Annotated in this window: 52 protein-coding genes and 1 tRNA gene (2 of these 53 running past the window's edge); 24 read left to right on the forward strand and 29 right to left on the reverse strand. The window is 64.7% G+C overall.

What is annotated here, in order from left to right; all coding sequences use genetic code 11:
- Both lptG and lptF read right to left on the reverse strand, forming a co-directional pair.
- Nucleotides 1-964, reverse strand: the 5' portion of a protein-coding gene (lptG, locus tag HNO53_RS18185) for an LPS export ABC transporter permease LptG (protein ID WP_209474074.1). It extends 101 nt beyond the left edge of the window; only the first 964 of its 1,065 coding nucleotides appear in the window; the start codon lies at nt 962-964; its stop codon lies off the left edge, out of view.
- Nucleotides 964-2,043, reverse strand: a complete 1,080-nt coding sequence (gene lptF, locus HNO53_RS18190; protein ID WP_209474076.1) for an LPS export ABC transporter permease LptF — start codon at nt 2,041-2,043, stop codon at nt 964-966. The genes lptG and lptF overlap by 1 nt, the downstream gene beginning before the upstream one ends.
- A gap of 117 nt (nt 2,044-2,160) precedes the next feature.
- Between lptF and HNO53_RS18195 the strand changes: the two genes are divergently transcribed.
- The 10 genes from HNO53_RS18195 to HNO53_RS18240 all read left to right on the forward strand — a co-directional run bounded on the left by HNO53_RS18195 (nt 2,161) and on the right by HNO53_RS18240 (nt 15,407).
- On the forward strand, nt 2,161-3,681 hold the full coding sequence (locus HNO53_RS18195; RefSeq protein ID WP_209474078.1) for a leucyl aminopeptidase: 1,521 nt from the start codon (nt 2,161-2,163) through the stop codon (nt 3,679-3,681).
- A gap of 167 nt (nt 3,682-3,848) precedes the next feature.
- Nucleotides 3,849-4,910, forward strand: a complete 1,062-nt coding sequence (locus tag HNO53_RS18200; protein ID WP_209478712.1) for a branched-chain amino acid aminotransferase — start codon at nt 3,849-3,851, stop codon at nt 4,908-4,910.
- Between the two features lie 198 nt (nt 4,911-5,108).
- Nucleotides 5,109-5,549, forward strand: coding sequence for a DNA polymerase III subunit chi (locus HNO53_RS18205; RefSeq protein ID WP_209474080.1), 441 nt, complete (start codon nt 5,109-5,111; stop codon nt 5,547-5,549).
- A 379-nt stretch (nt 5,550-5,928) separates the two neighbouring features.
- The gene (locus tag HNO53_RS18210; RefSeq protein WP_209474083.1) at nt 5,929-8,790 is read left to right on the forward strand and encodes a valine--tRNA ligase; all 2,862 of its coding nucleotides are present in this window, start codon (nt 5,929-5,931) and stop codon (nt 8,788-8,790) included.
- 69 nt (nt 8,791-8,859) lie between these two features.
- The gene (locus tag HNO53_RS18215) at nt 8,860-10,281 is read left to right on the forward strand and encodes a sigma-54 interaction domain-containing protein (RefSeq protein ID WP_242597468.1); all 1,422 of its coding nucleotides are present in this window, start codon (nt 8,860-8,862) and stop codon (nt 10,279-10,281) included.
- 270 nt (nt 10,282-10,551) lie between these two features.
- Nucleotides 10,552-11,655, forward strand: coding sequence for a TRAP transporter substrate-binding protein (locus tag HNO53_RS18220; protein ID WP_209474085.1), 1,104 nt, complete (start codon nt 10,552-10,554; stop codon nt 11,653-11,655).
- Nucleotides 11,656-11,756: 101 nt separating this feature from the next.
- The gene (locus tag HNO53_RS18225; protein ID WP_209474086.1) at nt 11,757-12,353 is read left to right on the forward strand and encodes a TRAP transporter small permease subunit; all 597 of its coding nucleotides are present in this window, start codon (nt 11,757-11,759) and stop codon (nt 12,351-12,353) included.
- A gap of 49 nt (nt 12,354-12,402) precedes the next feature.
- Complete coding sequence (locus HNO53_RS18230) at nt 12,403-13,773, forward strand: TRAP transporter large permease (RefSeq protein WP_209474088.1); 1,371 nt, start codon at nt 12,403-12,405, stop codon at nt 13,771-13,773.
- A gap of 21 nt (nt 13,774-13,794) precedes the next feature.
- Entirely contained in the window at nt 13,795-14,577 is a 783-nt protein-coding gene (locus HNO53_RS18235; protein WP_209474090.1) for a 3-hydroxybutyrate dehydrogenase, read from the forward strand.
- An 83-nt stretch (nt 14,578-14,660) separates the two neighbouring features.
- The gene (locus HNO53_RS18240) at nt 14,661-15,407 is read left to right on the forward strand and encodes a phosphatase PAP2 family protein (RefSeq protein WP_209474092.1); all 747 of its coding nucleotides are present in this window, start codon (nt 14,661-14,663) and stop codon (nt 15,405-15,407) included.
- 47 nt (nt 15,408-15,454) lie between these two features.
- On the opposite strand, the gene HNO53_RS18245 is transcribed toward HNO53_RS18240, so the two are convergent.
- The 3 genes from HNO53_RS18245 to HNO53_RS18255 all read right to left on the reverse strand — a co-directional run bounded on the left by HNO53_RS18245 (nt 15,455) and on the right by HNO53_RS18255 (nt 17,081).
- The gene (locus tag HNO53_RS18245) at nt 15,455-15,910 is read right to left on the reverse strand and encodes an META domain-containing protein (RefSeq protein ID WP_209474094.1); all 456 of its coding nucleotides are present in this window, start codon (nt 15,908-15,910) and stop codon (nt 15,455-15,457) included.
- A gap of 123 nt (nt 15,911-16,033) precedes the next feature.
- Nucleotides 16,034-16,474: a VOC family protein gene (locus HNO53_RS18250; RefSeq protein WP_209474096.1), complete on the reverse strand. Its 441-nt coding sequence runs from the start codon at nt 16,472-16,474 to the stop codon at nt 16,034-16,036.
- A 115-nt stretch (nt 16,475-16,589) separates the two neighbouring features.
- Nucleotides 16,590-17,081, reverse strand: coding sequence for a DUF411 domain-containing protein (locus HNO53_RS18255; protein ID WP_209474098.1), 492 nt, complete (start codon nt 17,079-17,081; stop codon nt 16,590-16,592).
- Between the two features lie 91 nt (nt 17,082-17,172).
- Here HNO53_RS18255 and HNO53_RS18260 point away from each other — a divergent pair, with 91 nt between their 5' ends.
- Nucleotides 17,173-17,709 carry a DNA-3-methyladenine glycosylase I gene (locus tag HNO53_RS18260; protein WP_209474100.1) on the forward strand — a complete coding sequence of 179 codons (537 nt, stop codon included), beginning with the start codon at nt 17,173-17,175 and terminating at the stop codon, nt 17,707-17,709.
- Between the two features lie 31 nt (nt 17,710-17,740).
- Entirely contained in the window at nt 17,741-18,808 is a 1,068-nt protein-coding gene (locus HNO53_RS18265) for a metal-dependent hydrolase (protein ID WP_209474102.1), read from the forward strand.
- A gap of 3 nt (nt 18,809-18,811) precedes the next feature.
- Here HNO53_RS18265 and HNO53_RS18270 read toward each other — a convergent pair whose 3' ends face one another.
- The 4 genes from HNO53_RS18270 to metE form a co-directional block, all read right to left on the reverse strand.
- A complete protein-coding gene (locus HNO53_RS18270) occupies nt 18,812-19,420 on the reverse strand; it encodes an FMN-dependent NADH-azoreductase (protein ID WP_209474104.1) in 609 nt (202 codons plus the stop codon).
- Between the two features lie 195 nt (nt 19,421-19,615).
- Complete coding sequence (locus HNO53_RS18275) at nt 19,616-20,194, reverse strand: superoxide dismutase (protein WP_209474106.1); 579 nt, start codon at nt 20,192-20,194, stop codon at nt 19,616-19,618.
- A 54-nt stretch (nt 20,195-20,248) separates the two neighbouring features.
- Nucleotides 20,249-20,977 carry an MliC family protein gene (locus HNO53_RS18280; RefSeq protein ID WP_209474108.1) on the reverse strand — a complete coding sequence of 243 codons (729 nt, stop codon included), beginning with the start codon at nt 20,975-20,977 and terminating at the stop codon, nt 20,249-20,251.
- A 103-nt stretch (nt 20,978-21,080) separates the two neighbouring features.
- Entirely contained in the window at nt 21,081-23,378 is a 2,298-nt protein-coding gene (metE, locus tag HNO53_RS18285; RefSeq protein ID WP_209474110.1) for a 5-methyltetrahydropteroyltriglutamate--homocysteine S-methyltransferase, read from the reverse strand.
- 97 nt (nt 23,379-23,475) lie between these two features.
- Between metE and HNO53_RS18290 the strand changes: the two genes are divergently transcribed.
- Nucleotides 23,476-24,390, forward strand: coding sequence for a LysR family transcriptional regulator (locus HNO53_RS18290; RefSeq protein ID WP_209474112.1), 915 nt, complete (start codon nt 23,476-23,478; stop codon nt 24,388-24,390).
- Here the strand turns inward: HNO53_RS18290 and HNO53_RS18295 are convergent.
- Both HNO53_RS18295 and HNO53_RS18300 read right to left on the reverse strand, forming a co-directional pair.
- Complete coding sequence (locus tag HNO53_RS18295; protein WP_209474114.1) at nt 24,377-26,014, reverse strand: ATP-binding protein; 1,638 nt, start codon at nt 26,012-26,014, stop codon at nt 24,377-24,379. The genes HNO53_RS18290 and HNO53_RS18295 overlap by 14 nt on opposite strands.
- A 3-nt stretch (nt 26,015-26,017) precedes the next feature.
- Nucleotides 26,018-26,731 carry a winged helix-turn-helix domain-containing protein gene (locus HNO53_RS18300; protein ID WP_209474116.1) on the reverse strand — a complete coding sequence of 238 codons (714 nt, stop codon included), beginning with the start codon at nt 26,729-26,731 and terminating at the stop codon, nt 26,018-26,020.
- Between the two features lie 352 nt (nt 26,732-27,083).
- On the opposite strand from HNO53_RS18300, the gene HNO53_RS18305 reads away from it, so the two are divergent.
- The 4 genes from HNO53_RS18305 to HNO53_RS18320 all read left to right on the forward strand — a co-directional run bounded on the left by HNO53_RS18305 (nt 27,084) and on the right by HNO53_RS18320 (nt 32,297).
- A complete protein-coding gene (locus HNO53_RS18305) occupies nt 27,084-29,984 on the forward strand; it encodes a ribonucleoside-diphosphate reductase subunit alpha (protein WP_209474117.1) in 2,901 nt (966 codons plus the stop codon).
- A 78-nt stretch (nt 29,985-30,062) separates the two neighbouring features.
- Entirely contained in the window at nt 30,063-31,313 is a 1,251-nt protein-coding gene (locus HNO53_RS18310) for a ribonucleotide-diphosphate reductase subunit beta (protein ID WP_209474119.1), read from the forward strand.
- Nucleotides 31,314-31,473: 160 nt separating this feature from the next.
- Nucleotides 31,474-31,803: a hypothetical protein gene (locus HNO53_RS18315; RefSeq protein WP_209474121.1), complete on the forward strand. Its 330-nt coding sequence runs from the start codon at nt 31,474-31,476 to the stop codon at nt 31,801-31,803.
- Between the two features lie 62 nt (nt 31,804-31,865).
- Nucleotides 31,866-32,297: an NUDIX hydrolase gene (locus tag HNO53_RS18320; protein WP_209474123.1), complete on the forward strand. Its 432-nt coding sequence runs from the start codon at nt 31,866-31,868 to the stop codon at nt 32,295-32,297.
- 15 nt (nt 32,298-32,312) lie between these two features.
- On the opposite strand, the gene HNO53_RS18325 is transcribed toward HNO53_RS18320, so the two are convergent.
- Nucleotides 32,313-33,566, reverse strand: coding sequence for a cation:proton antiporter domain-containing protein (locus tag HNO53_RS18325; RefSeq protein ID WP_209474125.1), 1,254 nt, complete (start codon nt 33,564-33,566; stop codon nt 32,313-32,315).
- 144 nt (nt 33,567-33,710) lie between these two features.
- Between HNO53_RS18325 and HNO53_RS21620 the strand changes: the two genes are divergently transcribed.
- Nucleotides 33,711-33,836, forward strand: coding sequence for a hypothetical protein (locus tag HNO53_RS21620; protein ID WP_275951352.1), 126 nt, complete (start codon nt 33,711-33,713; stop codon nt 33,834-33,836).
- Nucleotides 33,837-33,908: 72 nt separating this feature from the next.
- Here HNO53_RS21620 and HNO53_RS18330 read toward each other — a convergent pair whose 3' ends face one another.
- The 16 genes from HNO53_RS18330 to rplU form a co-directional block, all read right to left on the reverse strand.
- Nucleotides 33,909-35,039 (reverse strand): pilus assembly PilX family protein, encoded by a 1,131-nt coding sequence (locus HNO53_RS18330; protein WP_209474127.1) that lies wholly within the window; start codon nt 35,037-35,039, stop codon nt 33,909-33,911.
- A 30-nt stretch (nt 35,040-35,069) separates the two neighbouring features.
- Entirely contained in the window at nt 35,070-35,681 is a 612-nt protein-coding gene (locus HNO53_RS18335) for a PilW family protein (RefSeq protein WP_209474129.1), read from the reverse strand.
- 12 nt (nt 35,682-35,693) lie between these two features.
- Nucleotides 35,694-36,101, reverse strand: coding sequence for a type IV pilus modification protein PilV (pilV, locus tag HNO53_RS21625; RefSeq protein WP_209474131.1), 408 nt, complete (start codon nt 36,099-36,101; stop codon nt 35,694-35,696).
- A gap of 8 nt (nt 36,102-36,109) precedes the next feature.
- A complete protein-coding gene (locus HNO53_RS18345) occupies nt 36,110-36,544 on the reverse strand; it encodes a GspH/FimT family pseudopilin (protein ID WP_209478714.1) in 435 nt (144 codons plus the stop codon).
- 7 nt (nt 36,545-36,551) lie between these two features.
- Nucleotides 36,552-36,950 (reverse strand): type IV pilin protein, encoded by a 399-nt coding sequence (locus HNO53_RS18350; RefSeq protein ID WP_275951353.1) that lies wholly within the window; start codon nt 36,948-36,950, stop codon nt 36,552-36,554.
- A gap of 164 nt (nt 36,951-37,114) precedes the next feature.
- Nucleotides 37,115-38,092, reverse strand: a complete 978-nt coding sequence (gene ispH / locus HNO53_RS18355) for a 4-hydroxy-3-methylbut-2-enyl diphosphate reductase (RefSeq protein ID WP_209474134.1) — start codon at nt 38,090-38,092, stop codon at nt 37,115-37,117.
- A gap of 119 nt (nt 38,093-38,211) precedes the next feature.
- Nucleotides 38,212-38,658, reverse strand: a complete 447-nt coding sequence (gene fkpB, locus HNO53_RS18360) for an FKBP-type peptidyl-prolyl cis-trans isomerase (RefSeq protein WP_209474136.1) — start codon at nt 38,656-38,658, stop codon at nt 38,212-38,214.
- Between the two features lie 50 nt (nt 38,659-38,708).
- Complete coding sequence (gene lspA, locus HNO53_RS18365) at nt 38,709-39,239, reverse strand: signal peptidase II (protein ID WP_209478715.1); 531 nt, start codon at nt 39,237-39,239, stop codon at nt 38,709-38,711.
- Complete coding sequence (gene ileS, locus HNO53_RS18370) at nt 39,232-42,075, reverse strand: isoleucine--tRNA ligase (RefSeq protein ID WP_209474139.1); 2,844 nt, start codon at nt 42,073-42,075, stop codon at nt 39,232-39,234. The genes lspA and ileS overlap by 8 nt, the downstream gene beginning before the upstream one ends.
- A gap of 10 nt (nt 42,076-42,085) precedes the next feature.
- Nucleotides 42,086-43,147 carry a bifunctional riboflavin kinase/FAD synthetase gene (gene ribF, locus HNO53_RS18375; RefSeq protein ID WP_209474141.1) on the reverse strand — a complete coding sequence of 354 codons (1,062 nt, stop codon included), beginning with the start codon at nt 43,145-43,147 and terminating at the stop codon, nt 42,086-42,088.
- Between the two features lie 122 nt (nt 43,148-43,269).
- Nucleotides 43,270-44,793 (reverse strand): murein biosynthesis integral membrane protein MurJ, encoded by a 1,524-nt coding sequence (gene murJ / locus HNO53_RS18380; RefSeq protein WP_209478716.1) that lies wholly within the window; start codon nt 44,791-44,793, stop codon nt 43,270-43,272.
- Between the two features lie 240 nt (nt 44,794-45,033).
- Nucleotides 45,034-45,300: a 30S ribosomal protein S20 gene (rpsT, locus tag HNO53_RS18385; RefSeq protein WP_209474143.1), complete on the reverse strand. Its 267-nt coding sequence runs from the start codon at nt 45,298-45,300 to the stop codon at nt 45,034-45,036.
- Nucleotides 45,301-45,497: 197 nt separating this feature from the next.
- A complete protein-coding gene (gene proB, locus HNO53_RS18390; RefSeq protein ID WP_209474145.1) occupies nt 45,498-46,634 on the reverse strand; it encodes a glutamate 5-kinase in 1,137 nt (378 codons plus the stop codon).
- 176 nt (nt 46,635-46,810) lie between these two features.
- Nucleotides 46,811-48,004: an Obg family GTPase CgtA gene (cgtA, locus tag HNO53_RS18395; protein WP_209474147.1), complete on the reverse strand. Its 1,194-nt coding sequence runs from the start codon at nt 48,002-48,004 to the stop codon at nt 46,811-46,813.
- Nucleotides 48,005-48,088: 84 nt separating this feature from the next.
- Nucleotides 48,089-48,346 carry a 50S ribosomal protein L27 gene (gene rpmA / locus HNO53_RS18400; protein WP_111413374.1) on the reverse strand — a complete coding sequence of 86 codons (258 nt, stop codon included), beginning with the start codon at nt 48,344-48,346 and terminating at the stop codon, nt 48,089-48,091.
- A gap of 32 nt (nt 48,347-48,378) precedes the next feature.
- Entirely contained in the window at nt 48,379-48,690 is a 312-nt protein-coding gene (gene rplU / locus HNO53_RS18405; protein WP_209474149.1) for a 50S ribosomal protein L21, read from the reverse strand.
- A 293-nt stretch (nt 48,691-48,983) separates the two neighbouring features.
- Here rplU and ispB point away from each other — a divergent pair, with 293 nt between their 5' ends.
- The 6 genes from ispB (at nt 48,984) to HNO53_RS18435 (ending at nt 55,923) form a co-directional block, all read left to right on the forward strand.
- Nucleotides 48,984-49,991: an octaprenyl diphosphate synthase gene (gene ispB, locus HNO53_RS18410; protein WP_209474151.1), complete on the forward strand. Its 1,008-nt coding sequence runs from the start codon at nt 48,984-48,986 to the stop codon at nt 49,989-49,991.
- A gap of 119 nt (nt 49,992-50,110) precedes the next feature.
- Nucleotides 50,111-50,187, forward strand: a tRNA-Pro gene (locus HNO53_RS18415).
- A 240-nt stretch (nt 50,188-50,427) separates the two neighbouring features.
- Nucleotides 50,428-51,663 (forward strand): porin, encoded by a 1,236-nt coding sequence (locus tag HNO53_RS18420; protein ID WP_209474153.1) that lies wholly within the window; start codon nt 50,428-50,430, stop codon nt 51,661-51,663.
- 10 nt (nt 51,664-51,673) lie between these two features.
- Entirely contained in the window at nt 51,674-52,099 is a 426-nt protein-coding gene (locus HNO53_RS18425; protein WP_209474155.1) for a type 2 periplasmic-binding domain-containing protein, read from the forward strand.
- On the forward strand, nt 52,092-54,407 hold the full coding sequence (locus HNO53_RS18430) for a putative bifunctional diguanylate cyclase/phosphodiesterase (protein ID WP_209474157.1): 2,316 nt from the start codon (nt 52,092-52,094) through the stop codon (nt 54,405-54,407). Before HNO53_RS18425 ends, HNO53_RS18430 begins: the two co-directional genes overlap by 8 nt.
- A gap of 187 nt (nt 54,408-54,594) precedes the next feature.
- Complete coding sequence (locus HNO53_RS18435; RefSeq protein WP_242597469.1) at nt 54,595-55,923, forward strand: GGDEF domain-containing protein; 1,329 nt, start codon at nt 54,595-54,597, stop codon at nt 55,921-55,923.
- Nucleotides 55,924-55,934: 11 nt separating this feature from the next.
- Here HNO53_RS18435 and HNO53_RS18440 read toward each other — a convergent pair whose 3' ends face one another.
- Nucleotides 55,935-56,691, reverse strand: partial view of a phospholipase D family protein gene (locus tag HNO53_RS18440; RefSeq protein WP_242597470.1) — the final stretch only. Its footprint extends 758 nt past the window's final position; the window shows 757 of its 1,515 coding nt (coding positions 759-1,515); the start codon falls outside the window, past its right edge; it ends in the stop codon at nt 55,935-55,937.

A 56,691-nucleotide genomic window follows, 5' to 3' on the forward strand; every position in this document is an offset into this window, starting at 1 on the left:
GTGCCAGCAGGTCCTGCAGGTACTTGAACGACAGCCCCACCACCACGCCATAGAACACCCGCGTGCCGGCGGCTACGGTACGCAACGGGCCGAACACGAACGACGCTGCGACCAGCACCAGCGACGCTATAGTCAGCGGCAGCAACAGCTTCTGCCAGAAGTACAGCAGCGGCTGGGTGGCCTGCTGCCCCTGGGAAAGCAGGTAGCGAGAGTAGGCCCACAGCTCGCTGGGTGCCTGGCTATTGACGTCACGCAGCAGGCGATTGAGCTGATCGGGCGTCAGGGTCGTATCCCACTCCAGCCGTTCGTGCGACTCGGCATCGGTGCTGTCATCGCCGAAGCGTGTGATCCTCACATCCTCGAGCACCCAACGCTCCCCCTGCCAGGACGCTCGTGCCGCTTGCACGGCTTCGTGCAATTTCCTGCCCTCGAAGACGTAGCGGGTCAGGTCGAGCACCGTGTCGTCGGCGCGGATGGCGCCGAAGCGGTAGACGCTGTCGCCCTCCCGCTGCCAGCCACCGCTCTGGGTCAGCAAGGCGCCCTCCCCCTGCATCTGCTCCAGCCGCCAGGCGCTGGCGTACTGCTCGGTGCGTGGGCTGACGAATTCGGCAATCAGCAGCAGGATGGCCACCACCAGGACGATCGGCTTCATCACGCCCCACAGGATACGTGCCAAGGAGCGCCCCGCGGCTCGCATCACCGTCAGCTCATTGTTCGAGGCCATGCTGCCCAGGCCGATCAACGCACCGATCAGCACGCCTACCGGGGCATACTGGTAGAAGCGCCAGGGCAGGCGCATCAGCAGGTAGAGCAGCACCTGGAAAGCGCCGTAGTTCCCCTCGACGTCGTCCAGATCGTTGATGTAGGTGATCACCAGGTCGAGGCCGAGCAATACCACCTGAACGACGATTATCGCACCCAGCACGTTGCGGGCGATGTAGCGGTCGAGACGATCCGTCAGCATCAGCGCATCCCCCTGCGCTGATTGTGCATCAGCAGGCCCAGTCCGAGCGCGAGGAAGACGCCATGGATCGGCCACATGCCGACCGTGGCCGGCAACGATCCGCGCCCGATGGCATCCAGTGCCGCCAGCAGCAGACTCAAGTAGCAGATGTGCAGAAAGATCGCCGGCAGCAGCTTGGCGAAGCGTCCCTGGCGCGGATTGACCCGTGAAAGCGGCATCGCCATCAGTGTGAGGATGAATACCATCAGCGGCAGCGAGAGCCGCCACTGCAGCTGCGCGCGGGCCTGTCCTGATCCGTCGCCGAACAGCTCGGTCGTGGTCGCATACTCGGCCACGTCCAGGTCGCGCTGCTCACTGCCGAGGGAAAGCCTCACGGCATAGGTCTCGAACTTCAGCCGCTCGGCTTCGAAACGCCCGGGCTCGACGCTGTAGCGCTCACCGTCGGCCAGCACCAGGAAGCGGCTCCCGGTCTCGGGATCGACGGTCTGGTAGCCGCTGCCGGCCCGGGTAACGGCGGTCTCGGGGGTACCGTCACGGCGCCGCTGACGCTCGCTGATGAAGACCTCCTGCATCTGCTGCCCATCGTCACTGAAGGCTTCGGTATAGGCCGTTCGGCCGCCACCGAAATCCTGGAAACGCCCCGGGGCCAGTGCAGTGAAGTCAAGCCGGCTGCGCTGTTCCTCCAGGGTTGTCTCGGTCTTTAGCGCCCCGGCCGGGGTCAGCCACAGACTGCACAGCCCCACCAGCACCGCCACCAGTGTCGCCGGTACCAGACTGACCTGCAGCAGCCGCACCGGGCTGATGCCGCAGGCCACCAGCACGGTGATCTCGCTGTTCAAATAGAGCTGACCGTAGGCCAGCAAAATGCCGAGGAAGAAGGCCAACGGCAGAATCAGCTCGAGAAAGCCGGGCAGGTGGTAGAGCATCAGATTGCCAAGGATCGAGGCGGGAATGTCCCCTTCCGCGGCGTCGGTGAAATAGCGAATGAACCGGCTGCCCATGATGACCAGCAGCAGCACGCCGGCGACGGCGGCCATGGTGAGCAGAATTTCGCGGGTCAGGTACCGAAAAATGATCATGCAGCGGTCTTCCATGCAATGGCGCCATGCCTTGAGTACACTTGGGTGATTCGGCAGTGGCCTGGAGCCGTGCCGGCATTATCCAGAATCCCCCATCGCTTGTCTTGTGGAGTCACCATGGAATTCCCAGTTCAGACGGCCAATCCCGCCAAGGCCGAAGCGGCCTGCCTCGTGGTCCCGGTTTTCAAGAATGGCGACCTGCTGCCTGCCGCCGCCAAGCTCGACGATGCCAGCGAGCGGTTGATCGGTCAGCTGATCGAGCGCGGCGACTTCGATGCCAAGCTGGGCAACGTGCAGTTGATTCCCTTCGCCCCGGGACTCTCTGCCGACCGCCTGATGCTGGTGGGACTGGGCGAACGCGAGACGTGTAAGGAGCGCGCTTTCATCAAGGCGCTGGACGCCGCCTTCACCGCGGTGGCCGGCCTGCCCGCCGAGGACGTCGCCGTGGCCTTCACCGACGTGCCGCTAGCCGAGCGCAGCACCGCCTGGAAGGCCCGCATGACCGCCGAGGCTGCCCAGCGCGCCGTCTACCGCTTCGACGAATTCAAGTCGGAAAAGGCCCCACGACCACGCCTGGAGACGGTCACCCTGCTGCTCAGCGACGCCGATGCTGCCGACGAAGCGCGTGAGGGCGCGCGTATCGGCGATGCCATCGGCCAAGGCGTGGCGTATACCCGCACCCTGGGCAACCTGCCGGGCAACGTCTGCACCCCGAGCTACCTGGCCGAGCAGGCCGAACAGCTGGGCCGCGAGTCGGGTGGAGCCCTCGAGGTCGAGATCCTCGACGAGGCAGCGCTGGAGGAGCTCGGCGCCCACAGCCTGCTATCGGTGGGCCGCGGCAGCGAGCAGCCTTCACGCTTGATCGTCATGAAATACCTGGGCGCCGAAAAGGCCGACGAGGCCCCGCACGTACTGGTGGGCAAGGGCATCACCTTCGACACCGGCGGCATCTCGCTCAAGCCCGGCGAAGCCATGGACGAGATGAAGTTCGACATGTGCGGGGCGGCCAGCGTGTTCGGCACCGCCAAGGCCGTGCTCGGCATCCGCCCCAAGCTCAACCTGGTATTCATCGTCGCCGCCGCCGAGAACATGCCCGACGGCCGCGCCACCAAGCCCGGCGACATCATCAAGACGCTCAAGGGGCTCACGGTCGAGGTGCTCAACACCGACGCCGAGGGTCGCCTGGTGCTGTGCGACGCGCTGACCTACGCCGAGCGCTTCGAGCCCGCCAGCGTGGTCGACATCGCCACCCTCACCGGGGCGGCGATCATCGCCCTGGGCCACCACGCCAGCGGCCTGCTCTCCAACGACGACGACCTGGCACTGGACCTGCTCGATGCCGGTGAAGCGGCTTGGGATCGCGCCTGGCACCTGCCGCTGTGGGACGAGTACAAGGAGCAGCTCGACTCCAACTTCGCCGACATGGCCAACATCGGCGGCCGCCCGGCCGGCACCATCACCGCCGCCTGCTTCCTCTCGCGCTTCGCCGACAAGTTCCCCTGGGCACACCTGGACATCGCCGGAACCGCCTGGACCTCGGGCAAGCAGAAAGGCGCCAGCGGCCGCCCGGTGGGGCTGTTGACCCAGTACCTGCTCGACCGCGAGGAGGAAGTGCGCCAGGTCGAGAACGACGGCTGACACCACCAAGGTTGCCATCCTCGTCGGCAACCGTTACATCTGACGCATTGCGCGCCCCGGGTCGGCCGGCCCGGAGCGTCGAGAAGCCCAAGAAAACGCCGGAATCCCGGCATAGCGGAGACCCTTTTGCCGTGCCCAACGCAACCTTCGAGATACTGCCCAGCGCCATGCCCACGGCAGCCAACATTCGCGACGACATCCTTGCCAACCCCGGGTTCGGCCGCTACTTCAGCGACCACATGGCCCACGTGCGCTGGACGGCCGAAGCCGGCTGGCACGGCCACGAGGTGCGCCCCTACGGCCCGCTGACCCTCGACCCGGCGGCGGCCGTGCTGCACTACGGCCAGGAGATCTTCGAGGGCATCAAGGCCTACCGTCACGCCGACGGCTCGGTGTGGTCGTTCCGTCCCGAGAAGAACGCCGAGCGCTTCCGCCGCAGCGCCCGCCGTCTGGCGCTACCCGAGCTCAGCGACGATGACTTCATCGGTTCGCTCAAGGCGCTGCTCGCCCAGGATCAAGCCTGGGTGCCGACGCCCCGCAACGAGGCCGATGAGTCGAGCCTCTATCTGCGCCCGTTCATGATTGCCAGCGAGAAGTTCCTCGGCGTGCGTCCGGCCCACGAGGTCGACTACTACGTGATCGCTTCCCCCGCCGGTGCCTACTTCAAGGGCGGCATCGCCCCGGTGTCGATCTGGCTCTCCTCGCACTACAAGCGCGCCGCCCCCGGCGGCACCGGCTTCGCCAAGTGCGGCGGCAACTACGCCGCCTCGCTGGCGGCCCAGAAGGAAGCCGAAAAGCACGGCTGCAGCCAGGTTGCCTTCCTCGACGCCGCCGAGAACAAGTGGATCGAGGAACTGGGCGGCATGAACCTGTTCTTCGTCTACAAGGACGGTCGCCTGGTCACCCCGCGCCTGACCGACACCATCCTCGAGGGCGTGACCCGCGACTCGGTGCTCACCCTCGGCCGCGACGAAGGCTTCACCCCGGAGGAGCGCGCCATCAGCATCGACGAGTGGCGCGACGGCGTGGCTTCCGGCGATATCGCCGAGGTCTTCGCCTGCGGCACCGCCGCAGTGATCACCCCGGTGGGCCAGCTAGTCACCGAGGACGGCACAATCCAGATGCCCGATGCCGGCAACGAGATCGCCAAGCGCCTACGCTCCAAGCTGCTCGACCTGCAGTATGGCCGTGCGGAAGATACACATGGCTGGCTGACCAAGCTGGTCTGAAGAAACGTAGAGTCCCGCTACACCAAGAGCCGGCCAACGCCTCGCGAGGCGGCCGGGAGCAGACCGAAGAGGAGGTCTTTTGCCAGGGATGGCAAAAGTAGCGCCCAGGGATGGGTTCACAGCGCCTCCTCGTAGGTCTGCTTGCGGCAGAGCCTCGCCACTGCATCGGCAGAATCGGCCCCAACCGTTAAGGCCGCCATGACGCAAGTTGACTTCTATATCCTCCCAGACACCACGCTGGAAGCGCGGCTCGACTTCGCTTGTCGGCTGGCCGAGACCATCGCCGGCAAGGGCTACCGGCTGCACCTGCACACCGAGGACGAGGCCATGGCCAGCGACCTCGACGAGCGGCTGTGGACCTTCCGCCCCGAGGCCTACCTGCCCCACGCCCTGCTCGGCAGCGAGATGGCCGAGAGCGTGGCGGTGACCATCGGCTGGGAACAGCCACCCGAGCCGAGCGCCGCAGCGCCCATGGCACTGCTCAATCTCGACCCAGGCATCCCCGAGTGGTTCTCGCGCTTCGAGCGGGTCGCCGAGATCATCAACCAGCACCAGCAGGTGCTCGTCGCCAAGCGCGAGTGCTGGCAGACCTACAAGCAGCGCGGCTATCCCGTCAAGGCCCATCAGCTCAAGGGGTGAGTCCCGTCCCAGGGTTACGGGAGGCTGCCTATACCGGGGCTGATCCGGCGGCAGGGACTGCGAGGAGGCGCTGTGAACCCATCCCTGGGCGCTACTTTTGCCCTGCTTCGCTCTCGCATCCTGCTCCACTCGCAGGACCGGGGCTGGCCATCCATGGCCAGCCCGTTCGGAGCAGTGCTCCTCACCCCTGGCAAAAGACCTCCTCTTCGCCCTGCCCCCGGCGCCCCTCAGAGGCTGTACCGATCCGTCCGTTCACGTCTGGCTGACGCCAAGCACCCCATCGCGCTATAATCGAGCCCATTTTTCGCACGCTTTCGATGACTTCCCGCCGCCCGGCCCCACGTCCCGGCGGCGATCATTTCTGGACCCGGAACGCCCCATGGACAAGACCTACCAACCCGAGCAGATCGAATCCCGCTGGTACGAGCGCTGGGAGGCCGACGGCCGCTTCGCCCCCTCGGGCGAGGGCGAACCCTACTCGATCATGATCCCGCCGCCCAACGTCACCGGCAGCCTGCACATGGGCCACGCGTTCCAGGACACCATCATGGACACGCTGATCCGCTGGAAGCGCATGCAGGGCAACAACACCCTGTGGCAGGTGGGCACCGACCACGCCGGTATCGCCACCCAGATGCTGGTCGAGCGCAAGGTCGCTGCCGAAGAGGGCAAGAGCCGCCACGACCTGGGCCGCGAGGCGTTCATCGACAAGGTATGGGAGTGGAAGCACGAGTCCGGCGGCCACATCACCCGCCAGCTGCGCCGCATGGGCGCCAGCGTCGACTGGTCGCGCGAACGCTTCACCATGGACGACGGCTTCTACAAGGCGGTGCAGGAAGTCTTCGTGCGCCTCTATGAAGAGGACCTGATCTATCGCGGCAAGCGCCTGGTCAACTGGGACCCCACCCTGCACACCGCCATCTCCGACCTCGAAGTCGAGAACCGCGATCAGCAGGGCCAGTTCTGGCACTTCCGCTACCCGCTGGCCGACGGCGTCAAGACCGATGCCGGCCTCGACTATCTGGTCGTCGCCACCACCCGCCCCGAAACCCTGCTCGGCGACACCGGCGTGGCGGTCAATCCCGAGGACCCGCGCTACGCCTCGCTGATCGGCAAGTTCGTCGAACTGCCGCTGGTCGGCCGGCGCATCCCCATCGTCGCCGATGAACACGCCGACATGGAAAAGGGCTCCGGGTGCGTGAAGATCACCCCGGCCCACGACTTCAACGACTACGAGGTGGGCCGCCGCCACGGCCTGCCGCTGATCAACGTCTTCACTCAGGACGCGGCGATCCTGCCCCAGGCCGAGGCCTTCGACATCCAGGGCCGCCCGCTGCCCGAGATCGACTTGAGCCTGCCCGCGGCCTACGCCGGCCTCGACCGCTTCGAGGCGCGCAAGCAGATCGTCGCCGACATGGAAGCCGCCGGCCTACTCGAGCAGGTCGAGACGGTCAACAACACCCTGCCCTACGGCGATCGCTCCGGCGACGTCATCGAACCGCTGCTGACGGACCAGTGGTTCGTCGCCGTGGAGAGCCTGGCGGAGCCCGCCATCGCCGCGGTGGAGAATGGTGACATCCAGTTCGTGCCCAAGAACTACGAGAATATGTACTTCTCGTGGATGCGCGACCTGCAGGACTGGTGCATCTCGCGCCAACTGTGGTGGGGCCACCGCATTCCCGCCTGGTACGACAGCGAAGGCAACGTCTACGTGGCCCGCACCGAGGCCGAGGCGCGCGAGAAGCACGGCCTTTCTGCCGACCTCGCCCTGACCCAGGACGAAGACGTACTCGACACCTGGTTCAGCTCGGGCCTGTGGACCTTCGGTACCCTGGGCTGGCCGGAGCGGACCCCCGAACTGGCGACCTTCCACCCTTCCAGCGTGCTGGTCACCGGCTTCGACATCATCTTCTTCTGGGTCGCGCGGATGATCATGCTGACGCTGAAGTTCATGGACGAGGTGCCGTTCAAGACCGTATACGTCCACGGCCTGGTGCGCGACGGCCAGGGCCAGAAGATGTCCAAGTCGAAAGGCAACGTGCTCGACCCCATCGACCTGATCGACGGCATCCAGCTCGATACGTTGCTGGAGAAGCGCACCGGCAACATGATGCAGCCGCAGAAGGCCAAGGCCATCGCCAAGGCCACCCGCGACGAATTCCCCGAGGGCATCGAGCCCCACGGCACCGACGCGCTGCGCTTCACCTTCCTGTCCCAGGCCACCACCGGACGCGACATCAAGTTCGACATGGGCCGCCTCGACGGCTACCGCAACTTCTGCAACAAGCTGTGGAACGCCTCGCGCTACGTGCTGATGAACGCCGAGGGCCAGGATTGCGGGGCCTCTCTCGAAGGTCAGGGCGGTGAAGTCGAACTGTCGCTGGCTGATCGCTGGATCGTCTCGCGCCTGCAGCAGACCGAGGCCCAGGTGACCAAGGCGATGGAGGAATTCCGCTTCGACCACGCCTCCCAGGCGCTCTACGAGTTCGTCTGGAACGAGTACTGCGACTGGTACCTGGAGCTCTCCAAGCCGGTGCTGTGGGACGAGGGCGCCAGCGAGGCGGCCAAGCGCGGCACCCGCCGCACCCTGGTGCGCGTGCTGGAGACGATCCTGCGCCTGGCCCACCCGATGATGCCGTTTATTTCCGAGGAGATCTGGCAGCGCGTGGCACCGTTGGCGGGCAAGGCCACGGGCGACGGCAGCGAATCGATCATGGCGCAGCCCTGGCCGCAGCCGGAGAACGACAAGCTCGACGAAGCCGCCACCCGCGACATCGAGTGGCTCAAGGGCGTGATCGTGGCGGTGCGCAACGTGCGCGCCGAGATGAACATCGCCCCGGGCAAGCCGCTCGACGTGCTGCTGACCAAGGGCAGCACCGCCGACCGCGAACGCCTCGAGGCCAACCGCCCGTTCCTGGCCAAGCTGGCCAAGCTGGAAAGCGCCACCTGGCTCGACGATCCGGCCCAGGCGCCGCTCTCGGCCACCCAACTGGTCGGCGACATGGAAGTGCTGGTGCCCATGGCCGACCTGATCGACAAGGACGCCGAACTCGCCCGCCTGGCCAAGGAGATCGACAAGCAGGACAAGCTGATCAGCGGCATCGAGAAGAAGCTTGCCAACGAGAGCTTCGTCGCCAAGGCCCCCGAAGCCGTAGTCGACAAGGAGCGCGGCAAGCTCAAGGAGTACCAGGCGGCGCGCGCCGTGCTGCTCGAGCAGCGCGACAAGATCGCCGCGCTGTGACTTATCCAGCGGCCCGAAACCGCCGCTCTCTGATAGGCGGCCCGACACCGCCTCCAGGAGACGACACGAATGCCTCGGGATGAGAGCACCATGGCCGGCCGTCGCCAAGGCTTGACCCTCGAGGCGATCCGGCCGTTGTTTCCGTTGCTCGAGCGCAACAGCGCCGGGGCGATCCTGGTCGACGAGGCGAGCCGCCTGATCTGGATCAACGCCTGTTACTGCCGACTGCTGGGCATCGACGATCCGGCCGACGTGATCGGCCGCCCCGTGGGCGAAGTGATCCCGCACACCCGCATGCCCGAGGTGGTACGCAGCGGGCGGCCCATCTTGCTCGACATCATGGAGTACCAGGCGCGACAACTGGTCGTCACCCGGCTGCCGCTGCACGACCCGGCCAGCGGCAGGGTCAACGGCGCGGTAGCCTTCATCGTGTTCGACGATCTGGAGCCGCTGACGCCGCTGATCGGCAAGTACCGCCGCCTGCAGCACGACCTGGCAGTGGCACGCCGCGCCCTGGCACGCCGCGGTTCGCGCTACGCCCTGGCCGATTTCGTCGGCGCCAGCCCTGCGGTGCTCGAGGTCAAGCGCCGTGCCCGTCTGGCCGCCGCCCGGGCCACGCCGGTGTTGCTGCTGGGTGAGACCGGCACCGGCAAGGAGGTGCTGGCACAGGCCATACACGGCGACTCGCCGCGCGGGGCCAGTCCCTTCGTGGCCGTGAACGTCGCCGCGGTACCGGAGAACCTGCTGGAAGCGGAGTTCTTCGGCGTCGCGCCGGGCGCCTATACCGGCGCCGACAAGCGCACCCGCCAGGGCAAGTTCCAACTCGCCGATGGCGGTACGCTGTTCCTCGACGAGGTCGGCGACATGCCCTTGGCGCTGCAGGCCAAGCTGCTACGCGCCCTGCAGGAGGGCGAAGTGGAGCCGCTGGGTTCCAACGAGATCAAGCGCGTCGACGTGCGCGTGATTGCCGCCACCAGCCGGGATCTCGAGGCCATGGTCGCCGACGGCAGCTTCCGCTCCGATCTCTACTATCGCCTCAACGTTCTGCGTATCCAGGTACCGCCGCTGCGCGAGCGCCTGGTCGATCTCGGCATCCTGTGCGAGACGATCCTCGGCCGAATTGCCGTGGAAAGCGGCGAGCCCCGCGCCGAGATCACCGCCGAAGCCGTGGCGTTGCTGCAGCGCCACGACTGGCCGGGCAATATCCGCGAGCTGCGCAACGTGCTCGAGCAGACCCTGGCGCTCAGCGAGGCCTGCAGCATCATCGATGTGCCGGAACTTCGCCCCACGCTGCCCCTCTCCCCGGCAGCAATGGACCGGCCACTGCCGACCGCCAGCGTACGCCCGCTCGCCGCTGTCGTGGCCGCCGCCGAGCGCAGCGCCCTGCAGGACGCGCTGGCGGCCTGTCGCGGCAACAAGTCCCGTGCGGCCCGTATGCTGGGGATTCCCCGCTCGGTGCTCTACGAAAAATTGGCCAGACTGTCCGACTAACCGGTCAGTTGTCCGAGATTTCGGACACCCCCTCTTAAACCTTGGTCGAAATACCGTCTGTCTATCCGGACACAGCTACCTATCCCTGCTCCTCGCAAAAAAATTAACTTATTGAAAAACAAAGATAAAAACAATATGGCACGGCACGTGCAATACAGGCGCCAGTGCATGACGCAAGCGCTGTCCGTTCGATAGCGGGTGCGCCATGTCGCATGCCTAACGACAACGCCACCAAGGCGTTGCGACGACAACAACGCACAAGGAGCTCTCATGCCATCCTCTTCGTCTCTCGCCATCCGCCTTCGCCCACTTACTCTCGGCGTGGCCGCCGCTGCCCTGCTGGCCGGTGCCGCTGGAACCGCTCAGGCCCAGGAGCAGGTGCGCTGGCAGGTGCCCATCGCCTTTCCCTCGCACCTGGTCGGCCTGAGCACGCCGGTCCGCTTCTTGAGCGAGCAACTGGAGCAGGCCTCCGGCGGCAATATCAACCTGCGCTACTACGAGCCGGGCGAGCTGATCCCGCCGTTCGAGATCCTCGATGCCGTCTCTGAAGGTCGCTACGACGCCGGCTTCACCTGGGTCGGCTACGATCAGGGCAGCATCCCCTCGCTGCCGCTGTTCGCCGGCGCGCCGTTCGGCATGGAGCCACCCGCCTACCTGGCGTGGCACTACTTCGGCGGCGGCAAGGAGCTGCTCGAGGAGATCTATGCCGAGTATGACGTCCAGCCGCTGTTGTGCAGCATGATCGGCCCCGAGGCCGCCGGCTGGTTTGCCGAGCCGCTGGAGAGCCTCGACCAGGTCGACGGCCTGCGCATCCGCTTTGCCGGCATCGGCGGCCGCGTGATGGAGCGCCTGGGCGCCTCGGTCACCATGATTCCCGGCGGCGAGCTCTACCAGGCCATGGAGCGCGGCACCATCGACGCCACCGAATTCTCGGCGCCGGCGGTGGACCGTATCCTCGGCATGCAGGAGATCGTGCAGAACTACGTCATGCCTGGCTGGCACCAGACATTTACCACCGCCCACCTGCTGGTCAACAAGGACAGCTGGGAGGCGCTGGAGCCGCAGACCCAGGCGATGATCGACATGGGCTGCCGTGCCGCCACCCTCTACGGTTACGCCGAAAGCGAGACCGAGACGCCCAAGGCATTGCGCGACTTCGAGGCGGAAGGCGTGAATGCCCAGGTGCTGTCCGACGAGATCCTTGGCGAGCTGCGTCGGGTGACCAACGAGGTGCAGGAGGAGATTGCCGCCGAGGATGAGATGTTCGGTCGCGTGCTCGAAAGCCAGCGCGAGTTCATGAAGCTCCACGGCAACTGGCACGTCAAGGGCCACCTGCCGCGCAGCTACTACGCGCCGGAAAACTTCGAGGATTGAGACGGCCGCCCGGTACCGGGCGGCCCCTCCCTGCCGTCAGTGACTGCGGCCCCCGCCTCTCGGCGGGGCCGCTCCGTGTCCCCCAGCCCCGGAGTCACCCCATGAGCGTCAATGATTCGACGGCCTCTCCTCAGGGGCCGCAGGGCCACTCCGCACCGGAGTTGCCCACCAACCGCCTCAGCTATCGCCTCGACATGGCCATCCTGCTGTTCGGTCGCGCCATCTCCTGGTTGTGGCTAGCCACCATAGCGGTGGTGCTGACCAACGTGGTCAACCGTTTCATCCTCGGCCGCGGCTCGATCGCGGTGGAGGAGCTGTCATGGCACCTGTTCGGCGCCACCATGATCCTCACCCTGGCCTATGCCGTGGTCAGCGACGACCATGTTCGCGTCGACGTGATCCGTGAAAAGTTCACGCTGCGCACCCAGGCCTGGATCGAGCTTGTGGGTATCGTGCTGCTGGCCCTGCCGATCCTCTACCTGATGACGGAAGCGCTGTTCGAGTACGGCTATCGCGCCTTCGAGCGCGGCGAGCACTCCCAGGCACCCAGCGGCCTGCCTCACCGCTTCATCATCAAGACCCTCATTCCCATCGGCCTGGCCTTGGTGGCCGTGGCCCTGTTCTCGCGGGCATTGCGCTGCTCCACGCTGCTGTTCGGCTTCCCTCGGCGCACTCGCCAGATCACACCGAGGCAGTAGCCGACTGCCCCCACCCGCAACACGCCACGTTCATCTAGCGAGATCGATTATGGGACTGGAACAATTTCTCGTGCTGGCGATGTTTGCCAGCTTCATGGGCCTGCTGCTGCTGGGCTTCCCGGTGGCCTGGTCGCTGGCCGGCATCGGCTTCGTCTTCGCCATCGTCGGCCACGTGCTGGTGGAATTTCTCGGCGCCGACCTGTGGTTCTCCTGGGGCGGCACCATCGGCGTGCTGGACCGACGCATCTACGGCATCGTCGCCAACGAACTGATGGTGGCGCTGCCGCTGTTCATCTTCATGGGCATCATGCTAGACCGCTCCGGCATCGCCGAGCGACTGGTCACCTCGCTGGTGCGCGTGTTGGGCGGGCTACGTGGCGGCTACGCCGTCACCGTGGTGATCGTCGGAGTGCTGCTGGCCGCTTCCACCGGCATCGTCGGCGCCTCGGTGGTGCTGCTCGGCATGCTGTCGCTGGGCCCCATGATGCGCGCCCAGTACAACAAGTCGCTGGCGGTGGGCACCGCCTGCTCGGTGGGTACCCTAGGCATCCTGGTGCCGCCCAGCATCATGCTGGTGCTGATGGCAGACCGCATGGGCACCTCTGACGCCTCGGTGGGCCGGCTGTTCATGGCGGCCCTGATTCCCGGCGTTATGCTCGGCGTACTCTACATCGCCTATATCCTGATCGCCGCCTATCTGAACAAGGACCTGGCCCCTGCGCCCAAGGATCGCGAGCCGCTCGACGCGCGGGCCTTCCTGCAGGTCTTCCTCGCCGTACTGCCGCCGCTGGGGCTGATACTCGCCGTGCTCGGCTCGATCTTCACCGGCTTCGCCACCACGACTGAAGCCTCGGCGATGGGCGCGCTGGGCGCCATGCTGCTGGCGCTGGTCAATCGACGTCTCAATCTCACCATCCTGCGCCAGGCGCTCTACCAGACCAGCCGTACCACGGCGTTCATCTTCGCCATCTTCATCGGCGCCACGGTGTTCGCCGCCGTACTCCGAGGGCTGGGTGGCGACGATGTGGTGCGCTTCGCCCTCACCGGCCTGCCCTTCGGCGAGACCGGCATCGTGCTGACCATTCTAGCGGTGGTGTTCCTGCTCGGCTTCTTCCTCGACTGGGTGGAGATCACGCTGATCATCCTGCCCTTGGTGGCACCGGTGATCATGGGCCTGGGCGTGGATCCGCTGTGGTTCGCGATGCTCTTCGCCATCTGCCTGCAGACCTCGTTCCTGACGCCGCCGGTGGGCTTCGCGCTGTTCTATATCAAGGGAGTCTGCCCGCCGGAGATTACTACCCGCGACATCTATCTCGGCGTGGCTCCCTTCGTCGCCATCCAACTGCTCGGCCTGCTGCTGGTGTTCTTCTACGCCCCACTGGCGACCTGGCTGCCCAATGAAATATATGGCGGCAACTGACACCGACAACGGAGACCGGATATGCAACTCATCGACAAGACCGCCCTGATCACCGGAGCGGCCGGTGGCATCGGCCGCGCCATCGCCGAACGCTATGCACGGGAAGGCGCCAGGGTCGCGGTGGCCGATCTCGACCTGACCGCCGCCGAGGCCACCGTGCGGCAGATAGGCGATGCTGGTGGCGAGGCCATGGCACTGGCCATGGATGTCACCGACGAGGCCGCGGTGGAGGCTGGCGTGGCCGCGATGGTCGAGCGCTGGGGCGGGCTGGACATTGCCATCGCCAACGCCGGTATTCAGCACATCGCGCCATTGCACGCCCTGAGCTTCGCCGACTGGCGCAAGGTCATGTCAGTGCACCTCGACGGCGCCTTTCTGTTGACCAGCGCCGCATTGCGCCAGATGTACCGGCAAGAGCGTGGCGGCTGCCTGCTCTACATGGGCTCGGTACACAGCAAGCTCGCTTCGCCGCTAAAGGCGCCGTACGTGGCCGCCAAGCATGCCCTGCTGGGCCTGTGCCGCAGCGTGGCCAAGGAGGGAGCGGCACACCGGGTACGCGCCAACGTGATCTGTCCCGGCTTCGTGCGTACGCCGCTGGTGGACAGGCAGATCCCCGAGCAGGCCGAGGCGCTGGGTATCTCCGAGGAAGCGGTAATACGCGACGTGATGCTCAAGGATACCGTCGACGGCGAATTCACCACGCTCGAGGATATCGCCGAAGTGGCACTGCATTTGGCGGCCTTCCCCTCGGCGGCCCTGACGGGCCAATCGGTGGTGGCCAGTCACGGCTGGTACATGCAGTAGTAACAATAGGTTAAGAAACGCTGTTCTGTTACGCTCGTTTACGCTAGAATGGGGCATCGCCATCCACATCGTGCGTGCCCCTCATGTCACACTTCGAACCCTCCTTCGCTCCCGGCCGCATCCTGCTGCTCAATCTTCTCGGCGCCCTGCTGGTGTGGTCCTGGCTTTCGCCCGGCCTGCTGTTCTGGACCGAGCTGGACGATGCCGTATTCTTTACCACCAACGCCTGGCTGAGCGAAGCTCACGACGCTTGGGTGCTGCTCGTGGCAGCGTTCAACACCCGCGTCTTCGACGTTATCAGCCTGCTGGTGCTGCTCGCCCTCTTCGTGTGGGCCATGAACCGCGACTCGCGGCATCCGGATCGCCTGCTGCGCTGGGGCGGCATCGGCGTCACCATGCTGCTGGCGGCCGTGTTCATCGCCCAGGGGGTTCGCCTGGTCATTCCCTATACCCACCCCAGCCCGACCCTGGTCTACGATAACGTCAACTTGGTGACGCTGATGGTCGACTTTCCCACCAAGGACAGTTCCGGTAGCAGCTTCCCCGGCGATCATGGCATCAACCTGTTCCTGTTCGCCGCCTTCATGTGGCGCTTTGCCGGCCTTCGCGTCGCCCTGGTCAGTGCCCTGTTCGCGGTGCTGCTAAGCGCTCCGCGCATTCTCAGCGGCGCTCACTGGTTCAGCGATATTTTCTTCGCCGCCCTGGCGATCAACCTGATCGTTACCCCGTGGATCCTGCTCACCCCGGTAGGTCCGACGCTCGTGCGCACGATCACCGCCGGGCTGCTCACGTTGCGAGGCGCGCTACCCGGTCGCCCGAGTCTCGGCTGACAGCAAGAGAGCGGCATCAGCCGCGCTCTTGCACCTGTGAGGCCCCTTCAGTTGGCCTTGCGCCAGCCGCCCAGCACCCGCTGATCCGGCCCGAAGAACACCAGCCGATCATGGTCGATGAGGAAGCGGTAGGCGCTTTCCAGCATCGCGGTGATGCGCTTGGCCTCCTCGAGCTGCGGGCAACCTCGGCGAGTCGTGGCCAGCTCACTGAATTGAATACGGTTGCCTGCATCGAGGCTCACCCGGCCACTGAGCTGATTGCAGCCGTCGCTGCCTGTCACGCGACCATCGGGTGATACCACGAAATGCGGCGTCTCGGGCATCGAGAGCCGTTCGTCGGTGCCCACCAGCAGCAGGTTCCAGCGCTGCCCCACGACCGGATGATCGCTGGAGACGCCGGGTCCTTCCTGGCGTGCCGGCGCGGAGGGCTGGCTGCCGCACGCAGTCAACATCATGACCGCCAGTGCCAGTAGCAGCACTCGGCCTGAGAGAATCTTCTTCATTGATAGTTGCGTTCCTTGTTGCACTACGCCGATCTTGGGAAGCGCTGACAAATCGACGCGCGAAATGAAGCACACCGCGCAACGCAGCGATTCGCTCGCGCAGGCATCTGTGCGGCGTTTCCCTTACCAGGTGCCCGTGTTTTGCATGGACGCCCATGGCTCCCTGGCCGGCAGCGGGTCGCCCTTCTGCAGCAGCTCGATGGAGATGCCGTCGGGGCTGCGCACGAAGGCCATGTGGCCATCGCGGGGCGGGCGATTAATGGTCACGCCGGCCTCGTGCAGCCGCTCGCACAAGGCATAGATGTCGTCGACCCGGTAAGCCAGGTGGCCGAAATTGCGCCCGCCGGCGTACTCCTCCGGATCCCAGTTGTAGGTCAGCTCGAGTTCCGGCGCCTTGAGTTCGGCGGAGCGGGACTCGTCTTGGGGTGCAGCGAGAAAGACCAGGGTGAAGCGTCCCTTCTCGTTCTCCTTGCGCCGTACTTCCACGAGCCCCAGCAGATCGCAGTAGAAGCGCAGCGATGCGTCCAGGTCACTGACGCGAACCATGGTGTGCAGATACTGCATGAGCCCTCCTAGCCAACGTTCGTTAAACAAACCAAGAATACTGAACTAATCGGCGAGCAAGATGCATCGCAACGTAGCGATTCGCTCGCGCAGCCACTCAGTCAGTGTTTCCTGCTCAGTGAGTATACTCGCTGAAAATGGCCGGCGTCCGGTCCTCATGCCGCCAGGTCAGCACGGCGTAGTCGTCATGGCGCCCCGTCTCCATGCCGGGAGAGCCATGGGGCATGCCCGGCACCGTCAGCCCCACCACGTCGGGCCGCTCCTCGAGCAGGCGCTTGATGTCGGCGGCCGGCACGTGACCTTCGATCACGTAGCCATCAACCAGCGCCGTATGGCAGGAGGCCAGCTCGGGAATGACGCCGTGTTCCAGCTTCACGCCGCGCATGTCGCGGGTTCTGTGCTGGCGTACCTCGAAGCCTGCTCCCCTGAGGTGATCGGCCCAATCCGTGCAGCACCCGCAGTTGGGGTCCTGGTACATCTCGACCACCGGGCCGGCCTGGGTGCTCGCACCCGGGGTCAGGGCAAGATAGAGTGCCAGTGCGCTACCGGCCAGCAGGGACAGCGCCGCCGCCTTTGTGGTCTTGGATTTTACGGGTAGGATCTTCATGCCGGTGGCTCCTGAAGCGTTGCGACCAGATCATCGAATCGTGACAAGCCACCACGGCCTTGCCAATAGCGAAAAAGGGAAAGAGGCGAAAATGTCGCACTATTGTGACCTGGCACCGGGGCACCCCTGGCATGGCCCCTATCATGACGACGAGTACGGTTTTCCCGTCGCCGACGACACGGCACTGTTCGAGCGTCTGGTACTGGAGATCAACCAGGCCGGCCTGTCGTGGCTGACCGTGCTCAAGAAGCGCGAAGCTTTCCGGCGAGCCTTCGACGGCTTCGATGTCGATCGGGTTGCCGCCTTCGGCGAAGCCGATCGTGCGCGGCTGCTCGGCGATGCCGGCATCATCCGCAACCGGCTCAAGGTGGCGGCGGTCATCCACAATGCCGGGGTGATACAGGCCCTGCGCGACGCTCATGGTAGCTTTGCCGGCTGGCTCGACCACCATCACCCGATGACAAAGGACGAATGGGTCAAGCTGTTCCGCCGCACTTTTCGCTTCACCGGCCCGGAGATCGTCGGCGAGTTTCTCATGAGCACCGGCTATCTGCCCGGTGCCCATCGCGAAGACTGCCCCGTTCACCAGCGCATTCTCGCTCTCGGCCCCGCCTGGCAGAAGGCCTGAGCGACCCGGTGCGCGTACGAGAACATACCCCATGGATACCCTGACACAGGCCGCCCTGGGTGCGGCGGTAGGCGGCACCGTTCTGGGTCGCCGCCTGGGACGCAAGGCGGTGCTGATCGGTGCGGTCCTGGGCAGCCTGCCCGACCTCGATGTCTTCCTCGACTATGGCGATGCGGTAGCCAACATCACCGAACATCGCGGCTTTACTCACTCCCTGTTCGTGCTGACGGGGCTTGGCACACTGCTGGCATTGCTCGCCCGACGCCTCGCCACGGCTCGCGACATTTCCCTGGGCCGCTGGTGGGCCTACTTCATGCTGTGTCTGGTGACCCACCCGCTGCTCGACGTGCTGACCACCTATGGCACCCAGATCTGGTGGCCGCTCGCGGTGCGCCCCAGCGCCTGGCCGGTGGTCTTCATCATCGACCCGCTCTACACCCTGCTGCTACTGGTAGGCGTCGGCATCGCACTGATCGGCGGCAACGCCCAGCGCGGCCCCGCCTGGGGACTGTCGCTCTCCTGCGTCTACCTGCTCTTCGCCATGCTCGCCAAGGGCATGGTCGAACAGCGGCTGGCTCCGCTGTTGGCAGAGCGCGGCCTGGAGGAAGCGCCGCGGCTGGTGCAGCCCACCCCGTTCAATACACTGCTGTGGCGGGTGACGCTCATCGACGGCGACCGTCAACACGAAAGCCTGGTGGGCCTGCTGGATGGGGATACGCCACCGATAGTGGAGACCTTTCGCCGCGGCGCCGAGCTCGAGCCGGCCGCCATGGCGCTCGGGAAGGGTCGGCGGCTGGACTGGTTTGCCGGTCCCTTCCTGCGTTACGAGGTGCGCAAGATCGAAGGCCGGGAAACCTTGGTCGCCACCGACCTGCGCCTGGGCTTCCCGGGGTTCTATGCCTTCAGCTACGCCTTGGCGATACGCGAGGAGGAGGCGTGGCTGCCGCTGCAAGTCACCGAGATGGTGACGGCAGACTCACGCGCGGAACTGGATGCCCTGGGACAGCTGGGGGCACGCATGCTCGATGCACAGGCCACCCTGTGCACGAGCCACTTCGTTGCCGATCGCTGGCTTGTCGACGTGCCCCAGAGCTGCTGATGCTTACAGCTCGGCGACCAGCGAGTCGATGGCCTGCCGCGCTTCCTTGAGGGCAGCGTCGCGGCGCCCCTCGCCCATGGCCAGGCCCTCGGCATAGATCACCGAGACATCGCCGATACCGATCATGCCCAGCATCGCCTTGAGATGCGGCGTCTGGGTGTCGAGTTCGGTGCCGGCGTACTGGCCACCGCGAGCGGCCAGGATGACGGCGCGCTTGCCCTTCACCAGCCCCACGGGGCCCTGCTCGGTGTAGCGGAAAGTGACACCGGCACGCATCACCCGGTCGAACCAGGCCTTGAGCTGAGACGGAATGCCGAAGTTGTACATCGGCACGGCCAGCACCAGCACATCATGAGCGTTGAGCTCCTCGATCAGGTCGTCCGAACGTTGCGCCAGCATTTGCTGCTCGGCGGTGCGTTCAGTGGCGGCTGTCTGCCAGCTGCCGAGCTCCTCGAGTCCGAGATGCGGCAGCGATTCGACGGCCAGGTCGCGATGGGTGAGGCTCAGCTCGCCTCGCTGGTCGGCCTGCTGGCGAAAGTGGCTGGCCAGGGCATTGGATTGCCCCTGCTCACCGAGAATGGAGGAAGTGACGAGAAGAATTCGGTTAGCCATGACGATCTCCCTATGGAAGCATTGTGTTATTCGCCATGATACGTGCATTTTTTCGCGCTAAAAGCGCATAGTTTCGCGCAACTCATTCGAAAAATACGAAAATACATGATAGCGATAGGCCCCGCCTAACGACGAAGCCCATCACGGTGCAACCGGACGGCACGCAGGGGTTTCCGCCCCGCTGCTATTTCACGCCTAATCGAAGTTCTGAGCCACGAAGTCCCAGTTCAGTACGCTCCAGATGTTTTCCAGGTATTTGGGACGCGCGTTGCGGTAGTCGATGTAGTAGGCGTGCTCCCATACATCGATGGTCAGCAGTGGGGTCTGGCCATGGGCAATCGGTGTATCGGCGTTGCTGGTATTGACGATGTCGACGCCACCGTCGGCCGTCTTGATCAGCCAGGTCCAGCCGGCGCCGAAGTTGGCCACGGCACTGTCGCTGAAGGCCTGCTTGAACTGGGCGAAGGAGCCGAACCGGGCCTGAATCGCCTCGGCCAGCGCGCCTGAGGGCTCACCGCCGCCATTGGGCGCGAGGCAGTGCCAGTAGAAGGTATGGTTCCATACCTGCGCTGCCTGGTTAAACAGGCTGCCGGACGAGGACTGGATGATCTCCTCCAAAGACTTGTCGGTTTCGTCGGTGCCTTCGATCAGCTCGTTGAGCTTGGTGACGTAGGCCTGATGATGCTTGCCGTAGTGATAGTCGAGGGTCTCGGCGGAAATATGCGGTTCGAGAGCATTCCTGTCATAAGGCAGTGCTGGCAGTTCGAATACCATGTGGTGGCTCCTTGCTTTATTACGGTGAGGACCTGGCCAACCTTCAGCGTCGGGTTACGGCGCGATGCCCTGGCCGCAGCCCCTATACGTCTCCCCATCGATGCTAAGGGTCACGCGCGCGGGAAACGGCTCGCCGCTCATGTCGTCGAAGCAGGCGCGCGCCTCCAGGCGCAGCTCGAAAGGCTGCTGTGCTGCGGCGCTGGCGAGCGCTACCCGACCGTTGGCGTTGTCCATACCGATGACGCGATAGGGCAGCGTCATCTCCCGAGTGCCGTAGTCGAGCACCAGCGTCAGCTCAGGCGCATCGTGTGCCAGGTTGACGTTCCAGCCCGGCTCGTTGCCGCGTCCGTGGAACATCACACCGGGGCGTTGCTGGCGTGTCAGCGCTGCGCGCGCCATATCGGCGCGGCAGTCGAGCTTGCCGTTGGCACTCTCCACCACGGCTTCGCCGCCCTTGTTCCAGAAGCTCAGGTCGCCCTGCTGGTAGCGTGCACCGCTGGCCACCACTGCCGGCGTCAGGCGATAGGCGCCATGTGCCGACCACAGCCGCAGCTCACGCTTGCCGAAGGCGGTCACCAGGTCCTGCTGCGGCGTGCAGCGCCAGGCCTCGAAGCGCTCGGCGCCGCCGGGGAAGAGCATCGAGGGCAACAGCGGCGCCGTGCTGGAAACGGTATCGGCGGAACGCGGCCCATTGCCCGAGGGCGTGGCACATCCGACCAGCAGCAGCGAACCGACAACGAGCAGCAGCCCAGGACGAAGGAGAGGCAAGCGACGGAAGAGCATGGCGATTCCTTGAACGTATGAACGCCCATAGCATAACAGGCACCGGCCCCTTGCGGCCCGGTGCCCGCTTCACGCGCCGCGAACGCCCCCTGCCTGACCGGCGTCAGCCATGGCGTCGGCGCAGTTCGCGTGCCGCCTCGACCATGCTGGCCAGCGCCGGCTCCACTTCATCCCAGCTGCGGGTCTTGAGGCCGCAATCGGGATTGATCCATAGCCGCTCAACGGGAAGACGCTCGGCCGCCTTCTCCATCAATTGCACCATCCAGGCCACCTCGGGCACGTTGGGCGAGTGGATGTCATAAACTCCGGGACCGATCTCGTTGGGATAGGCGAAGTCCCGGAAGGCGTCGAGCAGCTCCATGTGGGAGCGTGAGGTCTCGATGGTGATGACATCGGCATCCAGCGCGGCGATGGCGGCGATGATGTCGTTGAACTCCGAATAGCACATATGGGTGTGGATCTGCGTGGCATCCCGCGCAACCGAGGCGGTCAGGCGGAAACACGCTACCGCCCAGTCGAGGTAGGCCTGCCATTCGCCCTGGCTCAGCGGCAGTCCCTCACGCAGGGCAGGCTCGTCGATCTGGATCGCCGGGATGCCGGCGGCCTCTAAATCGGCCACCTCGTCGCGCAGCGCCAGGGCGATCTGGCGGCAGGTCGTCTCGCGCGGCTGATCGTCGCGCACGAACGACCACTGCAGCATGGTCACGGGCCCCGTGAGCATACCCTTCATCGGCCGCTCGGTGAGCGACTGGGCGTAGCGGCTCCAGGCCACCGTCATCGGCGCCGGGCGGCTCACGTCGCCGACGATGATCGGCGGCTTGACGCAGCGCGAGCCGTAGCTTTGCACCCAGCCGTTGCGGGTAAAGACGTAGCCATCGAGCTGCTCGCCGAAGTACTCGACCATGTCGTTGCGCTCGGCCTCGCCGTGTACCAGCATGTCGATGCCCAACGCTTCCTGGCGCCGTACGGCGTCGGCGATCTCATCGCGCATCTGGCTTTCGTAGGCTTCCCGTCCCAGCTCGCCAGCCTTGTGGGCGCGACGGGCAGCGCGGATCTCCGCGGTCTGGGGGAAGGAGCCGATGGTCGTGGTGGGGAACAGTGGCAGATCGAGCAAGCGACGCTGGGCCCGGGTCCTGACCGGGTAAGGGTTGTCGCGCGAAAGCTCGGCGTCGCCGACCCGTGCCAGGCGCTGGGCCACTTCGGGCCGATGCAGCCGCGGCGAGGCGCGTCGCGCGTCCAGTGCTGTCGTGGCGGCGGCCACCCGGGCGCGATCCTCCGCACTGGCGCGATTGCCCAGCAGTCGCGCCAGGGTCACGGTCTCGTCGAGCTTCTGGCGGGCGAAAGCCAACCAGCTCTTGAGCTCCTCGTCGAGCCCGTCCTCGCCTTCCAGATCCACCGGCACATGCAGCAGCGAACACGAGGGCTCCAGCCACAGCCGCTCGCCCAGGCGCATGCGGGCGTTTGCCAGGCGCTCGTGCAGTGCGCCCAGGTCGGCGCGCCAGACGTTGCGCCCGTCGATGCCGCCTACCGATAGCACCTTGTAACCAGGCAGGTTGTCGAGCACTGCGGTCAACTGCCCGGGAGCGCGTACCGCGTCGACGTGCAGGCCTTCCACCGGCAGATTCACCGCAAGCTGCAAATTGTCACCGAGCCCGCCGAAATAGGTCGCCACCATCAGCTTGACCGGCGCGGCGCGCAGCACGTTGTAGCTCGCCTCGAAGGCCTGTTTCCACACCAGCGGCAGATCCTGCACCAGCGCCGGCTCATCGAGCTGCACCCACTCCACGCCCTGCTCGGCCAGGCGGGCCAGGATTTCACCATAGACCGGCAGCAGCGCCTCGAGCAGGCACAGGCGGTCGAAGCCTTCCTCGCGCGCCTTGCCCAGCCACAGCCAGGTCAGCGGCCCGGTCAGTGCCACCTTGACCGGATGCCCGGCTGCTTGCGCCTCGGCCACCTCGTCGAACAGCCGCGAGCTGGCCAGCGTGAACTGCTGCCCCGCGTGCAGCTCGGGGACCAGATAGTGATAGTTGGTATCGAAGTACTTGGTCATCTCGCAGGCGGCCACCGGCGACCCGCTGGGTGCCCGACCGCGCGCCATGCGAAATTGCGTATCGAGATCGACCTCACCGCGAGCGATTTCATCGTCGGCCTTGAAGCGCGCCGGCACGGCGCCTACCAGGGTGCTTAGGTTGAGTACCTGGTCGTAGAAAGCGAAGTCGCCCACGGTAATCACGTCCAGGCCGGCGTCGCGCTGCACCTGCCAGTGGCGTGCACGCAGCTCGCGGCCGACGCTTTCCAAGGCCTCGCGTTCGAGCTCCCCGCGCCAATAGGCCTCGACGGCCCGCTTGAGCTCGCGGTCGGCGCCGATTCGCGGATAGCCAAGCACATGAGCTAATGTCATGATAATTCCCTCTACGCATGAATGTTGCCGTAGAGTCTCGCCGGCCCTTACAGGTGAATCAAACTAAATATATTAACTCAAAACTTGAATTCCGCTCATGATAGAACTCCGTCATCTTCGTACCCTGATCGCGCTGCGCGATGCCGGCTCGCTGGTTGAGGCCGCCGAGCGAGTTCATCTGACCCAGTCGGCCCTGTCGCACCAGATCAAGGATCTCGAGGAGCGGGTGGGCACGGCACTGTTCGTGCGCAAGACTCGACCGGTCGAATTCACCCGCGCCGGGCAGCGCCTGTTGTCCCTGGCCGAGCAGGTGTTGCCCCAGGTGCGTATGGCCGAGCGCGACGTCGCCCGGCTGATCGGGCACGAGCCGGGGCGCCTGCACATGGCCATCGAGTGCCATAGCTGCTTCCAGTGGCTGATGCCGACTATTGATCGTTTCCGCGATCACTGGCCGGAAGTTGAGATCGACATTCCCGGCGGACACCACTTCGATCCGCTGCCGGCGCTGGCTCGCGAGCAGCTCGATCTGGTCATCACCGCCGATCCGCAGCCGCTCTCCGGGGTCTACTACGAACCGCTGTTCCGCTACCAGGGTCTGCTGGCCGTCGCACGTCAGCATCGCCTGGCCGAGCGAACCTACGTCGCGCCCGAGGATCTCGCCGGCGAGACCTTGATCACCTACCCGGTGGAGCATGCCCGCCTGGACGTTTTCACCCAGTTCCTCGATCCCGCCGGCGTGCGCCCCCGCGAAATCCGTACCGCTGAACTCACCGTGATGATGATGCAGTTGGTGGCCAGCGGCCGTGGGGTCTGTGCGCTGCCCAACTGGGCGTTGACGGAGTATCTGGAGCGCGACTACGTCAAGGCGGTAGGCCTCGGGGAAGCGGGCATGTGGAGTACGCTGTATGCGGCGATTCGTGACGAGAGCCGAGAGCAGCCATGGATGGAGGACTTCTTGCGCACGGCCCGCGAGACGTCGTTCGCCGTGCTGGAGGGAATCAAGCCGGCCTGACCGGCAGCTTGGCCCTGCCGGCCGGCCCCAGCGGTAGCAGCAACGAAAAGCGCGCTCCGCCCAGTTCCTGGCTGTCGTCGACCACCACGCTGCCGCCGTGCCAGGCCATGATCTTCTGCACGATGGAGAGCCCCAGCCCATACCCCCCGCTGCGCCGGGTACGACTGTCGTCGAGCCGCGCGAAAGGCTTGAAGATGGCCTGCCTCTCCCCGGCCGGCACGCCGGGCCCATCATCCTCGATGTCCAGACGCACCAAGCGCGATTCCAGCGTGATTCTCACCAGCACCCGCGAGTGAGCGTGCCGGCAGGCATTGGCCACCAGGTTCTGCAATGCCCGCTGCAGATAGCGCGGATCGGCCTGGACCTCGACCTCGTCTCCCCGTGCCAGTGTCAGACGCAGATGGGCGTGCAGCGGCGCCAGCGTCTCGATGACCCGTTCGGCGACGGCGCGACAATCGACCTGGGTACGCTCCAGCTCGGCCCCGTTGACCATACCGCTGTCGAGCCGCGCATAGGTGAGGATTTCGTCGATCAGCTGGTCGAGTTCCTCGATGTCGCTGTCGATGCCATGCAACTGACGGTGAATGGCGGGATCATCGGTCATGTCCTCGACCATCTGCATGGCAAAGCGAATCCGCGCCACCGGTGTGCGCAACTCGTGGGACACCGCACGGATCATCTCCTGTTGCGAGCGAAGCAACGACTGCACCTGAGCCGCCATGGCGTTGAAAGCCATGCCGACCCGCCCGATGAAACCGCCGGCATCGACCTTGACCCGGGTATCCAGGCGCCCGCTGGCGATGCGCCCCGCCGCCAGCTCGAGCCGCGCCAGGCGCGCCTCGACGCCGCGTACGATGAGATAGATGATCGCCGCCAGCACACCGAGCATGATCACCAGGACCAGCAGCAGCAGTGAAGTAGGGGTCGGCTCCAGCGCCGAGACCGGGCCGATCGACAACCACTGGCGAGAGCCGTCGGCAGCCGGCACGGCGAGATGGACGGTCAGCGCCCCTTGCCCCGGCATCAGGCGGATCACCAGTTCGCCGTCGCGCAGACGGGTGAGCTGATGGCTGTCGAGCCCTTCGGGTGCCAGGTCGTTGAGGCGTATCGGCAGGGCCTCGCTGGTCACGCCCTCGAGGCGTCGACGACGGACATCGCCGTCGACCTCGGCCAGCCAATCGCCGAGCATCTGGGCCAGCCCGCGTAGCTGGCGCTCGTTGAGCCCCGAGAGACGAGCTTCCAGGATTCGCTCTTCATTCGGCAAGCGGCGGTAGAGTCGCCAGTCCCCCTCGGCCAGCACCTTAACCAGCACCCGACCTCGCTCGACCCGTCGGAGCTCGAACCAGCCGAGCTCGGTGGCCTCCGGTTCGCGCAAGGATAGGCGCATGTTGAGCATGTCGGATTGCTGTGTCAGCCACTCACCGCGCTCTTGGGCCGGCAAGGCCGCCACCCGCCAGGTGAGGAGCTGCAGCGGTGCTTCGGCCAGCTGTTCGCGGTACTGCTCGACGCGTACCCGATCGACCAGCGCCAGCCCAATGAGGGCCAGGCCAAAAGTCAGCAGCAGTGCCAGGGCCAGGGCCAGATAGACACGCAGGAAGGAGCCATCGGCCAGGAACCGCTGCATCGGTCAAGCATCCTTGACGAACAGGTAGCCTTTGCTGCGCACCGTCTTGATCCGGTGTGGATGGTTGGGGTCGTCACCGATCTTGGGGCGAATGCGTGAGACCCGGACGTCGATGGAGCGGTCCTGGCCGTCGTACTTGATACCCCTAAGGTCGCTGAAGATCTCTTCCCGGGTGAGCACACGTCCGGCGTTGCTGGCCAGCAGCCACAGCAGATCGAACTCGGCGCTGGTAAGGTCGATGCGCTCGCCCTGCAACCAGGCTTCCCGTGTGGCGCTGTCTATTTCCAGATTACCGAAGGTGAGACGCGCCTCGCCGGACTGCTCGGCGTTCTCCGCACGGCGCAGCAGCGCCCGCATGCGCGCCAGCAACACCCGTGGCTGAACTGGCTTGGGCACATAGTCATCGGCCCCCATTTCCAAACCCAGCACTTGGTCCATGTCGTCGGTACGGGCAGTCAGCATCAGGATCGGCCCGGAATAGTCGGGTCGGGCCCGGCGACAGATCGACAATCCGTCCTCACCGGGTAGCATCAAATCGAGAATCACCAGATCCGGCTGCAGCGTCAGTATCTGGTCGACACCCCGTGAACCCTCGGCCTCCACCGTGACCTTGAAGCCATTGGATTCCAGGTAGTCGCGGGTGAGTTCGGCCAGGCGCACGTCATCCTCGATAATCAGCACGTGTTCCATGTCGCTACTTTCCAGGTTGTCATCCATCCTAGTCATCCCCGTGCTGGGCTTCGTTATCACTCGGGACACCCTGTCCCGCCAATTTACAGGTCAAGGATACCCGAAATAGGTTCTTTCGCCTGCCTTTCATGCCATTTCGCGTCCTTGCTGCTTGCCAGCGAAGCATAGCCCGGACTTGGGCAACAACCCAAAGGATGCCCCCCGCCGAGTCACAGCTCACCCACAGGTTATCCACTTGAAGGCGACGAAAAAGCACACTATCTTGTGCTTTCAAAAGAGAACGACACAAGATGATGTGCATTTACCAAGCCTTGCTTCGGCTGTCAATGCCTTCGTCGCCAAACACCTCCTCTCCCCACGCAGAAGGGATTATCGGTTCATGGAACTCCAGACCCCCGACCCGACCGACCTGTCGCTCACGGCTCCGCAAGCCCTGCGCGTGATCAAGCGCAACGGCGACGTGGTGTCCTTCGATGCCGACAAGATCGCCGTCGCCATGCGCAAGGCCTTCATTGCAGTGGAGGGCGACAACGTCAGCGCCTCTTCGCGGGTGCGCGACTTCGTCGAGCAGGCGAGCCAGAGCATTGCCGCGGCCTTCCTGCGACGCATGCCCGATGGCGGCACCCTGCACATCGAGGACATCCAGGACCAGGTGGAGCTGGCGCTGATGCGTGCCGGTGAGCAGAAGGTGGCGCGTGCCTACGTGCTCTACCGCGAGGAGCATGCCCGCGCCCGTGCCGCCGCTGGTGCCGATATCGAGAAGCCGCACCCCTCGCTCAACGTGACCCTGGCCGACGGCAGCCGTCGACCGCTGGACCTCGGCCGCATCGAGACACTGGTATTCGATGCCTGTGCGGAGCTCGACAACGTCGACCCCAACCGGATCGTCGAGGAGTCGCTGAAGAACCTCTATGACGGCGTCTCGGTGGACGGCGTATCCCAGGCGCTGATGATGACCGCGCGCACGCTGGTGGAGAAGGAGCCCAACTACACCTATGTCACCGCGCGCCTGCTGCAGGACAGCCTGCGCCGCGAGGCGCTGTCGTTCCTTGGCATCGCCGAGGAGGCCACCTTCGGCGAAATGGCCGAATTCTACAAGCCGGCGTTCCAGGCCTACGTGGCCCGCGGTATCGAATTCGAGCAGCTCGACCCGAAGCTTGCCGAGTTCGACCTCGAACGCCTCGGCGAGGCGCTTGACCATACCCGCGACAACGCCTTTACCTACCTCGGCCTGCAGACGCTCTACGACCGCTACTTCATCCATCGCGACGACGTGCATTACGAGCTGCCCCAGGTAATGTTCATGCGCGTGGCCATGGGGCTGGCACTGAACGAGGATGATCGCGAGGCGCGCGCCATCGAATTCTACGAGCTGCTCTCCAGCTTCGACTACATGGCCTCCACGCCGACCCTGTTCAACTCGGGCACCGTGCGCAGCCAGCTCTCCAGCTGTTACCTCACCACCGTGCCCGACGAGCTGGACGGCATCTACAGCGCTATTCGCGACAACGCCCTGCTCTCCAAGTGGGCAGGCGGCCTGGGCAATGACTGGACGCCGGTGCGTGCGCTGGGCTCCTACATCAAGGGGACCAACGGCAAGAGCCAGGGCGTGGTGCCGTTCCTCAAGGTAGTCAACGACACCGCGGTGGCGGTGAACCAGGGCGGCAAGCGCAAGGGCGCGGTGTGTGCCTACCTCGAGACCTGGCACCTCGATGTCGAAGAGTTCCTCGAGCTGCGCAAGAACACCGGCGACGACCGCCGCCGTACCCACGACATGAACACCGCCAATTGGGTGCCCGACCTGTTCATGAAGCGGGTCTTCGACGACAAGGAGTGGACGCTGTTCTCGCCCGCCACCTGTCCCGACCTGCATGACCTCTACGGCGCCGCCTTCGAGCAGCGCTACGAGGAGTACGAGGCGATGACCCGCTCGGGCCAGCTCAAGCTGTTCAAGCGCGTACGCGCCAAGGACCTGTGGCGCAAGATGCTCTCGATGCTGTTCGAGACCGGCCACCCGTGGATCACCTTCAAGGATCCGTGCAACCTGCGTAGCCCGCAGCAGCACGCCGGCGTGGTGCACTCCTCCAACCTGTGCACCGAGATCACCCTCAACACCAGCATCGACGAGATCGCGGTGTGCAACCTCGGCTCGGTCAACCTGGCCCAGCACGTGGTCGACGGCCAGCTCGACGACGCCAAGCTGAGGAAGACCGTGCGCACCGCGGTACGCATGCTCGACAATGTCATCGACATCAACTATTACGCGGTACCCCAGGCCAAGAACTCCAATTTCAAGCATCGCCCGGTGGGACTCGGCATCATGGGCTTCCAGGATGCCCTCTACGCCCAGGACATCGCCTACGCCTCCGAGGAGGCGGTCACGTTCGCCGACCGCTCCATGGAGCTGGTCAGCTATCACGCCATCGAGGCCTCCAGCGATCTCGCTGCCGAACGCGGCCGCTACCAGAGCTTCGAGGGCTCGCTGTGGAGCCAAGGCGTACTGCCGATCGATTCAATCGAGAAGCTGAAGCAGGAACGTGGCGACAAGTACATCGAAGTCGATACCTCGACCACCCAGGACTGGGGCCGCATTCGCCAGAAGATCGCCGAGCAGGGCATGCGCAACTCCAACGTGATGGCGATCGCTCCCACCGCGACGATCTCCAATATCTGCGGCGTGTCGCAGTCGATCGAGCCCACGTATCAGAACCTCTACGTGAAGTCGAACCTCTCCGGCGAGTTCACCGTGGTCAACGCCTACCTGGTCCACGACCTCAAGGCTCGCGGCCTGTGGGACGAGGTGATGATCAACGATCTCAAGTACTACGACGGCTCGGCCCAGCCCATCGAACGCATTCCCGACGACCTCAAGGCCAAGTACGCCACCGCCTTCGAGGTGGAGCCGAAATGGCTGGTGGAGGCCGCCGCGCGGCGCCAGAAGTGGATCGACCAGGCGCAGTCGCTGAACCTCTACATCAAGGGCGTATCGGGCAAGAAGCTCGACGTGACCTACCGCATGGCATGGTTCCGCGGGCTCAAGACCACCTATTACCTGCGCGCCCTGGGCGCTACCTCGGTGGAGAAGTCCACTGTCGACCGCGGCACGCTCAACGCGGTGAGCAACCAGGCACCTTCGGCCGCTCCGGCACCGGCTTCCTCCTCGGCACCCGCCCGCGAGCCGCGCGGCGTGGAGGACTTCCTGACTGGCAAGGCGGGCAGTGGATCCCGCGCACCGAGCGCTGCGGAGATAGACGATCTGGGTTGCGAGGCCTGCCAGTAGGTGAATGACTGACTTCGCACGCAACGAATTTTTCTGATCCGAACGATAGCTCGGATCCAGCCAAATAAAGGTGAACCCATGCTGAACTGGGACGAATTCCACGAGGACGAAGCCACCGTCGCCGAGCAGCCGGCCAAGGCCACGCCGGCGCCTGCCGCCAAGCCGCAGCCCGCCGCGGCTGCCACTGGCGGTGTAGTCAAGGAGAGCAGCGGCAGCTACAAGGTGGCCGAAAGCGACCGCCTGGAGCGGGCGCGCAAGTCGCTCGAAGAGCTCGACGTGGCCGCTGGCCTCGAGGAGCTGGAGATGGGCGCTGCGCGTATCGAGGTCAGCGACAAGCAGATGATCAACGCCCGCGCCGACCTCAACCAGCTGGTGCCCTTCAAGTACGAGTGGGCATGGCAGAAGTACCTGGACGGCAGCGCCAACCACTGGATGCCCCAGGAAGTGAACATGAACGCCGACATCGCCCTGTGGAAGAGCCAGGACGGCCTCACCGAGGACGAACGGCGCATCGTGATGCGCAGCCTGGGCTACTTCTCCACCGCCGACTCGCTGGTGGCCAACAACCTGGTGCTGGCGCTGTATCGCCTGATCACCAACCCCGAGTGCCGCCAGTACCTGCTGCGCCAAGCCTTCGAGGAAGCGATCCACACCCACGCCTATCAGTACTGCGTGGAGTCGCTGGGCATGGATGAGGGCGAGGTCTTCAACATGTACCGCGAGGTGCCCTCGGTGGCCGCCAAGTCGGCCTGGAGCCTCAAGCACACCCAGTCGCTGGCGCGCCCCGACTTCAACACCGGCACGCCCGAAACCGACCAGGAGCTGTTGCGCAACCTGATCGCCTTCTACTGCGTGACCGAAGGCATCTTCTTCTATTGCGGCTTCAGCCAGATCCTCTCGATGGGCCGGCGCAACAAGATGACCGGCGTCGCCGAGCAGTTCCAGTACATCCTGCGCGACGAGTCGATGCACCTGAACTTCGGCGTCGACATGATCAACCAGATCAAGATCGAGAATCCGCACCTGTGGACGCCCGAGTTCCAGGACGAGGTCACCCAGATGATCCTCGAGGGCACCGAACTCGAGATCGCCTATGCCCGCGACTCCATGCCCCGCGGCGTGCTGGGCATGAACGCCGCCATCATGGAGGAGTACCTGCACTTCATCTGCAACCGCCGCCTGGCCCAGATCGGGCTCAAGGAGCAGTTCCCCGGCGCGCAGAACCCGTTCCCGTGGATGAGCGAAATCATCGACCTGCGCAAGGAGAAGAACTTCTTCGAGACCCGCGTCACCGAGTATCAGGTCGGCGGCGCGCTGAGCTGGGACTGAGTCACCCCCACGTGCCCCACTCGCTCGGGTGGGGCAATCGCCAACCGACACAGGAGCCAACGCCTTAAGTAGTTTCCCATCGCCAGCCACTGGCCATGCCGCCGTTTTCGCTACACGCCCTGGCTGGAGCCTTGAACACTGACGCAGTGAGGTAAACGACATGGGCAGTTACTACGCAAGTATCACTACCCAATCCGATGGGGCACTCGCTCCTCGTGACTCCCAGGCCTGGCAGCATGCCCTGGCACTGGCGCTGGCCGCGCACGACAGCGAGGACGCCCTGGCCCGCTATCCTCATGTGGCCTTCGCCTTCCCCTCTACCGCCCCCAACCCCTATACACGCGAATATCCGCTGCTCGACTATCGTGAGCTCAAGGAGTGGGCAAGCTCGCGGGGCTGGCGAGTCCGCCCCGCTCCCGAGCGCGCTCCGGCGGGTGAAAAATACAGCCCTCCGGTACGCTTTACGCGGTTGCCTTCGCGCTATCACTGAGGTGCTGCCACACGCCCCGACGAATATCGGGCCGAGCCATCCACACAACAGGAACCGCGCCCATGAGCCAAGCTCCTCAGGCCACCGTGCGTATCGCCGCCGCCCTGATTCTCGATGACGAAGGCCGCCTGCTGCTGGTGCGCAAGCGTGGCACCGAACGCTTCATGCAAGCCGGCGGCAAGCTCGAACCCGGCGAACCCGCCGCGGCGGCGCTACGCCGGGAACTGCACGAGGAACTCGGCCACCCCCCGACTGCGCTGCAGCCACTCGGCGAGTACACTGCCCCCGCCGCCAACGAGCCAGGCTGCCAGGTTCATGCCTGGCTGTTCCTGGCCACGATGCCGCCGCAGGTCGCACCGGCAGCCGAGATCGCCGAACTGCGTTGGGTGACGCCCCGGGAGGCACAGCAGCTGCCTCTGGCGGCTCTCACGCGCGACCACGTCCTGCCCTTGGCCATTCGCTTGAGCCAGACGGTCCCCATGCCGTCGTCGTGATGGAAAAGTGCTCTGTCAGTGCCGATCCTCGGTCGCGTCCCCGCGTCGCCTGCTGCACCAGCGGCCATAGCGCCGAGCGAACGGTGTCGCGGTGATGCCGTGGGCCACCATCGAGACCGCGACGATCAGGGAGCCTATCGTCCAGGCCAGATCGTAGCCAGTGCGACTCGTAACCAGGGTGGCGTAATAGAGCGCCGAGATACCGATCGGGCCGAACCAACCCATGATCAAGCTGATCGGCCAGTCCCTCAGCGCCGGTAGCCAGGGCCGCAACAGGAGGAGGATGGGCAGACGGCGGAGCAGCAACACGAGCAGGGCCAATAGCCCACCCTGCAGCCCCAGTGCCTGCCACTCTCCCCAGGGCGCAATCAGCCCGAACAGGATGAAGGCCGGCAGCGTCAGCAGGATATTGACCGCCTCTTGGACATTGTCCTCCTCACTACGCTCCTGCCCGCCTACTTCCTGATCGAAGGCCAGCCCGGCGGCGAAGACGCCGAGAATGCTGTTGGTACCCAGCAGCGCGCCCACACCCAGCACGAAGATCGTCAACGCCACGGTAATCGAAAGAAAGGAGGGCTGATCGAGATAGCCACGCTCTTCCGACCAGCGCAATGCGCGCCCTGTCGCCCAGCCCAGCGCGATGCCGACCAGCACGCCCCCGCCCACTTCCCACAGCCAGACTCGGCCGAACCAATCGAGCCAGGCATCGCCTGTGGGTGCGGTCAATAGCAGGATCGGCAACAATACCAGTGGATAGGCCAGCCCATCGTTGGCGCCGGACTCACTGGACAATAAATGACGAAAGGAACCCGGCAGATTTTCCTTGGCTACCCCGCCGGTGACGATGGAAGACGCCAACACCGGATCGGTGGGGCATATGGCGGCTCCGACCAGCAGTGCTGTCAGCAGCGGCAATCCCAGCATCCCATAGGTGAGCATGGCACTGATGAGACACATAGCGGGCATGCCGATGGCCAGCAGGATCGATAGCGAGCGCCAGTGAGAGAAAGGGTAATCGGGAGGAAGCCGCAAGGCGATACCCATCAGGCTGATGCCTAGCGTGATGCGTGCCGTCTCTTCCATCAACTTGTTGCTATCGCCCCAGGTCCGGGGGTCGAGCAAATCCATCGCTTCCGGTCCCAGCGCGACACCAAGCAGGAAGGCAAGCAAAGGAACCGATAGCCAGGAGCGATCCAGCGGGCTCGACAACAGGCCCACGACCAGCACCAGTCCGCCCACGACCGCGAGCGCTATGTTCAAATGCTCCATGCCGACTCCTTTCGCTCCGTGCCAGGCTTCCTCTAAACTAGGCAACTGAGCATCAGGCGTAAACCGTCGACAGTACCAAGCAGGGATTGCGTGGTACGCATCCCTGCCCTAAAGTAGTTTCATTTTCAACGAAAGGCAGACGGCATGAACAACGGTAAGTCCCCAAGGAGCGTCATCAAGCGGATCTACGTCCCGACCCACGTGCGCGAACTCCCCAACGGCGAACGGGTCACCGTGCCCGGTCACTATCGCAAGCCATCCGCTTCCTGAGCCACAGGCTCTACAGGAATCACGACAGCAGCGCCGCGAGATGATACACGGCTTCGTTTAGTCGCTGGCCGCTCAGTACCAGGCGACGATCTTCGGATCGGCAGGTACGAAGGTATCCGGGTTGGTTACGTTATCGAGACTGATGAAGTCGATACCGCCGTTGCTGCGGATGTAGGTGCCCGCCACGATCGCGCCATACAGACTCGAATTGCCATTCTGACGCACGTATCCGCCGGCCCAGAACACACCGAAATTGTCGGTGTTGCCGTTGAACTCGATATCCTGTCCGGCGATGACGAAAAGCCCGATTTCGCTCTCGGCCCCCGAGCTAGAAGTCGCCCCGTTCATGGTGACGTTGCCGGTTGCCACCAGCGTTATCCGCTCGTTATTGATGGCCCCCCCCTGAACGTCCAGATCTCCGTCGCAAAACACCGTATCGCCATCGTTCAACGTGTCCAAGTCGATACTGCAGGTATTGATGGCACTCTCACGCTCCCGGTACTCGTCGAATACCGTAGGGTCATAACTCTTGTAGCAGTGAGGTTCGGGATTTTCATCGCAGCCACTTATATCCTCCCCTTCCGGCCGGCTACCTGGTAAAGGAACCTCGACCATCCGGTCGCTACCATCGGTCACTGTCGCTTCCGAACCGCTCCGCAGGGAGATGTCCACGGTGCCATTGGAATGCACATTACCCATCACCGTAGACTGCCCGGTGACCAGTATGTAATCGGCGCTGAGCAGACCGTTGGTAAAGGCGGGGTTGGGGCCGGGGGTAAACTCGACGCGAGCGGCGGCCGGCTGACTCACTGCGGCCAGATTGCCTTCGCCGACCACGGCTCCCATGCCAACGATGTAGTAGTCGCTGCCATCCCTGAGCATGTAGTAATGACAGACGATGTTGCCGCTGCAGGCGTTCACCGAGACGTCGCTCAGCGACGTGAACTGCGACCAACTGTAGGCTTCCACCTCGGAGAGAGTGCGCGTGGTATCGAAATTCGCTGCCCTCACGGCGCTGCCGTTTGCCCCCCAGCCGGCAGAAATGGCCTGCTCTGCCCCCATCTGGGCTTCGGCCGCCGCCTTGTAGTTGCCCGCCAAGCGTTCGTCGACCAGTGAGGACTGAATGCCCGAGAGGCCCAGCATCAGGGAACCAGCCAGCATCGATAGCACGACGACCAGTGCGGCACCGCGTTGTTGTTTCATGTCTGCTCCTCCCCGCTTCGAGGGGTCACGCTAGTCTATCGCTGCATTTCGGTTGACGGCGCGGAAAGCGAAGTCATCGGTCTCCGTGGCATCGTCACGATTCTTCAGCAGCGCGAAGGTGATGACCCAGATTCCATTGCCCTCGTCGGTCCCGCCCGCATCACGCCCGAACCCGCCGTCGGCAAAGCCGGTGACGAGCGGCTCGAAGTCGGAGCCACTAGGGTCGGTGCCGCACTTCTGTCCCATGTTCAGCGACCACCCTTCGCTGGCACTGACCGCCGTGCTACTCAGGCGGTAAACGCGCACCACCATGCTGCCATCGCTGCATTCCCCGGTATCGCCGTTGTTGGCAAACTCTATTCTCAGCTCTCCGCTTGCATCGCTGAAGCTGATCTCGGGACCTGATACAGGGTCGACATTGGCTCGGCGGATGTCGCGTATCAGCGTCTCCGTGGCGAAGGTCAGTGCGGCCTGCTTGTTGCCCAGCAGCTCGGTCTGGCGAAAGGTCTGAAACCCCATCAGAAACAGCTGCCCCGCTCCCAGGACGATGATCAGGCCGATCACCATCGCCACCATCAGTTCGACCAGGGTGAAGCCTGACTGGTGATGGGAAACGTGGCGAGGAAAGCCTGATGGGACCATGGTGCGCGCCTCTTATGGGTTCAGGTCAGGCAAGCGAAACTGATAGACGAACCCGACACCGGTTTCACCGGGGCTATAGCGATCCTCCTGCCAGCGAACAGTCACGGTATAGTCGCAATCCGTGCCGCCGATAGCGCTTCCACCGTCGAAAAGCAGGGTGCCGAACCAATTCCCTCGCCAGCCGCCCTCAACCGTGCTCGCGGCCGGACACGCTTTGTTGCTGTCCGCTGCAAGCTCGGCCCAAGCACGCTCCTGCGCATCTATCGCCGCCAGGCTGACCACGGCGCGCTGATAGCCCATATGGGCACTCTGCAAGGCCCGCAGCTGCATGGCCGCCACGCCGAGCAGCCCAATGGAGAGGACCAACACCGCTATCAGCGCCTCGACCAGCGTAAAGCCTGACTGAGCGTAACGTCTCATCGCGCTCCTCAACTCGTCGGTTTGCCGATACGGCCGGTGGTACTTACCCGCAGGTCGAGATTGCCGGCATCGCTGTGATCGATGCTGATGTCACAGCCGGATGTACAATTCGCACGCCGCCCCAGCGCGTTGAAGGTGATGTTCGTGCTGGTGAGGCTGACCTGCCCGTCACCGCCCGAGCGAATGGCGATATCGCTGCTGTCCGCCGTGGTGATCCGGTATTCCCAGGGGCTGGACTGCGTCACACGAAAGGTCACGCTCTCGCGCCGCTTGATGGCCTCGCTGCGGGCTTGATTCAGGCCGGACAACACCACGTTGTAATCGGCTGCCAGCCGGTTGCGAGCCAACATTCCCTGGAACCCAGGTACGGCAATAGTGGCGACGATCGTCATGACGGCGATCGTCACCAGCAGCTCGATCAGTGTGAAACCGGCGCTTTTCATCGCTCTGTTACCAGCAGTCCGCAGGACTTCTGACGCCCTGGTGGTTCAAGGTCAGGTTCCCGGAGCATCCATCAGGGCCACGGCCGCTCTTGAGCGATGCCGTCAGGGTGTACGTCGACGCTGCGCTCGTCAGGGAGATGGCATAATTGCCGTCCGGGGAGTCGGAAATGGTGGTGCAGCTCGCATAGGAGTTGTTGACCGTGTAGCAACGCTCGAGCTGGCCGGCCGCCTCCATGAGCCCCGCATGAGCATCGGTACGCGTCGCGCGCTCCACGTAACCGCGATAGCTCGGAATCGCAATCGACGCCAGGATCGCGATCACGGCCACGGCGATCATCAGCTCGATCAGGGTAAAGCCTCGGGCGCGACGAAGCCGGCCATGGGCCGGACGGGCGTGGGTCGTCACTCGGCGCGCCTCCGCTGATTGGTTACACTTGGTTTCAGTATGTATCATGACCACCAGCTCTGCTAGAGACGCCATGAAAAAAGCCGGGGCAGACCCAGCTTATTATTCTCACATGGCATGAGAAAACTCATACCTTCGGGTGGCGTCGTACTTCCCACCTTTTCTCAGGATAGCGAATCGCTGGCGATGACGCGTTCACGCAGCTCACGCGGCATGGAGAAAGTAATCGTCTCTTCGCGGCCGGCCAGCTCCTCCGGCGCCTGGGCGCCCAACCCCTGCAGCCGTTCGATGACGCCCTTGACCAGCACTTCCGGCGCGCTCGCCCCGGCGGTGATGCCCACGCCGGCGATGCCTTCGAGCCAGGCCGGGTCGATCTGGCTGGCGTCGTCGATCAGATAGGCCGGGGTGCCGACCCGCTCGGCCAGCTCACGCAGGCGGTTGGAGTTGGAGCTGTTGGGACTGCCCACCACCAGCAGCAGGTCGCAGCCGGCGGCGAGTTCACGCACCGCATCCTGGCGGTTCTGCGTGGCGTAGCAGATGTCGTCCTTGCGCGGCCCCTGGATCTCGGGAAACTTGGCGCGCAGGGCGTCGATTACCCGGGCGGTGTCGTCCATGGAGAGCGTGGTCTGGGTGACGAAGGCGAGCCGAGTGGGATCCTTCACTTCGAGGCGTGCGACGTCCTCGTCATCCTCCACCAGGTAGATGGCGCCGCCATGGGCAGTGTCGTATCGTCCCATGGTGCCTTCGACCTCGGGATGCCCGGCGTGACCGATCAGGATGCACTCCTGACCGCGCTTGGCGTAGCGCAGGACTTCCATGTGCACCTTGGTGACCAGCGGGCAGGTGGCGTCGAACACCTTCAGGCCGCGCCGCTCGGCGTCTTCCTGTACCGCCCGCGAGACACCATGGGCGGAGAAGATCACGATCACGTCGTCGGGCACTTCATCGAGCTCCTCGACGAAGATGGCGCCGCGCTCGCGCAAAGTGTCGACCACGAAGCGATTATGCACCACCTCGTGACGTACGTAGATGGGCGGGCCGAAGACGTCCAGCGCACGGTTGACGATCTCGATGGCGCGGTCGACGCCGGCACAGAAGCCGCGGGGATTGGCCAGCCGGATTCGTACGGAGTTAGCTTGCATGGTTACGTCGCCTTGATGCGTCAGGGCATCCGATAATGGTATTTCGAGTCAGGGCGATCTCGGCGGCAGGTCGACCTGCCCCAGACGCCCTTCAGGCAGCCGTACATCGAGCTAACCACTCAATGCGTCTGCGCAGGCCTTACATCCAACACTTCGACCTCGAAGGTCAGGGTACGCCCGGCCAGTGGATGGTTGAAGTCCACTTCCACGTTGCGCTCGTCGACGGCGGTGATCACGCCGGGCAGCTCGCCGCCGGCGGGGTCGGCGAATGACATCACCGTGCCCACTTCCGGCTCGATCTCCTCGAAGTCGTCGCGGCTCAGCATCTGCACGTTCTGTGGATTGCGCTGGCCGAAGGCGTGCTCGGGCGTCACCTCGAAGCTGCCGCTCTCGCCGCCGCTCATGCCCTTCAGCGGGTATTCGAAGCCGGGCGGCAGGTTGCCGTCACCCAGTTGAAAGGTAGCCGGCTGCTTCTCGCGGGTGGAGTCGACCACGGTGCCGTCCTCCAGCTTGAGGGTGAAGTGCAGGGTCACTTCCATACCCTCATCGATGCGGTATTCGCTCATCGTTGCTCTCGCTCGATCGGTCGTGTCTGGTGTGCAGGATAGCAGGCGGCTCAATGATTCCGGCGCGCCTGCTTGCGCCCTTCGAAAACGGATTCCCAGATCAGGCCGATCGCCCCCAGGGTAATGCCGATGTCGGCCACGTTGAAGGCCGGATAGTACCAGCCGGCCACGTGGAAGGAGAGGAAGTCGACCACGTAGCCGTGTACCAGCCGGTCGTAGAGGTTACCCAGCGCCCCGCCGATGACCAGCGCCAGCGAGGCGGCGAGCAACTTCTCGTCGGCCTTGAGCCGGCTCATCCATACCGTGAGCGCGATGCTCGCTCCCACGGCGATGGCGGCAAAGAACCAGCGCTGCCAGCCGGGGTGGTCGGCGAGGAAGCTGAACGCCGCTCCGGTATTGTGCAGCAGCGTCAAGTTGAAGAACGGCAGCACCTCCACCGGCTGGCCATAGCTCAGCAGGCTCGACATCACCGCCTTGGTGCCGAGATCCAGCAGCACCACGGCCGCGGCCAGCCACAGCCAGCGCAGCGGCTGGCGCATCGGCGGCACCGAAGTGCCGCTGTCATCCTGACTGTTACGCATAGTGGCGGGTCTCACCGTCGCCCTCCGGCAGGTTGCTGATGCAGCGCCCGCAGAGGTCGGGGTGCTCGGCGTGGCTGCCGACGTCCTCGCGATGGTGCCAGCAGCGTTCGCACTTCTGATGCGGGCTAGCGGCCACCGCCACCTTGAGCCCCGCCAGCTCGGTGGATTCGGCGCCTTCAGCGTTCTGGCCCTCCGCCAGCGGTGCCAGACGCACCTCGCTGGTGAGCATCACGAAGCGCAATTCCTCGCCCAGCTTGGCCAGGGTGGCACGGAGTTCGTCATTCACGAACAGAGTCACCTCGGCGGCGAGGCTGCCCTTGATCACCTTGGCGTTACGCGCATCCTCCAGGCACTTGTTGACCGCCTGCTTGACCTCGAGCACCTGTTCCCAGAACTCGCGCCCCAGCTCGGCGTTCGGCGCTAGGGTGGCGAGTCCCTCGTAGTAGGTCTCGAGCAGCACGCTGTCGCCCTTGCTTCCCGGAATGTTCTCGTAGATCTCCTCGGCGGTGAAGCTGAGGATCGGTGCCACCCAGCGCGAGAGCGCCTCGACCACGTGGTAGAGCGCGGTCTGGCAGCTGCGCCGGGCCAAGGAGTCGGCCTGAGTGGTGTACTGGCGATCCTTGATCACGTCGAGGTAGAAACCGCCCAGCTCACGCGAGCAGAAAGCGTGCACCTGCTGGTAAACATCGAGGAAGCGGTACTCCTCATAGGCCTGCTCGATGCGCGCCTGCAGCTGGGCGGCGCGATCCACCACCCACTGATCAAGCGCCAGCATGTCGTCGAAGGCCACGCTGTCACGGGCCGGATCGAAGCCATTGAGGTTGGCCAGCAGGAAGCGCGCGGTGTTGCGAATGCGCCGGTAGACGTCGGCGGTGCGCTTGAGAATCTCATCGGAGACCGCCATCTCGCCCGAATAGTCGGTGGAGGCGACCCACAGGCGCAGGATGTCGGCGCCGAGCTTGTCCATCACTTCCTGGGGCGCCACCACGTTGCCCAGCGACTTGGACTGCTTGCGTCCCTGGGAATCCACGGTAAAACCATGGGTCAGCAGCTGACGATATGGCGGATGCCCGTCGATGGCCGAGCCGGTCAATAGCGAGGAGTGGAACCAGCCGCGGTGCTGGTCGGAGCCCTCCAGGTAGAGGTCGGCTCGCGGACCATCCTCATGGCCGTGGGGATGCGAGCCGCGCAGCACGTGGCGGTGGGTGGTGCCGGAGTCGAACCACACGTCGAGGGTGTCGGTGACCTTGTCGTACTCGGCCGCCTCGTCGCCCAGCAGCTCGGCGGGATCGAGGCGGAACCAGGCGTCGATGCCCTCGCGCTCGACGCGCTTGGCGGCTTCCTCCATCAGCTCGACGGTGCGCGGGTGCAGCTCGCCGCTAGCCTTGTGCAGGAAGAACGGGATCGGCACGCCCCAGTTGCGCTGGCGCGAGATGCACCAGTCAGGTCGGTTGGCGATCATGGCATGCAGCCGCGCCTTGCCCCAGGCCGGCGTGAACTGGGTCGCCTCGATGCCTTCCAGCGCCCGCTCGCGCAGGGTGCGTCCGTCATGCCCCTTGACGTCCATGCCCACGAACCACTGCGCCGTGGCGCGGTAGATCACCGGGGTCTTGTGGCGCCAGCAGTGCATGTAGCTGTGAGTGATGACCTTGTGTGCCAGCAGTGCGCCGAACTCTCGCAGCTTGTCGACGATCTGCGGATTGGCCTTCCAGATCATCTGGCCGCCGAAGAAGGGCAGGTCGTCGGCATAGACGCCGTTGCCCTGCACCGGGCTCTTGATCTCACTGAACTCCATGCCGTGGGCGCGACAGGTGACGAAGTCGTCGACGCCGTAAGCCGGGGCAGAGTGAACGATACCGGTGCTGCCCACCTCGGACTCGACGTAGTCGGCCAGGTAGACCGGCGAGAGGCGATCATAGAACGGATGGCGAAATTCGATCAGGTCGAGCGCCTGGCCCTTGGCGGTGGCAATCACTTCGCCCTGGAGCTCGTAGCGCTCCAGGCAGCTTTCGACCAGCTCTTCGGCCAGCACCAGCAGACGCTCGCCGGTATCGACCAGGGCATAGCTGAACTCGGGATGCACGTTGAGCGCCTGGTTGGCCGGCACGGTCCAGGGCGTGGTGGTCCAGATCACGATGGCGGCGGGCTTGGGCAGCTCGGCCAGGCCGAACGCCGCGGCCAGCCTGGTCTCGTCGGCGGCCGGGAAGGCCACATCGATGGCATCGGACTTCTTGTCCTGATACTCCACCTCGGCCTCGGCGAGCGCCGAGCCGCAGTCGAAGCACCAGTTGACCGGCTTGAGGCCTTTGAACACGTAGCCTGCCGCGACCATGTCGGCCAGGGCGCGGATCTCGCCTGCCTCGTTGGCATAGTCCATCGTGCGGTACGGGTGGTCCCAGTCACCGATCACGCCCAGGCGCACGAAGTCGGCGAGCTGGGTCTCGATCTGGGCAGTGGCGTACTCGCGGCACAGCGCCCGCGCCTGCTCGGGCTCGAGGTGCTTGCCGTGGGTGGTTTCCACCTTGTGCTCGATGGGCAGACCGTGACAGTCCCAGCCGGGTACGTAGGGGGCATCGAAGCCGGCCAGGTTCTTCGACTTGACGATGATGTCCTTGAGGATCTTGTTGAGGGCATGACCGATATGGATGCTGCCGTTGGCGTAGGGAGGGCCGTCGTGCAGCACGAAGGTCTGGCGGCCACGGCGCTCTTCACGCAGGCGCTGATAGAGCTTCATGTCCTGCCACTGCGACACCCGGCCGGGCTCGCGCTGGGGCAGGTTGCCGCGCATCGGAAAGTCGGTCTCGGGCAGGTTCAGTGTGTGCTTGTAGTCGCTCATATCCTGGGAGTCAGCCGTCGTCTTGGTCGGCGGAACGTCCCGCCGAGGATTCGAAGTTCGTGGCTTCGCGCGCCAGCGGCGCCGATACCATGGGAAGAGAGTCGTCTGCCAGGCCAAGCTCCCTGGCCGCAGGACACGGGGTGGCGAAGAAGCGGCGGGCCCGGGCCAGATCCGCCATGATCTGCTGCTTCAGCGCGGCGAAGTCATCGAACTTCTTCTCGCCACGCAGTCTCGCACAGGGATACACGGTGAGCCTTTTGCCGTAGAGGTCACCGTCGTAATCGAACAGATGCACCTCCAGCACCGGTCGGTCGCTACCCACGGTGGGGCGCCAACCAATGTTGGCCACCCCGGGGAGGCGCTCTCCGTCGGGGAGCTCCGTCATCACCGCGTAGACGCCGCGCAGCGCCAAGGGCAGGCGCGGCTGCGGCAGGTTGGCGGTGGGGACACCGATGGTGCGCCCCAGCTTCTGGTCGGCGACCACACGCCCTCCCAGGCGATAGGGGCGTCCCAGCATGCGTGCCGCCTGGGCAAAGTTGCCACTGGCCAGCAGGGTACGCACCCGGGTGCTGGAGACCCGCTCGTCGTCGAGGGTGAAGGTTCGCGTGTGCTCGACGCCGAATCCGTCACTGCCACGTCGCTCGCCTTCCTGGGTCAGCAGGTTGAAGTCGCCGCTGCGATCGCAGCCGAAACGGAAATCGTCACCGACCACCAGATGGCGTACGCCCAAACCTTCGACCAGCACGCGATCGATGAATTCCACCGCGGTAAGGCTGCGCAATCGCTCGTTGAACGGCAGGCAGAGCACGTAGTCCACCCCACTCTCGCCCAGCAAGCGCACCTTCTCGCGCAGGCGGGTCAGCCGCGGTGGCGCCTGGTCGCCGGCGAAGAACTCCCGCGGCTGGGGCTCGAACACCACCACCGTTACCGGCAGGCGCAGCTTCGAGGCCTGCTCGCGGCACTGATCGAGAATCGCCTGATGGCCGCGGTGCACGCCATCGAAATTGCCGATGGTCGCCACGCAGCCGCGATGCTCGTCGCGCAGATTGTGCAGTCCTCGAATGACTTCCATTCAGCCTTCACTAACCCGTTGGTTGAAAAACGTATAAAGGGGAAGATTATAGCGAACCCCTGCCCCCTTGACAGCCGTTTGCCCGCGTCACAGGACCTTCGCTCCTAATTCCGAGGGAGCTATTACCCCCGCATGCGGAAGTGCCGTGGCCTGACGCCCAGCGCCGCTAGCCAGGCAAAGTAAATCGTTGCCCCGAGGACGACCAGCAGTGCCAGCCATTGCACTCGTCCTCTGACACCCCAACCCAGCCACTGCTGCCAATCCGGCGCCAGCCAGGCGAGCCCCACACTCATTACCACACAGCCGCCTACCAGTTGCACGGCGTAGCGGCCCCAGCCGGGCTGGAACACCAGTACACCCTGCTTGTGCAGCAGCCAGCCCAGCAGCCCGGCGTTGAGGAAAGCCGACAGCGCCGTGGCCAGAGCCAGGCCGGCATGCGCCAGCGGCCAGATCAGAATGAGGTTGAACACCATGTTGGCGACCATGGCGATGATGCCGACCTTCACCGGCGTCTTGGTGTTCTGGCGGGCGAAGAACCCCGGCGCCAACACCTTGATCAGCATGAAGGCGACCAGACCGAAGGCGTAGGCGCGCAGGCTCATCGCCGCCATGGCGATATCGTGCTCGGTCATGGCGCCGTAGTGGAACAGCGAGATCAGCAGCGGCTCGGCCAGGATCGCCAGCGCCAGGGCCGCCGGCAAGCCCAGCAGCAGCACGGCGCGCACTGCCCAGTCGAGCATGGCGGCGAAATGCTCACCCGACTGTTCGGCGTGACGCTTGGAAAGCGCCGGCAGGATCACCGTACCGATGGCGATGCCGAACACTCCCAGCGGCAGTTCCACCAGACGGTCGGAATAATAGAGCCACGAGACGCTGCCGGGTGCCAGCAACGAAGCCAGCACAGTGTCCAGCAGCAGGTTGATCTGCGATACCGAGACGCCGAACAGGGCCGGGGTCATCAGCACCAGGATACGCTTCACCCCGCTGTGGGCGAAATTGGGCCAGGGTCTCGGCATCAACCCCAGGCGCGCCAGGAACGGCACCTGGAAGGCGAGCTGGGCGACGCCGGCGATAAGCACGCCCCAGGCCAGCGCCATGGCCGGCTCGCTCATCAACGGCGTGAGCAGCATGGCCGCGCCGATCAGCGAGAGATTGAGCAGTACCGGAGTGAAGGCCGGCACGGCGAAGCGGTTCCAGGTGTTGAGCACGCTGCCGGCAAAGGCGGTGAGCGAAACCAGCAGCAGATAGGGGAAAGTAAGCCGCAGCATGTCGGCGGTAAGCGCCAGCTTGGCCGGGTCGCGGCCGAACCCGGGCGCGAAGAGCCACACCAGCCAGGGCGCCGCGAGCATGGCCAGGGCGGTAATCAGCGCCAGCACCGCGGTGAGACTACCAGCCACGGCGTCGAGCAGTTCGCGCACCTCGCGCTTGCTGCCACGAGTGGCATATTCGGAAAGCACCGGCACGAAGGCCTGGTTGAAGGCCCCTTCGGCAAACAGCCGGCGCATGAAGTTGGGGATCTTGAAGGCCACAAAAAACGCATCGGCACCGCTGCCGGCACCGAACAGGGTCGCCACCACCACATCACGCACCAGGCCCATGACCCGCGACAGCATGGTCATGGCCCCTACCACCAGACCGGAGCGCATCAGCCCGCCGGCCTTGGGAGCAACGGCCCGGTCGTCATCGGCCACCGTGAGTGGCGTCGCTTCCCCGGGCTTGGGCAACTGCTCGCGTTCCGTCACCTTCTGCTTTCCTCGTCAGGCTCGTTCGATGCGGATCACCCGCTTGGCAGGCACAAAAAAACCGGCCTAAGCCGGTTTTTTCAAGAGTTCGCGATGCGCAGGCATGAGTGACCAACGTTCGCGATGTCTCCTAGGCGTCCGGCTTTACGCAGCCAGCGCCTTAATTCGCGCGTTCAGGCGGCTCTTCAGGCGTGCTGCCTTCTTCTTGGAGAGCACGTCCTTGTCAGCGATACGGTCGATGACCGGCTGCGCCTTCTGGAACTCGGTCATGGCGGTAGCGTGGTCGCCACCGTTGATGGCCTTGATGACGCGCTTCACATAGGTACGCACCATGGCGCGCTGGCTCGCCTTCAGAACACGACGGCCTTCCGCCTGACGGGCACGCTTGCGGGCTTGCTTGCTGTTTGCCACTGACAATCTCCTGGAAAACTTTAACACCGCCCGATCGGGGGCGGCATCGATAACGATTTGTCCGGCCTGGAAATTTCACTTCCCAGCCGGTCTGGCCATGGCCTCAACCCGAAGGTTGTCGACGGGCCGTGTCTGAGAGGATGGCGCATCCTACCACAGGTAGCCGGCGTCATGCTACAGGCCCCATGGATACTGACTCACAGCACGACGAGGTTGTCGCGGTGAATCAGCTCGGGCGCCTCCATGTAGCCCAGAATTGCCTCGATCTGGTGGCTCGGCTGGCCCAGAATACGGCGGGCCTCATCGGCACCGTAGTTGACCAGCCCCTTGGCGATGCGCTCGCCCTGCTCGTCGAGACACAGCACCATGTCGCCGCGCACGAAGTCGCCAGACAGCGCCTTGACACCTACCGCCAGCAGGCTCGATCCGCTGCCACGCAGCACCTTGACCGCGCCGGCATCCAGCGTCAGGCTGCCACGCACCTGCAGCTGCCCCGCCAGCCAGCGCTTGCGCGCCGCCATCGGCGCCTCTTCCGGGCACAGCAGCGTACCCAGGCGCTCGCCCTCGATCAACCGGGTCAGCACCGCGGGCTGACGCCCGCTGGCAATTGCCGTGACGGCACCGGAGCGGGCCGCCAGGCGCGCCGCCTGGACCTTGGTGGTCATCCCACCACGGCCCAGCGCGCCGCCGCCGCCGGCCACCGCCGCCAGCGCCGGGTCATCGGCACGGCCTTCACGGATCAGCGTTGCCGCCGGGTTGTGGCGCGGGTCGGCATCGAACAGTCCCTCCTGGTCAGTAAGGATCACCAGCGCCTCGGCCTCGAGCAGGTTGGCAACCAGCGCACCGAGGGTGTCGTTGTCGCCGAAGCGGATCTCGTCGGTGACCACGGTATCGTTCTCGTTGATCACCGGCACCACGCGCAGATCGACCAAGGTGCGCAGCGCCGAACGAGCATTGAGGTAGCGCTTGCGGTTGGAGAGGTCGTCATGGGTCAGCAGCACCTGGGCAGTCAGTAGCCCATGGCGCGCAAAGTGATGTTCGTAGCACTGTGTCAGGCCGTTCTGCCCCACCGCAGCAGCGGCCTGCAGCTCATGTACCGCCGAAGGTCGGACCTGCCAGCCCAGCCTCACCATGCCGGCCGCCACGGCACCCGACGATACCAGCACCACCTCGACCCCCTGGTGATGCAGCGCCGCGATCTGGTCGACCCAGCCGCCAATCGCCGCCTCGTCGAGCCCGCGCCCGTCGTTGGTCAGCAGCGCACTGCCGATCTTCACCACCACCCGGCGAGCGCCACGCAGCGCATCGCGACCCGGAACCCGCTGCTCGTTCACACCCTACTCTCCCATCCAGCAAAAAACCGCTATCTCAGCGCAACCTCGATAGCGCAACTGAGCGAGCGACGGCCAGACAAGGAAAAAACTGACGAAGAAACGGAGTTTACAAGCTGTAAATGAGTATTCTAAGTCAATTTTTAACGCCGTATGGCCGAGCGCAGCCAGTTGTTATCTCAAGGAGCGTATTCGACCTCGACGTCATAGTCATCATCGTCGAAATCATCGTCATCTTCGTCCTGATCGCTGCGCTTGCGCCGACGACCCAGGCGCGCTTCGGTGCGCGCCACCGCCTCGGCCTCCATGCGTTCGCGCATCTCATGCTCGCGCTCGGCGGCCTCCTCGTCCTCGTTTTCCAACCGGCGCTGCTCGGTCAGCCAGCGGTGCGCCGCCTGCACCAGGTCATCGGTGCCCTCGCCGCTGATCGCCGAAATGCGATAGACCGGCCCCTCCCAGGCAAGGCCTTCGACGATGGCGGCGACTCGCGCTTCACGCTCCTCCTCCGGCACCAGATCGAGCTTGTTGAGCACCAGCCAGCGCGGGCGCTCGGCCAGGGTCGGCGAGAACTGCTCGAGCTCATGGGCGATGGCACGCGCGACCTCGACCGGGTCCGACTCGTCGAACGGCGCCACATCGACCACGTGGAACAGCAAACGGGTACGCGTCAGGTGCTTGAGGAAGCGCAGGCCCAGGCCGGCTCCGTCCGATGCGCCCTCGATCAGGCCTGGCACGTCGGCCATCACGAAGTGCTCATGCATGCCCAGCTTCACCACTCCGAGGTTGGGCACCAGCGTGGTGAACGGATAGTCGGCCACCTTGGGCTTGGCCGCGGACACCGAGCGGATCAGGGTCGACTTACCGGCATTGGGCATACCCAGCAGGCCGACGTCGGCCATCACCTTCATCTCCAGGCGCAGGCTGCGCCGCTCGCCGTCGGTACCGGGCGTGGTCTTGCGCGGCGCGCGGTTGGTCGATGACTTGAAGTGAATATTGCCGAGCCCGCGGCGACCGCCCTGGGCCACCAGCACCTGCTGGCCGATCTCGGTGATGTCGGCGATCACTTCGAGGGTGTCCTCGTCGATCACCGTGGTACCCACCGGCACCTTGACCACCAGATCGCTGCCGGCCCGGCCACTCATCTGACGCCCCTGGCCGGGGCGACCGCTCTCGGCCTGGTAGAAGCGCTGGTACTTGAAATCGATCAGGGTGTTGAGGGCGTCATCGCCGACCAAGTAGACGCTGCCGCCATGCCCGCCGTCGCCGCCATCGGGACCACCCTTGGGCACGTACTTCTCACGGCGGAAACTCAGGCAACCGTTACCACCCCTGCCGGCCTCCACGATGATCGAGGCTTCGTCGACGAACTGCATTGTGACTCTCCCGACGGATGCTACCGTCATGATACAAGAAGGCCCCGCCTGAGCGGGGCCTTCCTACTACCGGTTCGGGCGTTCTCAGGCAGAGACGACGCTGACGAACTTGCGGTTCTTCGGACCCTTGGTCTCGAACTTGATCACGCCGTCGCTCAGGGCGAACAGGGTGTGGTCGCGGCCGACACCGACGCCGGTACCGGCGTGGAAGCGGGTGCCACGCTGGCGCACGATGATGTTGCCGGCGGTGACGGCCTGGCCGCCATACAGCTTGACACCAAGGCGTTTGGATTCTGAATCGCGGCCGTTACGGGTAGAGCCGGCTGCCTTCTTATGAGCCATTGCAAAGTCCTCGCTCGTTAAGGGGAAGCCGCTTAGGCGGAAATCCCGGTGATCTTGACTTCAGTGAACCACTGACGGTGGCCCTGACGCTTCATGTGGTGCTTGCGACGACGGAACTTGATGATGCGGATCTTCTCGCCACGCCCGTGAGAGACGATCTCGGCAGCCACCTTGGCACCTTCGACCAGCGGAGCGCCAACGGTCACGTCATCGCCATCGGCCACCAGCAGCACCTGGTCGAACTCGACGGTTTCGCCGGTCGGAATCTCGAGCTTCTCAAGCTTGAGCGTCTGGCCTTCCTGAACGCGGTACTGCTTGCCACCGCTCTTGATTACTGCGTACATGTGCGTATCTCTCCAGAACTCATCGGGGTTGGCTCTTCATCGGCCTGCTTCGAGTGGCGCCCCTTTCGGCAGCCATCTGACAGGGAGCGTGATGAGTGGGCCGCGCATTATAACCGCGGCCCGCGTAGCGTTCAAGCCGCCGCCGCCCTTACCTTCACTCCGACGCCGCGCCATATCAAGGCACACCGCGGCACCGCTTGACGCCCCACTGGGGGGGCCATAGCATGACCCGCAACTCTAGGCCCACCGCCACTCTCCGGCATTCGGGCCCAACAGCCCGATGATATCGCCCCATGCCTGCCAACGCTTCAACCAGCTCGACCGACAGCAACGCCTCCGCCTCGTCGCTCCATGCGGCAGTTGCCGACGATTTCGCCGCGGTCAACCGCACCATCATGGAACAGCTGGCCTCGCGCGTGCCGCTGGTGGAAACCATCGGCCAATACATCATTGCCAGCGGCGGCAAGCGTCTGCGCCCACTGCTGGTCCTGCTCGCGGCCCGCGCACTGGGCTATCAGGGCGACAAGCACATCTCGCTGGCCACACTGATCGAGTTCATGCACACCTCGACGCTGCTGCACGACGACGTGGTCGACGAATCCCACATGCGCCGCGGACGCGCCACCGCAAACGACGCCTGGGGCAACGCCCCCTCGGTTCTGGTGGGCGACTACCTCTATTCGCGCTCCTTCCAGATGATGGTGGAAATCGGCTCGCTCAGGATCATGGACGTGCTCTCCAGCGCCACCTGCGTGATTGCCGAGGGCGAGGTGCAGCAGCTGACCAACGTGGGCAACCCCGACATCGACGAGGCGGTCTACTTCGAGACCATCCAGGGCAAGACCGCCATGCTGTTCGAAGCCGCCACCCACAGCGGCGCCATCCTGGCCGGGGCCGAACCGCAGCAGGAAGCGGCGCTACGGTACTACGGTCGCTATCTGGGCCTGGCGTTCCAGCTCGTCGACGACCTGCTCGACTACCAGGGCGACGCCGAGGCCATGGGCAAGAACGTGGGTGACGACTTGGCCGAGGGCAAGCCCACCCTGCCGCTGATCCAGGCAATGGCCGCCGGCACCCCCGACCAGGCCAAGACGATCCGCCAAGCCATTCGCCAGGGCGGACTCGACCAGTTGGACGAAGTGCTCGCTATCGTGCGCGACACCGGCGCACTGGACTATACCCGCGCACGCGCCGAGGAGATGTCGGCCAAGGCGCTGGAGCAGCTGGATCTACTCCCCCCCAGCCGCTATCGCGACAGCCTGGCCGAACTGGCCAAGCTCGCCGTGGAACGCCAGAACTGAACGTCGCACCGGCGCCGTCGCGGGGCTTGCAAGGACGAGGGTTTTGCGTATAATGCCCATCCGTCGGCACCAGCGGCGCCGGCATCGAGCGGTCCTCCGAGACGGCTCGTGTGCAGCAACGGAGTATAGCTCAGCTTGGTAGAGCGCTGCCTTCGGGAGGCAGAGGTCGTAGGTTCGAATCCTGCTACTCCGACCAAAGAATTCAGCAAAACCGCCACTTACGGATCATACCGGGTGGCGGTTTTTCGTTGCCAGGACAGGCGTAAGTCTGACGCCAGCTCACGCTCCTAACCTCAAGTCTTTCGATCTCCTGCCGATAGTCGTCTGGAACGCAGAGACACACATCTCCTGCCCGTAAGGTCGATCATTAGGCCCGCCTTTCCGCTACCTCTAGAGGGGCGGCCATACACCATCGCCCACGCCTGTGGACCTTCTAATGCAGAGAAAGCCAGTTCTTATCGCCTTCATCTTGCTGATGCTGACTTGCGGGCTTCCCCTTGCAGCACAAGCGAACACTCCCTCGCTGTCCTTGAATGGCTTCGGCACGCTTGGCGTGGTGCATTCCGACGAGGACCAGGCGGATTTCGTTTCGAGCATGCTAATGCCCAGGGGGGCTGGCCATACCAGTGACTGGAGCGCCGAGGTCGACAGCCGACTGGGCCTGCAGCTTACCGCCAACCTTACGCCCCGCCTCTCGAGCGTGGTGCAGATCGTCACCGAGCAGCAGTACGATGGCCAGTTCAGGCCGGCAATAGAGTGGGCCAACATCAATTTCGATGTGACGCCCGAGCTTAGCCTGAGAGTCGGCCGCGTCATCCTTCCGGTCTTCATGAATTCGGAGTATCGCAAGGTAGGCTATGCGACGCCCTGGGTGCGCCCGCCATTGGAAGTCTATCGCACCATACCGGTTTCCAGCATTGATGGCCTGGACGTCAGCTACCGCTCCCGTATCGCAAGCGCCACCAGCACGCTTCGGGCCACCTATGGGCAAAGTGATACCACCTTTCCCTATATCGACAATACAGGGAATCGAGCCACGGCCGAGGCACGCGCCCGGGAAGGGCTGACAATCAGCAATGTCGTGGAGCAGGGCAATCTCAGCGTCTTTGCTGCCTACAGCCATTACCGCCTGAGCATTGAAGACTTCAACCCGCTATTCGATGTGTTCCGAATGTTTGGCCCTGAAGGCGATGCCATTGCCGATCGCTACAATGTCGATGACAAGTCATTTGAAGTGATCAGCCTGGGTGCTCGCTACGATCCCGGCAACTGGTTCGTGATGGGCGAATGGGCCCAGACCAGCAGCCGCACTTTTCTGGCGGATAACCGCGGCTGGTACATTTCCGGCGGCTACCGTTTGGGCGCCTTCACGCCCTATCTGACATATGCCAATCAGCGCATTCACAGCCAGACGTCCACTCCAGGCCTTTCACAGCCCGGCAGCGAAGCACTGGATGCGATGCTCAACTCTCTGCTTCAGGGGCAACCACAGCAGAAGAGCATCTCGCTCGGCTTGCGCTGGGACTTCAGCAGCAGCATGGCCATCAAGGCCCAGTTCGACCACATGAATCATGAGGGGGGATCACGCGGCTACCTGGTCAACTCACAGCCAGGCTTCGATCCCGGCGGTTCGGTCAACTTGTTCAGCCTTGCGCTCGACTTCGTGTTCTGAGGAGACAAGGATGCCTTCACGACTCAAGCGAACTGGCTGTGGCCTACTATTTTCACTGGCATCGAGCATGGCCTGGGCCGAGGTGGTGGTGGTGGTTTCTGCACACAATCCGCTCGTCACGCTTACCCGAAGCGAACTGGCCGACATCTACCTGGGCCGTACCAGCCGCTTTCCCAATGGTCAGCCAGCCACGCCATTGGACCAAGGCGAGAGCTCTCCGATCTACGCAACCTTCTACCGCGAATATCTAGGCCAGACGCCCACTCAGGTCAAGATGCACTGGTCGCGCCTGATATTCACCGGACGCGGCCAGCCACCGCGCAGCCTGGCAGGCGACCGCGCCATGGTCGACTTTGTGGCGGCGCATGCCGACGCCATCGGTTACCTGGACGACGTCCACATCGACGAGCGTCTGCGGGTGGTGACCATTGACTGAGCCAACGCCACACCCACCGGCGGCGGACGCCTCCCGGCGGCACTGGCTGCACCAGCTCGTCGAGCCCGGCGTACTGTTCCCGGGTCTGGCGCTGCTGACGCTGACCGCCATCTGGTTGGTGACGCTCGATCTCGTCGAACGGGAGTACACGGCCGCCGAGCAACGGGCCGCGGCGTTGACGGCCGACCTGGCCGAAACCTATGAGGCCCAGGTCGTGCGAGCACTGCGCGAGATCGACACCACGCTCAAGCTGGTACGCTACAGTCTCGACGAACGCCCTCCACAGCGCGTTCTTGATGAGCTGGGCCAGCAAGGCATGCTCCCGCCCACCTTGCTGTTCGAGGTTCGCATCAGCGATGCCGCAGGCAACGTCATCGCCAGCACGCACCCCTCCTCGGCGCCGCAGAGCGTCATCACCGCTGCCGAAGGAGAGGGCATGCAGGTGGCGTTGCCGCGGCAGCAGGCGAGCGGAGCGGACAGTCAGCTTGCCTTCAGCCGGCGCCTGACGACAGCCGATGAGCCCGCCCCGGCAGTCGTCTCGGTACTGGTGAGCGCGGCGCATTTCGTCAGCGGCTACGAGCTGGATACGCTGGGCGTGCAGGGGGTGCTGGCCGTGGCGGGCGAGGAAGACACATTCCTGGTGCGCCGCACTGGCGACACCATCCACACCGGCGAGCCGGTCGACTACGCCAACCTCGTGAATGGCAGTGGCGCACTCGGTGATCCTGCCCAGCTCAGGGTGAACGAGTGGGACGACGTGCACCGCTACCTCGTGGCCAGAGCCTTGTTCGAGTTTCCGGTCGCCATCGTCGTTGGACTCTCCCGGAGCGAGCAGATGGCCGCTGCCTCCGCCCTGCAGCGTGACTACTACTGGCGCGCCCTGCTGGTCACGCTCGCCTTTCTCGTCGTGCTGACGATGCTCGGCCGTCTCAGCTGGAAGCTTCGCCGGGCACAGGCCAGCGTGCTCGAAGAGCGTCTGGACCACGCCCGCCGCGCCGAATACCTGGCCTTTCATGACAACCTGACGGAACTGCCGAACCGGGCATACTTCAGCCGCCTGCTGACGCACGGCATGCAGCATGCCCGACGCTACGACAAGCACCTGGCGCTGCTGTTTCTCGATCTCGACCGGTTCAAGGCGATCAACGACTCCCTCGGCCACGATGCGGGCGATGAGCTGTTGCAAGAAGTCAGTCGCCGACTCGGGCGCGCGGTGCGAGAAAGCGATACGGTCGCCCGCCTCGGCGGCGATGAGTTCGTCGTCCTGCTTCCTGAAATTCATGATCAGGAGCAGGTTCATCAGGTGGCCAACAAGATCCTCGCCGCGATCAGCGCTCCCTTCACCCTGGCCGGCCAGGAGTTTCGCATCACGGTGAGCATCGGCATCGCCCTGTATCCCGCGGACGGGGAAGATGAGCAAACCCTGATGAAGCACGCCGACGTGGCCATGTACCACGCCAAGGAAGAGGGAAAGAACAATGCCCAGTTCTACTCCGAACAGCTCAAGTCCGACTCCTTGGAGCGCCTGGCACTCGAGTCGAGCCTGCGCAAGGCGCTGGAGCGTCGGGAATTCCGGCTTTACTACCAGTCGAAGCTCGACATGGCGACCGGCCGCGTCATCGGCATGGAGGCCCTACTGCGCTGGCAACATCCGGAGCTCGGCCTGATCCTGCCCAAGCAGTTCATCCCGTTGGCCGAAGAGAATGGCCTGATCATCCCCATCGGCCGCTGGGTCATCCATACCGCCTGCCGACAGAATATCGCCTGGCAGCAGGCCGGCTTCCCGGCGCTGAGCATGGCAGTCAACCTATCGGCTCGACAGTTCCTCGATGACGGCCTGCCGGGAGATATCAAGAGCGCGCTGCAGGCCACCGGGATGCCTCCGCAACTGCTCGAGGTGGAAATCACCGAGAGCATGATGATGGTGGACATGCCAAGAGCGGTGCGCGTGCTGCAGGAGCTACGGACCATCGGCGTGCGCATCGCCATCGACGATTTCGGCACCGGCTATTCGTCGCTCTCCAAGCTGCAGGCCCTGCCTCTCGACACCATCAAGATCGACGGCTCATTCATTCACGACCTCCTCGACAATGCCGGGGATAGGAGCCTGACCGAGGCCATCATCGATCTCGGCAAGCGACTGGGCCTGACGGTCGTGGCCGAGGGCGTGGAGTCGGCGGAACAGATAGCCTACCTGCGTCGCCATGCCTGCGATCAGGTCCAAGGCTTCTACATGCACGAACCGCAGCCGGCAGACGAAGCGGCGATCTCGCTGCAGCGCAGGATCGACAATGTTTTCCTGTGTTGACGCTGGCGCAGCCTCGGCCGGAACGCCGCCCCTCCTTTAGCCTGATACCGCCAACTTTGGCGTGAACGTGCCGAGAAAAGACGCTATGCTGCGCGGTCGGATCGCCATAGACACTTTTATGGCCCGCATACAAGCATATCCAAAAGAGACTTGCCCCAGAACAAGTCCCACTCGTAGGGAGGCGCTCGTGACGATCAGCGAGCTCGAGACTGCGCATGGTAGCGCCGGCGTCGCCGCGGCCATGGCTGGCCCCCACAGCAGCAGTGACATCGACACGCTGCGAGCCAAGTTCTATCAACTCTACATCGCCGTGGAACAGAGCCCGGCCGCCACCGCCATCACCGATACCGAAGGACGCATCGAGTATGTCAACCGCCGCTTCCTCGAGGTAACCGGCTACTCGCGTGAAGAGCTGATCGGCAAGACGCCGGCCATGATTCGCTCGGGGTTGACGCCCGACATCGTCTATCGGGACCTGTGGCAGACCCTGCGCAGCGGCCAGGTATGGCGCGGCGAGCTGCAGAACCGCAAGAAGAGCGGCGAACTCTACTGGGAAGCCGAGACCATCACGCCGGTACGCGACGATTCAGGGCAGATCGTGCGCTTCGTGGCGGTCAAGGAGGACATCACCGAGCGCAAGCGCCAGGAAGAGGAGCTGCGGCTGCTCGCCAGCGTGTTCCAGACCGGTCAGGCGACCCTGATCACCGACCCCGAGATGCGCATCGAGCGGGTCAACCAGGCCTTTACCGACATCACCGGCTACCTGCCGGAAGAGGTCATTGGCCACACGCCACGCCTGTTCAAGTCGGGTCGGCACGACAAGGCCTTCTATGCCCAGCTATGGCAAGAGGTGCTCGAGACCGGCCACTGGCAGGGCGAGATCTGGAACCGCAACAAATACGGCGAGATCTATCCGCTGTGGCAATCGATCACGGCCGTGTCCGACGAGGCGGGAAAGGTACGCCACTACATCGCCGTCTTCCACAACATCGCCGAACGCAAGCGCCTCGAGGAGGAGCTGGAGCAGCAGGCCACCCGCGACCATCTGACCGGCGCGCACAACCGTCGTGCCTTCGACACCGCCATGCGCAAGGCGATTCGCCAAGCCGAACGCAGCGACAACACTTTCTCGCTTCTGCTGTTCGATATCGACCGGTTCAAGTCGGTCAATGACCAGCACGGCCACGAGACTGGCGATGTTATCCTCAAGCGCCTCGCCACGCTGGTGAGTCAGACCCTGCGCAGCACCGATCTGCTGGCGCGCTGGGGCGGCGAGGAGTTTGCCGTCCTGCTTCAGGATACTTCCGCCAGCGGGGCCTCAACGTTTGCCGAGCGCCTGCGCCAGCAGGTGGCCGAGACCCGCCTGCATGGGCTGGCCGTCACCATCAGTCTGGGCATTGCCGAATACCACCGAGGCGAAAGCCCCGACGAGATGCTGGCGCGTGCCGATGGCGCGCTGTACCGGGCCAAACGGGCGGGGCGCAACCGCGTTGGCGTCGCCGACAGCTCCCCCTGAACCTGGCACCGCTACAGCCATGGCTCCAGCCAGCCGATCCTGCCCAGCCTGGCTCCCAGGCGGCGCCAGAAACCGCCGGGCTCCCGCACGAGCGAAACCGTCTCCCCCTGCTGCATGGTCTGCCAGGTGAGTCGTCCCTGGTCATCCCGCTCGACCCGGTAGCTCAGCGCTGGCGCCTTGCCAGTCTCCACCAGTGCCTGCAGTTCGCCGGCAAGGCCGGAACTGGTGGCGAGCACACCGACCTCGGTATTCCACCACACCGAGCGCGGGTCGGCGTTGGCCGAGCCGACGAACACGCGATCGTCATCGATGGCGAGCGCCTTGATATGCAGGGCGGAGGCTGAGGAGCCCACGCCGAACCCATCATTGTCGGGCTCGCTCTCGGCACGCATCTCGTAGAGCGCAACGCCGCTGTCGAGCAGCGCGCCTCGACGAACCTGATAGGCACCGTGGACTACCGGTACATCGGTCGCTTCGAGCGAGTTGGTGAAGACCTCGACCTCGATGCCGGTCTCGGCCAACCGCTGCAATCGCTGCGTACCCCGCTCGCCGGGCACGAAGTAGGCGGAAACGATCACCAGCCGATCGCTCGGCTCGCCGGCATGCTCGAGCAGGTCGCCAGCCATGGTGCGCGCAAGCTCAGGGCGTCCACGCCAGGCCGGCTTGCCAGGCGGATCCCACAGGGCGACACCCTCCCCCCAGTGCAGTCTTCCTACCAGCGTCTCCTGCTCGGCATCGGCATAGCGGCGGCGAAGGTCGGCGAAGTAG

This window comes from Billgrantia antri, from assembly GCF_017868935.1.
In the GTDB taxonomy this organism is placed as follows: domain Bacteria; phylum Pseudomonadota; class Gammaproteobacteria; order Pseudomonadales; family Halomonadaceae; genus Halomonas; species Halomonas antri.

What these genes read in the sequence shown, in the direction of transcription:
- HNO53_RS18420 (WP_209474153.1), top strand. Translation starts at nt 50,428, where the DNA reads ATGCAGAGAAAGCCAGTTCTTATCGCCTTCATCTTGCTGATGCTGACT.
- HNO53_RS18300 (WP_209474116.1), bottom strand. Translation starts at nt 26,731, where the DNA reads ATGGATGACAACCTGGAAAGTAGCGACATGGAACACGTGCTGATTATC.
- metE (WP_209474110.1), bottom strand. Translation starts at nt 23,378, where the DNA reads ATGACATTAGCTCATGTGCTTGGCTATCCGCGAATCGGCGCCGACCGC.
- HNO53_RS18290 (WP_209474112.1), top strand. Translation starts at nt 23,476, where the DNA reads ATGATAGAACTCCGTCATCTTCGTACCCTGATCGCGCTGCGCGATGCC.
- ispH (WP_209474134.1), bottom strand. Translation starts at nt 38,092, where the DNA reads ATGCAAGCTAACTCCGTACGAATCCGGCTGGCCAATCCCCGCGGCTTC.
- HNO53_RS18325 (WP_209474125.1), bottom strand. Translation starts at nt 33,566, where the DNA reads ATGGAGCATTTGAACATAGCGCTCGCGGTCGTGGGCGGACTGGTGCTG.
- HNO53_RS18250 (WP_209474096.1), bottom strand. Translation starts at nt 16,474, where the DNA reads ATGCAGTATCTGCACACCATGGTTCGCGTCAGTGACCTGGACGCATCG.
- HNO53_RS18305 (WP_209474117.1), top strand. Translation starts at nt 27,084, where the DNA reads ATGGAACTCCAGACCCCCGACCCGACCGACCTGTCGCTCACGGCTCCG.
- HNO53_RS18225 (WP_209474086.1), top strand. Translation starts at nt 11,757, where the DNA reads ATGAGCGTCAATGATTCGACGGCCTCTCCTCAGGGGCCGCAGGGCCAC.
- lptF (WP_209474076.1), bottom strand. Translation starts at nt 2,043, where the DNA reads ATGATCATTTTTCGGTACCTGACCCGCGAAATTCTGCTCACCATGGCC.
- ribF (WP_209474141.1), bottom strand. Translation starts at nt 43,147, where the DNA reads ATGGAAGTCATTCGAGGACTGCACAATCTGCGCGACGAGCATCGCGGC.
- HNO53_RS18275 (WP_209474106.1), bottom strand. Translation starts at nt 20,194, where the DNA reads ATGGTATTCGAACTGCCAGCACTGCCTTATGACAGGAATGCTCTCGAA.
- HNO53_RS18310 (WP_209474119.1), top strand. Translation starts at nt 30,063, where the DNA reads ATGCTGAACTGGGACGAATTCCACGAGGACGAAGCCACCGTCGCCGAG.
- fkpB (WP_209474136.1), bottom strand. Translation starts at nt 38,658, where the DNA reads ATGAGCGAATACCGCATCGATGAGGGTATGGAAGTGACCCTGCACTTC.
- HNO53_RS21620 (WP_275951352.1), top strand. Translation starts at nt 33,711, where the DNA reads ATGAACAACGGTAAGTCCCCAAGGAGCGTCATCAAGCGGATCTACGTC.
- HNO53_RS18200 (WP_209478712.1), top strand. Translation starts at nt 3,849, where the DNA reads ATGCCCACGGCAGCCAACATTCGCGACGACATCCTTGCCAACCCCGGG.
- HNO53_RS18295 (WP_209474114.1), bottom strand. Translation starts at nt 26,014, where the DNA reads ATGCAGCGGTTCCTGGCCGATGGCTCCTTCCTGCGTGTCTATCTGGCC.
- rpmA (WP_111413374.1), bottom strand. Translation starts at nt 48,346, where the DNA reads ATGGCTCATAAGAAGGCAGCCGGCTCTACCCGTAACGGCCGCGATTCA.
- HNO53_RS18330 (WP_209474127.1), bottom strand. Translation starts at nt 35,039, where the DNA reads ATGAAACAACAACGCGGTGCCGCACTGGTCGTCGTGCTATCGATGCTG.
- HNO53_RS18320 (WP_209474123.1), top strand. Translation starts at nt 31,866, where the DNA reads ATGAGCCAAGCTCCTCAGGCCACCGTGCGTATCGCCGCCGCCCTGATT.
- cgtA (WP_209474147.1), bottom strand. Translation starts at nt 48,004, where the DNA reads ATGCAGTTCGTCGACGAAGCCTCGATCATCGTGGAGGCCGGCAGGGGT.
- HNO53_RS18220 (WP_209474085.1), top strand. Translation starts at nt 10,552, where the DNA reads ATGCCATCCTCTTCGTCTCTCGCCATCCGCCTTCGCCCACTTACTCTC.
- HNO53_RS18255 (WP_209474098.1), bottom strand. Translation starts at nt 17,081, where the DNA reads ATGAAGATCCTACCCGTAAAATCCAAGACCACAAAGGCGGCGGCGCTG.
- lspA (WP_209478715.1), bottom strand. Translation starts at nt 39,239, where the DNA reads ATGCGTAACAGTCAGGATGACAGCGGCACTTCGGTGCCGCCGATGCGC.
- ileS (WP_209474139.1), bottom strand. Translation starts at nt 42,075, where the DNA reads ATGAGCGACTACAAGCACACACTGAACCTGCCCGAGACCGACTTTCCG.
- HNO53_RS18245 (WP_209474094.1), bottom strand. Translation starts at nt 15,910, where the DNA reads ATGAAGAAGATTCTCTCAGGCCGAGTGCTGCTACTGGCACTGGCGGTC.
- HNO53_RS18280 (WP_209474108.1), bottom strand. Translation starts at nt 20,977, where the DNA reads ATGCTCTTCCGTCGCTTGCCTCTCCTTCGTCCTGGGCTGCTGCTCGTT.
- HNO53_RS18215 (WP_242597468.1), top strand. Translation starts at nt 8,860, where the DNA reads ATGCCTCGGGATGAGAGCACCATGGCCGGCCGTCGCCAAGGCTTGACC.
- ispB (WP_209474151.1), top strand. Translation starts at nt 48,984, where the DNA reads ATGCCTGCCAACGCTTCAACCAGCTCGACCGACAGCAACGCCTCCGCC.
- HNO53_RS18335 (WP_209474129.1), bottom strand. Translation starts at nt 35,681, where the DNA reads ATGGTCCCATCAGGCTTTCCTCGCCACGTTTCCCATCACCAGTCAGGC.
- HNO53_RS18345 (WP_209478714.1), bottom strand. Translation starts at nt 36,544, where the DNA reads ATGAAAAGCGCCGGTTTCACACTGATCGAGCTGCTGGTGACGATCGCC.
- HNO53_RS18195 (WP_209474078.1), top strand. Translation starts at nt 2,161, where the DNA reads ATGGAATTCCCAGTTCAGACGGCCAATCCCGCCAAGGCCGAAGCGGCC.
- HNO53_RS18425 (WP_209474155.1), top strand. Translation starts at nt 51,674, where the DNA reads ATGCCTTCACGACTCAAGCGAACTGGCTGTGGCCTACTATTTTCACTG.
- murJ (WP_209478716.1), bottom strand. Translation starts at nt 44,793, where the DNA reads ATGCGCTCCGGTCTGGTGGTAGGGGCCATGACCATGCTGTCGCGGGTC.
- HNO53_RS18230 (WP_209474088.1), top strand. Translation starts at nt 12,403, where the DNA reads ATGGGACTGGAACAATTTCTCGTGCTGGCGATGTTTGCCAGCTTCATG.
- HNO53_RS18205 (WP_209474080.1), top strand. Translation starts at nt 5,109, where the DNA reads ATGACGCAAGTTGACTTCTATATCCTCCCAGACACCACGCTGGAAGCG.
- HNO53_RS18270 (WP_209474104.1), bottom strand. Translation starts at nt 19,420, where the DNA reads ATGGCTAACCGAATTCTTCTCGTCACTTCCTCCATTCTCGGTGAGCAG.
- HNO53_RS18240 (WP_209474092.1), top strand. Translation starts at nt 14,661, where the DNA reads ATGTCACACTTCGAACCCTCCTTCGCTCCCGGCCGCATCCTGCTGCTC.
- HNO53_RS18235 (WP_209474090.1), top strand. Translation starts at nt 13,795, where the DNA reads ATGCAACTCATCGACAAGACCGCCCTGATCACCGGAGCGGCCGGTGGC.
- HNO53_RS18315 (WP_209474121.1), top strand. Translation starts at nt 31,474, where the DNA reads ATGGGCAGTTACTACGCAAGTATCACTACCCAATCCGATGGGGCACTC.
- pilV (WP_209474131.1), bottom strand. Translation starts at nt 36,101, where the DNA reads ATGAGACGTTACGCTCAGTCAGGCTTTACGCTGGTCGAGGCGCTGATA.
- HNO53_RS18260 (WP_209474100.1), top strand. Translation starts at nt 17,173, where the DNA reads ATGTCGCACTATTGTGACCTGGCACCGGGGCACCCCTGGCATGGCCCC.
- rplU (WP_209474149.1), bottom strand. Translation starts at nt 48,690, where the DNA reads ATGTACGCAGTAATCAAGAGCGGTGGCAAGCAGTACCGCGTTCAGGAA.
- HNO53_RS18265 (WP_209474102.1), top strand. Translation starts at nt 17,741, where the DNA reads ATGGATACCCTGACACAGGCCGCCCTGGGTGCGGCGGTAGGCGGCACC.
- HNO53_RS18210 (WP_209474083.1), top strand. Translation starts at nt 5,929, where the DNA reads ATGGACAAGACCTACCAACCCGAGCAGATCGAATCCCGCTGGTACGAG.